The following is a 56316-nucleotide window of genomic DNA, read 5'->3' on the forward strand; positions in this document are numbered from 1 at the left end:
TCTTGCCGGCGCCGGGCGGGCCTTTGAAGAAGATGTGGTGGCGTCCGGCGGCGGCCACTTCCAGGGCGCGGCGGGCGCTGTGCTGGCCTGCGACATCTGCGAGGTCGGGGGTGTGGTCCCCGCGTGGCAGGCCGGCGCTGAGGCCCGTCCCGGGTACGACCAGGCCTGCCAGCAGCGGGTCGGGGCGGCCTTCTTCCAGCGGATCATCCTCCTCGGGCACCGGTTCGTCGGCGAGGACGGAGATCAGTTGGCGCAGGCTGCGGACGCCGAGGACGGAGATCCCGGGGACGAGGGAGGCCTCGGCCACGGTCCGCTCGGGTACGACGACCTGGCGGTATCCGGCGTCGGCGGCGGCAAGGACGGCGGGCAGCACACCACGTACGGGCCGGACGCGGCCGTCGAGGCCCAGTTCGCCGATCATCATCAGGTCCGTGAGTTCGCGGGGATCGAGGCGCTCGGCGGCGCCAAGGACCGCGCAGGCCACGGCCAGGTCGAAGCCGCTGCCGCTCTTGGGGACGGAGGCCGGGCTGAGGCCGACGGTGAGCTTCTTCTGGGGCCATTCGGCACCTGAGTTCACCACGGCGGCGCGCACCCGGTCCCTGGACTCGATCAGGCTCTTGTCGGGGAGCCCGACGAGGGTGAAGGCCGCGACGCCGGGTTCCAGGTCGGCCTGGACCTCGACCACCACGCCTTCGACGCCGACCAGGGCGACGGAGCAGGTACGGGCGAATCCCATCAGGCCACCCCGCGTGCGTGCTGGACGACCGGGGCGCCGCGGGCCGGGAGCAGTACGCCGATGACGTCGATGCGTACGCCGCCGGCTGGCGGGCCGCCGTGCCGCTCCATCCAGCGTTCGGCCAGCAGTCTCAGGCGCGCGGCCTTCTCCGGGCGTACCGCCGCCATCGGGTGTTCGTACCGGGTGGCTTGGCGGGTTTTGACCTCGCAGACCACCAGGGCGTCACCGTCGGCGGCGACGATGTCGATCTCGCCCTCCCGGCAGCGCCAATTGCGGTCCAGGATGTGCATTCCGGCTTCGATGAGCCGCCGGGTGGCCAGGTCCTCGCCGTAGCGGCCCAGTGCGCGTCGTCGGATGTCGGTGGGTTTGGGTTTGGGTTCGGCAGTCGTCGGCCGGGTGGCTGCCGGCTGGGCGGTGGGCGGCCGGCCGTCGGCGGGCCTGCGAGTCCCGCGAGCCCGGTCCTGGCGTCTGCCCCGCGCCCGGTTCGTGGTCTGGGTGCCGTTCTGCGCGTCGGCCGCTGTATGGGCCGGGGCCGGTGCGCCGGTCTGTGCCTCGGGCCTTCCGCTGCCCTGTAAGCGGGACCGTGCCCGGGTCCGTTCGTCGGCCCGCTCGCCGATCCGCTCGCCGATCCGCTCGCCGGTCCGCTCGTCGGTCCGTGCGTGGGTTCGTGCGTCGTCCGTGGCCTTGCGGCCGGTCTGCATGGCGTTCATGCGGTACCACCTCCGGCACCGACTGTGACGTCCTCGCACAGACCTATTGGATCTTGGTGGACAGCGAGCCGGTTGTGGATAACCCGGTCACCCACACGAGTGGCGCCGGACCGGCCGGCGGAGGGCGCCCGGCAAACGGCCAGGCCGCGCACGTCGAGCACCCCCGCCCGGGGCCACCCGGGGCCTCCCGGCCGCCGCGCTGCGCCCTGCCGGTCAGCCGCCGGCCCGCTGCCTGATCAGCTCCCCGGGAGATCGAGATCGCTCTTGTTGAGCTCTTCGATGTTCACGTCCTTGAACGTGAGGACGCGCACCTGTTTGACGAAACGGGCCGGGCGGTACATGTCCCAGACCCAGGCGTCAGCCATCGAGACCTCGAAGAAGACCTCTCCCTGGACCGAGTGCACCTGCATCTCGTAGTCGTTTGTGAGGTAGAAGCGACGCTCCGTCTCGATCACATATTTGAACAGCCCGACGACGTCGCGGTACTCCCGGTAGAGCTTCAGCTCCATCTCGGTCTCGTACTTTTCGAGGTCCTCGGCGCTCATGGCAGATCCCCTTCAGCCGTGCGTCCCCCTATTGTGCGTCAGACCCTCTCGGTCTCCAGGTGCACCGGCGCACTGGGGGGCCCTTCGTCGAGCAGTGTGCGCAGCAGCCCGGCGAGTCTGGTCGGATACACCGTCTCATGGGACGCCGACAGTTCCTCCGAAGTCCACCACCTCAGCCCCGAGACGCTGCGGCGCTCCAGGTCCGTGTGCCCGCCCATGTCGGTGACGGTCCGGTGGGTTCTCCCCAGGTAGTACCACTCGTCCTGCTCCCAGCGCCGCCCGTCGAAGGCGAAGGCACAGCGGCGTTTCCACAGGACGGGACCCAGGACCACCTCGGTGATCCCGGTCTCCTCGGCGAGTTCGCGCCGGGCGGCCTCCTCACGGGTCTCGCCGCCCTCCAGGCCGCCCCCAGGGGTGAACCACCAGGTTTCGGTCGGACGGTCCGGTTCGTAGCCGTGCAGCAGCAGGATCCGGTCGTCGGGGTCGAGCAGGACGACCCGGGAAACCTGGCGGACACCTGCCGCACCCGGCTCCCCCGCAGCGCCCCGCGCCCTTTCCGGCTCCTCGACGCCCTTTTCCTGCTCCGGCTTGCAGGCGCCCGGCTCACACTCCGGCGCGCCGCCACCCTGCCCCGGCCCCTTCACGTCCCGCCCCCGCCGCTCAGTCACGCCCGCGCGCCTTGCGCCGGGCGACCGGCCCGTAGGCCGCACCGCCGAGGACGAGGACCGCACCGGCGCCCACGGTGAGGACGATCGGCTGCAACGGACCCGGCTGGGAGATGCCGCCGCTGAATGCGGCGAAGGCGGCCGGGCGCTGCATCATGCCGACGCTGTCCAGCGGCCAGGCACGGGCGTCGACCCGGGCCTGGACGGCGCTGCGCGGTACGGATCCGTGGTCGCCGTCCGTGAGGTGGACGCGGGAGTCCATGGAGTCGCTGCGGTGGTCGCCGAGCAGGAAGAGCTGGCCGGTGGGGACCTTGGCCTTGAAGCCGACGGGCGAGGCGGGCCCGCTGCCTTGCAGATACGGTTCCTCGACGGGGGTTCCGTTGACGGTCAGCAGGCCCTTCTTGGTGCAGCAGGAGACCTTGTCGCCGCCGACTCCGACGACGCGCTTGACCATCGGCAGGTCGCCCCACGCCGCGTCCTTGAAGACGACGATGTCGCCGCGGCGTATCTCGGCACCGTCCACCTGCTCCGCGATGACCCGGGCCCCCGCCGCGATCGTCGGCGACATCGAGTCGGTCGGCACCGTATACGGGCGGTAGAGCAGCGCCGCCCAGACGAAGCCCCCCAGGAACAGCGCACAGCCGACGGCCACGGCCAGACCGGACAGCACTCTGCCCGTCGTCCGGCCGCGGCCGTCGGTCCTGCGTTCCGTACTGCTGCTCATCCCAGCTCCCACCCCGCGGACCGGTCCCGCGTCGAAGATCCGGGACGGCACCTTACCCGGGGTTACGCTCTGCGGTCAGCCTCCGTCGACGCCACAGTACGAGCGGCACCGCGCCGGCCAGCCCCATGGCGGCCGGAGCCGCCGCCATTGCCTTGTTGATCCCAGCCTGGTCGAAGGTGTCCGGTACCGGCAGGGTCGCCCAGCGGTTGAGGGGCCATGCGATGGTGAACGCCCGGCCCACGACCTCGTTCTCCGAGACCGTGCCGTTGCCCTTGAGGTTCTGGTGGTAGCGGGAGTCGAGGGAGTCGTCGCGGTGGTCGCCCATGACCCAGATCCGCCCCTTGGGGACGTGGATCGGGCCGAAGGCGCGGTCACCGCAGGGGGTGGCGCCGGGGAAGACGTACGAGTCCTCCTTGAGCGCCTTGCCGTTGACCTTGACCGGGCCGCTGCCATGGCACTCGACGGTGTCGCCGCCGACCGCGATGACCCGCTTGATCAGGTCCTTCTCCTCGGACGAGGGCATCAGGCCGATGAAGCTGAGGACCTGCTGGACGGGGTTGGGCTCCGGGGTCGGGGTTTCGTTCAGCCAGCCGCCCGGGTCGTGGAAGACGACGACCTCGCCGCGCTGCGGCTTGGAGCCGAACCACGGTGTCAGCTTGTCGACCAGCACCCGGTCGCCGCGTTGCAGGGTGTCCTGCATCGAGTCGGACGGGATGGAGAACGCCTGCACCAGGAACGTCTTGATCAGCAGCGCGAGGAGCAGGGCGATGCCGATGAGGATCGGCAGCTCCTTCCAGAAGGCGCGCGGCTTCTTGGCCTTCTTCATGCTGCCGCCCGCCTCCTCGCCTCCTGCCAGGTCCGACGTAGCGGACGTGCCGGAAGTGCCGGGCTTGTCCAGCTGCACCGGGCGCTGCGGCTGTGCCTGCGACTGTGCTCGTGACTGATGCACGGAACTCGCCGCCGGCTGCGGGGTCTCACCGCGCCCTGCCGGCTCCTCGGGCTCTCCGGTTCCGGACCGCGCGCCGACCGCCAAGTCCCCCACATCTGCTCCTCACTCCACGCACTCGCCCGCCCGTCAACCGGCGCAGGCCCACCACTCCCATAACGAGCGGGAGTTCCGCAGGGGTCGGGAGTACGGTCAAACTCTCGGAGGACACCCTATGCGGCGTGCCCGCTGCGGACGCTTTGGCGCCCGGCGCGTCGTGGACGTTCGCAAACGTGTCCGACTCTTCGAGGCGCCGCCAGTGGCTGAACGGCCAGGCGATCACCACGGCCTGACCCACGACACTCTCCTCCGAGATCGTGCCACGGTACGGCTCGTCGAGGTGGAAGCGCGAATCGGCCGAGTCCGAACGGTGGTCGCCCATCACGAAGATCCGCCCGGTGGGGACGTTCACGGTGAACTTCAGCGTGGAGGGCGGGTTGCCCGGATGGACGTACGGTTCGGTGAGCGGGGTGCCGTTGACGGTGACCCGGCCCTGCTTGTCACAGCATTTGACGGTGTCGCCGCCGACCGCGATGACCCGCTTGATCAGGTCCTGCTCGTCGGCCGACGGCAGCAGCCCGATAGCGGTCATGGCGTCCTTGACCGGCTGGAAAGCACCGCCGTCGGCGGGCGGCTTGTTCTTCTCCCCCTTGAGCCAGCCTCCGGGGTCGGTGAAGACCACGACGTCGCCGCGCTCCGGCTTGGCGTTGAACCACGGGGAGAGCTTGTCGACGAGCACCCGGTCGCCGATCTTGATCGTCTGCTCCATGGAACCGGACGGGATGACGAACGCCTGGACCAGGAAGGTCTTCAGGACGAGGGCGATGGCCAGCGCCACGCCGACGAGGATGGGGATCTCTTTGAGGTAGGAGCGCTGCCTGCGGCGCTTGATGCGCTTGGCCTGGCGCCGTCGCTCGGCCCGTCCGCCGGTCGGGGGCCGGCGGGACTGCGTACGGCCGTGCCCCCTGCCGCCGCTCTCCCGGGCCTCAGCGGGCGCCGCGGAGCCGCCGTAGTCGCCCCCGGAGTCGCCGTACGTGCCGTCGCCGGCGCGCTCCGGACGAGCGGCCGGAGCACGCTCCGGCCGCTCGGCACGTTTCCGGCCGTGACGAGGCCGTCCGCGGCTACCCATGGGGGCCTGCCGCGGCGGGTATCCGGTCGAAGGAGCCTGGTGTGCCGAGGGTGCCCCAGCGGCTCACCGGCCAGGTGATCAGCTCAGCGCGGCCGATGACCTTGTCGACGGGCACCGTGCCGCCGCCCGGTTCGCCGAGGTGGTCACGGGAGTCGCTGGAGCCGGCGCGGTGATCCCCCATCACCCACAGCTTCCGCTCCGGCACCACGATGTCGAACTCCACCGAGGACGGTGCGTCCCCGGGGTGGAGGTAGCCCTCGCTCACGGGCTCACCGTTCACTTCGATCCGCCCCCGTCTGTCGCAGCAGGTCACATGGTCCCCGCCGATGCCGATCACGCGCTTGACGTAGTCGGTCTCGGCGGGCCGGGCCAGCCCCAGTGCCGCGCCGGCTCCCCGCAGCAGTCCCGTGACGGGATTCTCCCCCTGCTCCCTGTGAACGAACGAGCCGGTGCCGTCGAACACCACCACCTCGCCCCGCGCCGGTTCGCTGCCGAAACGGTACGCCAGCTTGTTGACCAGCACCCGGTCGCCGATCTGGAGGGTGTTCTCCATGGAGGAGCTGGGGATCAGGAAGGGCTGTGCGAGGAAGTTGCTGAGCAGCAGGACGAACGTCAGACACAGGGCGAACAGCGTGACCGGCCGGTGGCGCAGACCGGCCGCACGGGCGCGGAAACGCGCGGAGCGCGACCCCTGCTCCGGCCCCTGGTCGGGGGTGGGAGAGGGGTCGCGCTCCGTGAGTTGTGCGTCGGTGTCCATCGGGTCCTGAGCCTATCCGGCCAAGTCCGGACACCGGACGCGAGAGGGGCTTTGCGTTGCCCGGGCGCAAAAAATCGCGCTCCGTGGCGGCGCGGCTCAGCTCTCGCGCTTCTCCTTGATCTTGGCGGCCTTGCCGCGCAGCTCGCGCAGGTAGTACAGCTTGGCGCGACGGACGTCACCGCGGGTCACGACCTCGATCTTCTCGACGATCGGGGTGTGCACCGGGAAGGTGCGCTCGACGCCGACGGAGAAGCTGACCTTGCGGACCGTGAAGGTCTCGCGCACGCCGGAGCCCTGACGGCGGATGACGACGCCCTTGAACTGCTGCACACGGGAGCGGTTGCCCTCGATGACGCGGACGTGGACGTTGATGGTGTCACCCGGGCGGAAGGCCGGGACGTCGCTGCGCAGCGACGAGGCGTCGACGGAGTCGAGAAGGTGCATGACCTACTGCTTTCTTCGCTGATGCCACAGGTCATCAACGGGATATCGGAAAAGGATGTTTCGGATGCCGTTCCGTCGGGCGGCGTCGTTCCCCCTGTGGCAGGGGCGCGCGCCGGACGCACACAGCAGCGGCCTATTCTTCCACGGCCTCGCTCGTACGCCCAAATCGGCCGTCCTCACCGGCCGACCAGCCCAGTGCGGCGAGGATCGCACGGTCGTGTTTGTCGAATGCGGCGGGGTCGGCGCGCTCGATCAGGTCGGGGCGGTGACGGACGGTGCGGCGGAAGGCCTCGTCGCGGCGCCAGCGGGCGATCTTGCCGTGGTGGCCGCTGAGCAGCACCTCGGGGATCGTCCGGCCGCGCCACTCGGGGGGCTTGGTGTAGACGGGCCCCTCCAGGAGGTCGGCCATCGCGCCGGGGGCGAAGGAGTCGTCCTGGTGGGAGGCGGCGTTGCCGAGGACGCCGGGCAGCAGCCGGGCGATGGCCTCGACCATCACCAGTACCGGGGCCTCGCCGCCGGCCAGGACGTAGTCGCCGATGGAGACTTCGCGTACGTCGAGCCGGTCGCCGTACTCCTCGATGACGCGGCGGTCGATGCCTTCGTAGCGGGCCGGGGTGAACACCAGCCAGGGTTTGGCGGAGAGTTCGACGGCGAGTTCCTGGGTGAAGGGCACACCGCTGGGGGTGGGGACGACGATCACCGGCTCGCCCTCGCCGGAGGCCAGGACCGTATCGAGCGCCTCGCCCCACGGGTCGGGCTTCATGACCATGCCGGGGCCGCCGCCGTAGGGGGTGTCGTCGACGGTGTGGTGCTTGTCGTGGGTCCACTGCCGCAGGTCGTGGACGCGTACGTCGAGCTGTCCGCGGGCCCGGGCCTTGCCGACGAGGGAGACGTTCAGCGGTTCCAGGTACTCGGGGAAGATCGTGACGACATCGAGCCGCATCAGCTGTCCTCGTCGGTGGTGGCGCGGCCGGTGGCGATCTCGGCCTGGCTCTCGTCGAGGAGGCCGGGCGGCGGCTCGATGACCGCGCGCTGCTCCTCCAGGTCGATCTCCGGGACGATCTCGGCGACGAACGGGATCAAGACCTCGCTGCCGTCGGGCCGTTCGACGACCAGCAGGTCCTGGTAGGGCAGGTGGGAGATCTCGGAGATCCGGCCGACGGCGGTGCCGTCGCGGGTGACGACATCGAGGTCGATCAGCTGGTGGTCGTAGAACTCCTCGGGGTCCTCGGGGACCTCCTCGGGGTCGACCTCCGCGATCAGCAGGGTGTTGCGCAGCGCCTCGGCGGCCGTGCGGTCGGCGACGCCCTCGAAGCGCAGCAGCAGCCGGCCGCTGTGTACCCGGCCGGTCGCGATGGTCAGCGGCCCGACGGAGGACGGGTCGGTGGCGAGGACGGCGCCCGGGGCGAGCCGCAGTTCGGGCTCGTCGGTGCGGACCTCTACGGTCACCTCGCCCTTGATGCCGTGGGCGCGGCCGATCCGTGCGACTACCAGTTGCACTGCGCGATTCCTTCTGTGCGGTCCACGGCAACGGGCCGGGGACGGCTCGAAAGCCCTCCCCGGCCCGAGCCGGTGTTCAACTTGTCAGCGGACGTTGTCCACGTCGACGAGGTCGACGCGGATGCCACGGCCGCCGATGGCGCCGACGACGGTCCGCAGTGCGCGGGCGGTACGGCCGTTGCGGCCGATCACCTTGCCGAGGTCGTCGGGGTGCACCCGGACCTCCAGCACGCGCCCGCGGCGCAGGGTGCGCGAAGCCACCTGCACGTCATCGGGGTTGTCGACGATGCCCTTGACGAGGTGCTCGAGGGCTTCCTCGAGCATGCTCAGGCCTCGGTCGACTCGGAGGTGGACTCGGCCGCAGCCTCGTCCGCCTTCTTGTCAGCCTTCTTCGCCTTCGGGGTGATGGCCTCACCCTTCGGCTCGTCGCCGGAAGCCTTGGCGGCGGCCTCGAAGAGGGCGCGCTTGTCGGCCTTCGGCTCGGCGACCTTCATCGGCGCCGGGGCGGGCAGGCCCTTGAACTTCTGCCAGTCGCCGGTGACCTTGAGGATGGCCAGAACGGGCTCGGTCGGCTGGGCGCCGACACTCAGCCAGTACTGCGCACGCTCAGAGTCGACCTCGATGCGCGAGGGGTTCTGCACCGGGTGGTACAGGCCGATCTCCTCGATGGCCCGGCCGTCACGGCGGGTACGGGAGTCGGCGACGACGATGCGGTAGTGAGGCGAACGGATCTTGCCCAGACGCTTCAGCTTGATCTTGACTGCCACGGGAGTGGTGTCTCCTGGTCTTGACGTGGTTGGGCACAACGAGATGCCACGTGGGGTTGCGGTACTCGGGTGCCCGATGGACGCGTCAGCCGGAGGAGAGAGGGGTCCTGTGCGGCTGTCGAGTACAGCTAGCCATTGTGCCACACGCCCTCCGGTCAGCCGACCGCGGCCACCTCGGGGATCCGGAAGGGCTTGCCGCAGCCGCCGCAGACGATCGGCGCCTGGGCGAGGACGGAGGGCACCACACGGACATTGCGCCCGCAGTCGCAGACGGCCTTCACGCGCACGCCGCCTCCTGAGGAGCCGTGCCGGGCGGCCGGTCCCCGGAAGCTACGGGCGGTGTCCGTGGCGGTCGCGACGGTGTGCGCCTTGAGGGCTCTGCCGAGGCGTTCGATGGTGGGGCGGTAACGCCTCCTGGCTTCCGGGTTGAGCGTGACCAGCGAGAAGCCGCTGCTGGGGTGCGGCTCGTCGGCATGGTCCAGGCCCAGCTCCTCGGCGATCGCCAGGAATCGGCGGTTGTGGTAGCGGCCGGCCCTGGAGGTGTCGCGGATGCCGCGGGCGGCGGCGATGCCGTGGACTGCCTCGTGGAGCAGCCGTTCGAAGGAGAGCTCGGCGCCACAGGCGGACGAGGACTCTCCGATCAGGGACTCGGGGGCGGCCAGGTCCGGCAGCTCGGGGTGGTGCCGTTGAATATCGGCCCAGGCGAGCGCCAGCTCGGCGGCGAGAACAGGCGGTGTCGTGCTCACGTCGTGACAACGAGCCGGGGTCGCCCAGTGTTCCGATTCCGGGCCATCCCAAATAATTTGCACGTACCAGTCAGTTTCCGGTCATGGGCCGTGGGGAGGGCGGGGTGCGTCGATCTGTGCAGAAGACGCCCACCTGGCCACAAGCCGGTACGTATCCCCATGTACGCCGCATGGCGTAGCCGGTCGTATGCCACCGCGACGATCACCGCGGCGATGGTACGGGGAAAACCTGCGCCCGCAGGCACCGGCCCGTCCCCCACCGTAGGGCCTGGCGGCGCCACCGGTGGCGCGGAGGGAGGGGCGCGCGGAGCGCCGGGACGGCGTGCGCTGGCGTGGCGGAACACCGCCGGCCGGGGCACCCTGGAACGGCGCTCCAGGGAGCGGGCCCGGCGCATACGGGGGCGCGCGGGAGACAACCCCGGCGCATCCTCTGGACGCCCGGTCGGATGCGCAGTTGTCTGGATCCGGGGGCGCACAAGGCGCGAACACGGGGGCGATCGGTACGGAACAGCTTCGGGTTCTCGGCGAATAGGGGCGCTATCGATGTCACCCACGCTCGTGCGGCACCAGCTTCCGAACTCCGGATCCCTGCGCTGCGACCATCCGCCCGCGCCCGCCGGTTCCCGGGCGCGCACCCGTGACTGGGCCGAGATCCAGGAGCGGATGCTGGTGCCGCTGTACGAGGCCGCGTACGACCGTTTGGGTGTCGGTCCGGGCACCCGGCTGCTGGGGCTCGGCTGCGGCTCCGGCCTGGCGCTGTTGCTCGCGGCGGCGCGCGGGGCCCAGGTCAGCGGGGTGGATGCGGACGAGTCCCGGCTGGAGCTGGCGCGCGAACGGCTCACGCCGGACGGGATGCCGGAGCACACGCGTGTGGTCAGCGGAGGCCTGGAGGCCGCGGCGGCCGGGGGCACCGTTTTCAATGTGATCACGGCCTTCCACCCGGTGGGCTGTGTCAGCAGCGTCGAGGGGCTGACGGCGTCGCTGACCGCGGCGGCGGGGCTGGCGGAGCGCGGCAGTGCGGTGGTGCTGGGCGGCTGGGGCCCGGTGGAGCGGTGCGCCACGGCCGGTGTGCTGCGGGTGGCGCAGCGGCTGGCCGGTCCCCCGGTCGGCTTCGGCGGGTGGCGGCTCAGCGACCGGGACGATCTGGAGGAGCTGGCGGACCGGGCGGGGCTGCGGCCGGACGGTTCGGGGCGGGTGACCTGCCCGTTCGGGTACGCGGACATGACGAGCGCGGTGCGCGGGCTGCTGTCGACGGGGCTGTTCGACGCGGCGCTGGAGGCCGCCGAGCCGCAGCAGGTGGAGAAGGAGCTGGCCGAGGCGCTGCATCCGTATCAGCGGGCGGACGGGACGGTGTGGATGCCCAATGTGTTCCGCTATCTGATCACGCGGACGCGGTAGCGGGGGCGGAGGAACGGAGCGGGTGGTCGGCCGGGGTGCGTACCCTCTGGCCGGCGTACCGGCCTGCCGGAGCACGTCGAGGCGCGAACCGGCCCTCTCCGCACGGGCGTTGCCCGCCGCCCGCGGCGGCACGAGAGGTGAGAGCCCGTCACAGCGCGGTGCTGTTGAAGCGTAAATGACAGCTGGTGGGAGTGCCGGGCCGAGCTGCTTGACACGGGCCGGTGTGCGGCGAAGCGTGGAAGGCAGCCGCCTGCGCCCACGGCCCCCGCGCCCGGCCGGGCCGGGGCGGCGGACGGCGCGAGCCGACCGAGGAGCCGTCATGACACAGCCGGCCATCGGGAACCTGACCCCGCACGAACTGCTGGAAACGAAGCTGTCTGCGCAGGAGCTGACACATCTGGGCTCGGACGGTTTGAAGAACCTGTCCGGCAACCTCAACGAGGGGGCCCGGGTCGCCTGGAGACGGGTCAATGAGCTCAACAGATTGCGCGGTGAGCTGGAGGAGAGCCTGAACGCGGCCACGAGCGTGCGGGAGCGCCTCCGGATCATCTCCGAGCAGAAGGACGCGACCAGGCTCATCCAGGACTACCGGCAGGGGCTCAGCACCATACGGGAGAGCCAGCGGGCGCTCCAGCAGGTGAGCCAGGCACGCGCGGCCGGGGCCGAGGCCGCGAACGTCGTGACCCAGCGGATCGCGCAGGGGCAGTCGATCGGGCAGCGTCTGTGGAACATGGCTCCCCAGTGGGTCCAGCGTCTCGCGGGGCCGGTACGCACCGTGGCCAACGGGGCGATGCAGGTGACCGAGAAGATCGTGCGCGCCGGTGTGCAGGGCTTCCAGGCCGCGGGCAACGCCGTCTGGAACGCCGGCGCACGGGTCGTGGGCGGAGTGGTCCAGGTCGTACGCAGCATCGCCAACGGCATCTCCTCCGTGTTGAACGTCATCAAGGACAACGCGAGAACGGTGCTGTCCGCCCTGGCGACCGCCGTCCGCGCGGCGAGATCGGGCGTCGGCACCCTGGTGACCACGGTTGCCCGCGGGGCCCTCGGGGGCGTGCCCGGCATCGTCCTGGCCGTCGGGCTGGTCGCGCTGGTGGGTGTCGGGGCCTGGGCGTGGAGCGCGTACCAGACGCCTGAGCCGGCCAAGCCACCGACCGTGCCGGGGCCGCAGGAACCGGGGCATGAGCAGCCCCCGCCCGAGCAGCCCCCGCCTGAGCAGCCGCCACCGGAGGAACCGCCTCCCGAACAGCCCCCACCCGAGCAACCGCCTCCTGAGCAGCCTCCGCCCGAGCAGCCTCCTCCGGAGGAACCGCCTCCCGAGCAGCCCCCGCCTGAGCAGCCTCCTCCGGAAGAACCGCCTCCCGAGCAGCCGCCACCCGAGCAGCCTCCGCCTGAACAACCTCCTCCGGAACAACCGCCTCACGAGCAGCCGCCGCCCGAACCCCCGCCACCGGTGCATCCGCCCCAGCCGGTGCCCTAAGGGGCGCCGAACGCGGCGGGAGGCTCCGGTCCCGGAAAGGGGCGAGCCCCTGGCCGCACCACCGTGTGCCAGGGGCTCGCGACGCGATGTCGCTGCGGGCCGGTCAGCCCATGAACTTCTTGAATTCCTCGGGGAGTTCGAAGTTCTGCGGGGTCTGGTCGCCCTGCGGCAGGCCCAGCGGGTTGCCGGACTGGGCGGCCTCGCGGCGGGCGGCCGCGGCCTGCTCCTCGGCCTTGCGCTTCATCGGGTTGCCGCTCTTGCGCTTGCCCTTGGCCTGCTTGACCTGCTTCTTCTTACGGGTGCCGCCCCCCATGCCCGGCATCCCCGGCATGCCGGGCATCCCAGGCATGCCGCCGCCCTGAGCCATCTTCGACATCATCTTGCGGGCGTCGAAGAACCGCTCGACGAGGTTCTTGACGGTGCTGACGTCGACGCCGGAGCCCTTGGCGATACGGGCCCGCCGCGAGCCGTTGATGATCGTCGGCTCCTGGCGCTCGGCCGGGGTCATCGACTTGATGATGGCGGCGGTGCGGTCGACCTCGCGCTCGTCGAGGTTGTTGATCTGCTCCTTCATCTGCCCCATACCGGGCAGCATGCCGAGCAGCTTGGAGATGGAGCCCATCTTGCGGACCTGCTCCATCTGGGCCAGGAAGTCGTCGAGGGTGAACTCCTTGGGCCCCTTCGCCAGCTTGGCCGCCATCTTCTCGGCCTCTTGCTGGCTGAAGGTCTGCTCGGCCTTCTCGATGAGGCTGAGCATGTCGCCCATGCCCAGGATGCGGGACGCCATGCGGTCCGGGTGGAACGCGTCGAAGTCGTCCAGCTTCTCGCCGTTGGAGGCGAACATGATCTGCTTGCCGGTGACATGCGCGATGGAGAGCGCGGCACCACCGCGGGCGTCACCGTCCAGCTTGGACAGCACCACACCGTCGAAGCCGACGCCGTCGCGGAAGGCCTCCGCAGTGTTGACCGCGTCCTGACCGATCATCGCGTCGACGACGAACAGGACCTCGTCGGGGCTGACCGCGTCACGGATGTCCGCGGCCTGCTGCATCATCTCGGCGTCGATACCGAGGCGGCCCGCAGTGTCGACGATCACGACGTCGTGCTGCTTGGTCCGGGCGTGCTCGATCGAGTCCTTGGCGACCTGGACCGGGTCACCGACGCCGTTGCCCGGCTGCGGGCCGTAGAAGGCCACACCGGCGCGCTCGGAGACGACCTGGAGCTGGTTGACGGCGTTGGGGCGCTGGAGGTCACAGGCGACCAGCAGCGGGGCGTGACCCTGCCCCTTGAGCCACTGGCCGAGCTTTCCGGCCAGGGTGGTCTTACCGGCACCCTGGAGACCCGCGAGCATGATCACGGTGGGCGGCTGCTTGGCGAAGCGCAGCCGGCGGGTCTCGCCGCCGAGGATGCCGATGAGCTCCTCGTTGACGATCTTGATGACCTGCTGGGCGGGGTTCAGCGCCTGGGAGACCTCGGAGCCACTGGCGCGCTCCTTGACCTGCTTGATGAAGGCCCGGACGACGGGCAGGGCGACATCCGCCTCGAGCAGCGCGATACGGATCTCGCGCGCCGTGGCGTCGATGTCCGCCTCGCTCAGGCGGCCCTTGCCCCGGAGGTTTTTGAAAGTACTCGCCAAGCGGTCGGAAAGCGTATCGAACACGGCGGTCGTCGATCCTCGGGGTCGGGGGCGGGGTGCAGTCGGGTTCTAGGGTATCCGGACAGGCAAGTGAAGTGGTCCGGACCTGTTTGCGCGGGCCGGGCCCGCCCGGTCCCGGTGCGCCCGGCCGTTCTGCGCCCGTACGGCTACTGGAGCGCGGCCTCCACCGCCGAGGCAACCTCATGGGCCGCCGTGTCCGTCAGCGGCGCCCCGTCCGCCCCCGTGACATAGAACGCATCCACCGCGTTGGCGCCCAGCGTGCTGATGTGCGCGCTGCGGACCGCGACGCCGGTGCTCTCCAGGGCCCGGCCGATGCGGTGCAGCAGGCCGTGGGCGTCCTGGGCGCGGACCTCGATGACGGTCGCGGTGCGGGAGCTGCCGGTGGCGACGGTGACCCGTGGCGGCGGGGCGGGCACGGCGCGCGAGCGGCGAGTGTAGGCGCGTTCCCGCTCGGCGAGCCGGGCCGGGACGTCGAGCGAGCCCTCCAGGGCGCGGACCAGATCCGCGCGGAGCCGGTCGGCCTCCGGCAGCGACCCGTATTCGGCGGCCACCCGCCAGCTCAGCAGCAGGACCGGGCCCTCGTCGATGGGGTCGAGGAAGAGCAGGTCGGCGGCGCGTACGGTCAGCCGGTGCAGCGCCAGCACACCGGCCGCCGCGGGCAGTACGCCCGGCTGGTCGGGGGCGGCGATCAGCAGCTCGACGCCGACCAGCTCCTGGGCGGGCGCCCCGTCCGCGGCGTCGGCGGACGGTTCGGTACGGGTGTGCAGGGCCACGACAGGACCCCCGGTGCGCCCGGCCTCGATCGCCAGCCGCTCCTGCTCCGCGGTCGGCCCGTCCGCACCGCGCACCTCCGGCTCGGGCTCCCCCGCGAGCCGTGCGGCGACCCGTTTGACCAGGTCGGCCACGAGTCCGCCGCGCCAGGTGCTCCAGGCCGCGGGCCCGGTGGCCAGCGCGTCGGCCTCGGTGAGGGCGTGCAGCAGTTCCAGGGTGCCGGTGCTGCCGACCGCGTCGGCGACCGCGCCGACGGTCTGCGGGTCGTCCAGATCGCGCCGGGTGGCCGTCTCGACGAGCAGCAGATGGTGGCGTACGAGGGTGGCGATCACCGCGGTGTCGCGGGCGTCGAAGCCGAGCCGGGTGGCGACATCGCGGGCGATGGTCTCGCCGGCGACCGAGTGGTCACCGGGCCAGCCCTTGCCGATGTCGTGCAGCAGGGCGGCGACCAGCAGCAGGTCGGGGCGGTGCACCCGGCGGGTCAGCGCGGAGGCCCGTACCGCCGTCTCGATCAGGTGCCGGTCGACGGTCCAGGTGTGCACGGGGTTGCGCTGCGGACGGCAGCGGACCCGCTCCCAGTCGGGCAGCAGCCGGGTGACGATGCCCTCGGCCTCCAGGGCCTCCCATACGGGGACGGTGTATGTGCCCGCGCCCAGGAGGGTGACCAGCTGCTCGCGGGCCTCGGCGGGCCACGGTACGGGCAGCGGGCGGGCGCCGGCCGCGCAGCGGCGGATGGCGTGGGTGGCCAGCGGCAGCCCTGCCTGGGCGGCGGCGGCCGCGGCGCGCAGCACCAGCACCGGGTCCCGCTCGGGGCGCGCGGTGCGGGCCAGCACCGCCTCGCCGTCGAGTTCGACGACGCCCTCGGCGAGCGGTGAGCGCTCCCCCTTGCCCGCGCCGCGGCCGGGCAGCAGTCCGCGCAGCATGGGCTTGACGGAGCGGGCGCGCAGCACCCGGCCGACCTCGCGCCAGGTGACATCGGCCGCGTAGGAAATGGTGCGGGCCGCTTCGTAGGTCTGCCGCAGCAGGGCGTCCGAGTCCAGCACGCCCAGTGCCTCGGCGACCTGGTCCTGCTCCTGGAGGGACAGCCGGTCGGTGGCCCGCCCGGTGGTCAGGTGGAGGGTGTCGCGGGTGTCGAGGAGGCGGGTGCGGGCGGCTTCCAGGCCGCCGCGGGGGGCGTCGGCGAGCCAGGAGGCGGCGACCGCACGCAGCGCGGTGGCATCCCGCAGCCCGCCCCTGGCCTCCTTGAGGTCCGGTTCGAGGAGGTATTGGAGTTCGCCCTGGCGGTCGGCGCGCTCCTGGCACAGGGCGTGCAGCTCCGGCAGCCGCTTGGGGGCGCTCTCGCGCCAGTCGGCGTAGGCGGCGGTGCGCAGCGCGGCGGTCAGCTCCGGGTCGCCGGCCAGATGACGGGCGTCGAGCAGGCCCAGCTGCACCTTCAGGTCCTCGCGGGCGGCCTTGCCGGCCTCGGCGAGGGTGCGCACGGAGTGGTCGAGGGCGAGGCCGAGGTCCCAGACGGGGTACCAGAGGTGGTCGGCGAGCGCCGCGAGGGCGCCGGGCCGGGCCCGGCCGTCGTGCAGCAGGAGCAGATCGAGGTCGCTGCGCGGGGAGAGTTCGCCGCGGCCGTAGCCGCCGACGGCGACCAGGGCGGTGCCGGACAGGCCGGCGGCGGAGGCGTGCCGGTCGAACAGTCCGGCCAGCCAGTCGTCGGTCAGCCGGGCGAGGGCGGCGCGGCGGTCGGGTCCGGTGACCGTCTCGTCCTGGAGGAGCCGCAGCCGGGCCGCGGGGTAGCCGCCTTCCAGGGCGGGTTCGCTCCCCGGGCGGGGCGCTTCGGCCGGTCCTGCCGTGTGCTCGACGCTCTCCGTCAACTCCCGCGCTCCTTGGTCGTGGTGTCCCCCGCGGTCACTGTCGTCCCCCCTGTGGCGGTGCCCGTACGGCCCGCCGCCCGGCTGCTGCCCGGCCCCCGTACGTTCAGTCTCGTCCCGCCGCGAGTCCTGCGGCTGTCCGCCGCGCCCGGGCGGGCCCGCCGCCGGCTCCGGCCCCGGGCGGCGGGTGCCACCACGGGGCCGGAGCCGGACGGCCGGCTGACTACAGCGCGTCCGGTCCCCGCTCACCGGTCCGTACCCGGACCGCGTCGTCGACCGGGACGCTCCAGACCTTCCCGTCGCCGATCTTGCCGGTGCGGGCCGCCTTGACGACGATGTCCACCAGCTCCTCGGCGTCCGCGTCGTCGACCAGCACCTCGATACGGATCTTGGGCACCAGGTCGACGGTGTACTCGGCGCCGCGGTACACCTCCGTGTGCCCGCGCTGCCTGCCGTAGCCGCTGGCCTCGGTGACGGTCAGACCGTGCACACCGAAGGCGTGCAGGGCGTCCTTCACCTCGTCCAGCCGGTGCGGCTTGATTACTGCCGTGATGAGCTTCACGCGTCCACCTTCTTCGTCAGGGCCTCGCCGAGTGCCGGTCCCTTGCGGGCGGCGGAGCCGCCGCCCGCGCCGGTGAAGTCGTACGCGGTCTCCGCGTGCGCGGCCTGGTCGATGCCGGAGATCTCTTCGTCCTCATCGACCCGGAAGCCCATCACCAGGTCGATGACCTTGGCAAGGACGTACGAGACGACCAGGGAGTACAGCAGCACAGAGACCACACCGATGGCCTGCTTGCCCAGCTGCTCGAAGCCGCCCCCGTAGAACAGGCCCTTCGCCTTGCTCTGCACACCGCCGGTGGCGAACAGGCCGATCAGCAGCGATCCGGCGACACCGCCGACGAGGTGGACACCGATCACGTCGAGCGAGTCGTCGTAGCCGAGCTTGTACTTCAGGTTCACGGCCATGGCGCACAGGACACCGGCGATCACACCGATCGCGATGGCGCCCAGCGGGCTGACGCAGCCACAGGCCGGGGTGATCGCGACGAGGCCGGCGACCGCGCCGGAGGCCGCGCCGAGCGTGGTGAACGAGCCGTGCCGGAGCTTTTCGTAGGCCAGCCAGCCGAGCATCGCGGCGGCGGTGGCGACCTGGGTGTTGACGAAGGCGACCGCGCCGATGCCGTCGTCGTTGCCGAGCCAGGAGCCGGCGTTGAAGCCGAACCAGCCGAACCACAGCAGTCCGGCGCCGAGCATCACCAGGGGAAGGCTGTGCGGCCGCATCGGGTCCTTCTTGAAGCCGATGCGCTTGCCGACGACCAGGATCACGCCGAGCGCCGCGGCACCGGCGTTGATGTGCACGGCCGTACCGCCGGCGAAGTCGATGACCTCCAGGTTGAAGAGCCAGCCGCCGTCGCCCCACACCCAGTGGGCGACGGGGAAGTAGACGAGGGTGACCCACAGGGCGATGAACAGCGCCCAGGCGGTGAACTTCACCCGGTCCGCGAGCGCACCGCTGATCAGCGCGGGCGTGATGATCGCGAACATCAGCTGGAAGACCGCGAAGACATAGACCGGGATGGAGGTGGCTCCCCACAGCTCGGTCAGCCCGATCCCGCTGAGCCCGGCGAAGTGTCCGTCCCAGCCGATGAAGCCGCCCTTGTCGGTGCCGAAGGCGAGTCCGAAGCCGTACAGGACCCAGAGGATGGTGACGATGCCCAGGCTGATGAAGCTCATCATCAGCATGTTGAGCACGCTCTTGACCCGGACCATGCCTCCGTAGAAGAAGGCGAGTCCGGGTGTCATGACCATCACCAGTGCGGAGCAGATCAGCATGAACCCGGTGTTCGCAGGGCTCAATGTCACCTTGTCTGCGGCAAGCGTCAGGATGCCTGGGGGCATCGGCGTCTCCTCGTCGTCGATGCGGCCCGTGCGGGCGTGTTTCTTGTGGGCCGACTTCGCGATGAGGTTGTCGCAGGGTGGTTTCGGCCAAACCTTGCCGGTGTTTCACCGCAGTGACGAAGACGGCGTCTGTGTTACGCCCCGATGAACTCCACGATCAGCCCGGATTCACCCGTTCAACCCAGCGAAACCCGCCGGCACACAACAACCCGACCGCGGCTGCCGCCCGCGTGACCTGGCATGGGGGAGCCGAGTCGGGCTGTACGGGGCGGTGGCCGCGGCCGGGGTTCTTGGGAGGCGCCGTTACACGGCGGCCTCGGCGTGCTCAGGCAGCTGGCGGGCGAGCTCATTGCTGAGCTGGATGACCTCGGCGACACCGCCGAATTCCCGGGCAGCGCTGTCCACGGTCTTGCGCAGCCGGGTGTTCACCCGCTCCGAGCGGACCTGCCGGGCGAACGGGATGGCCCGCTGCGCCATCTCCGCGCAGGCCTCCGGTTCCTTCTGGAGCAGCCGGACGGTGGCCATCCCGATCAGGTTGAGCGCATACGAACGCTGATGCTCGGGATCCTGGCTGAAGAGCTCCACGGCCCGCTCCATGACGGGCTCGGCGAGCGAGGCGTAGGTGGGACTGCGCCCGGCGACATAGGCCAGGTCCCGGTAGGAGTGGGCGTTCTCGGCGTTCAGCTCGGCCTCGGAGAAGAAGCGGATCCAGTCCGGCTCGGGCTCGCCGGGGTCGGCGTCGGAGAAGGTGTCCTCGGCCATCCGCACGGCCCGCTTGACCTTGCTGGGCTGGCCCATCCCGGCGTATGCGCGGGCCTCCATCGCATACAACATCGCCTGGGTGCGCGGGGTGGCGGTCTCCCGGCTGCCGTACTGGGCGAGGTGGATCAGCTCCAGCGCATCGTCCGGCCGGCCGAGGTGGATCATCTGCCGGCTCATGCTGGAGAGGATGTACGAGCCCAGGGGGCGGTCGCCGGCCTCCTTGGAGGCGTGCAGCGCCAGCACGAAGTACTTCTGCGCGGTGGGCTGGAGCCCGATGTCGTAACTCATCCAGCCGGCCAGCTCGGCGAGCTCGGCGGCGACCTTGAAGAGCCGCTTGGCGACCGGTGCCGGCTGGGGCTCCTGGAGGAGGTCGGTGACCTCGTGAAGCTGGCCGACGACCGCCTTGCGCCGCAGCCCGCCACCGCACTGCGCGTCCCACTGGCGGAACATCGCGGTGGTCGACTCCAGCAGGTCCAGCTCCGGCTTGGACAACCGGGCCGGCCGCTTGGCGCGGTCGGGCTCCTCCGCCCCGCCCTGGCTCGCGGGCACGGGCACCAGCCAGCGCTGCATCGGCTCGATGAGGCTGGGTCCGGCGGCGAGGGCGAGGGAGGTGCCGAGGAAGCCGCGGCGCGCCAGCATCAGGTCGCTGCGGGAGAACTCGCTGATCAGCCCGACCGTTTGGGCGCCGGCCCAGGGCAGGTCCACTCCGGAGACGGACGGGGACTGGTGCGCGGAGCGCAGCCCGAGCTCCTCGATGCCGACCACACAGCCGAAGCGCTCGGAGAACAGCTCCGAGAGGATGCGGGGAATGGGCTCGCGGGGCTGTTCACCGTCGAGCCAGCGGCGTACCCGGGAGGTGTCGGTGCTGATGTGGTGGGCGCCCATCTGGCGCGCCCGGCGGTTGACCTGCCGCGCCAGCTCGCCCTTGGACCAGCCGCTGCGCATGAACCACGAACCCAGCTGTGCGTTGGGTTGTTTGACGGCGTCGGTGCCGCCCGTGCCGTCGTTGCCGCCCACTGGAAGCCCCTCCCGATAGCTGCCTCGGTGCTCGCTGCTCGCCTGCTGCTCGCTGTGAACCACCCACAGACTCCCGCCTGTTGCGACGCCTGTCCGGGGTACATCTACCCGATCACGGATTCCGGCCACACCTTTTGGCCTGGGGTCTCCGGTGCGTTGCCACCGGCATACCCGTGCGGGTGATGCCCCTGGGGTTCGTGCACCGAAAGTAATCCTACGATCACGCTCCTCGCGAGGGCGATCGCGGAAACGCCACCATTCGCCACCCCTTCGAATGAACTCCGCGGCCGGCTCTCGCGATTGACTTGACACAGGTCATCTGCGGCCGGGCGGAACGGAGCACGCAAGGGCTCGCGGCGTGCATCGCACCACCCGGCACACCACGCCACGCCACCGGTCCCGCGAGCCGTCGACGGAGCGTGCAGGGCGCCCGTCGTCAACCCGCCGACTCGTAACCACTGACACACACCACCCGTTGGAGGGGGCATGGGCTTCACGATCGGCGGCATCCGGGAGATGCGTTCCGCCTCCCGGCGCCGCGCCCGCTCTACCGAAATCACGGCGGTGGCGGAGTACACCGGCCTGTGGGGCTGGGACGTCGCCCCCGGCGCCCGTGCGGTCCGGGCGGGCAGCGGCCGTACGGACTGCTCCTGCGGCGCCGCCGACTGCCCCTCCCCCGGCGCGCATCCGCTGGCTCTCGGCGAGGAGCTGCCGGCCGGCGCCACGCTGGAGAAGGCGGCCGCGGCCTGGGCGGAGACCCCGGGCGCCGCCGTACTGCTCCCGGTGGGCCGGTCGTTCGACATCCTCGACGTACCGGAGGCCGCGGGCCGCCATGCGCTGGCGCGCCTGGAACGGATGGGCCTGCCGCTCGGGCCGGTGGCCCTGACCCCGACCGGCCGGGCGCTGTTCTTCGTCGCGCCGGGCGCGGCCGCCGAACTCCCCGATCTGCTCTACCGGATGGGCTGGGACGACGCCGCCCTGGACCTGCGTCCCCTGGGCGCCGGCGACCACATCACCGCGCCCCCGTCCGACCACGCGGGGCGGGGCCCGATGCGCTGGCTGCGCCCGCCGGCCCTGGACACCGCGGACCGCCCGCCGCAGGCGCGGCTGGTCGTGGGCACCCTGGCGTATGTCTGCGCCCGGCTGTGCGGGTGAGCCTGCGGGCCGGTCACGGTGCGCCGGCCGCCGTCGGCCCCTGGGCGCGTGCGAGGAGCGTACGCAGGACGGTCTCGGCGTGGGTCCACAGCACCGCGCCCCCGATGCCCGGCACGAGGTGCCGGACGGCTCCAGGGATCCGCAGCGCCAGCCCGGCCCCCCGGTCCGGTGAGTGGCCGGTGTCCTCCGCGCCGTACCAGAGGTCCACCGGGATCCTGATCGAGGAGAGCGGGATGTCCCACCGGCCCATGGCCAGCGTGGTGTCGCGCGCATAGCCCGCCGGCCCGGGGGCGAAGGCCTCCGCCAGCGCCTCCCGGTAGGCCGCGGCGAAGGCGGGCTCCTCATAGACGGCGCGGTCGCAGTCGGGACTGCCCGCCCGCACCATGTTCCACATGGCCTCGGGGGTGAACCCGGCGAAGAGCCGTTCCGCGGCGTCGGGGTCGGTGACCGCGAGGTCGACGAGCCGGCGCAGCTCGTCCGGCAGCGCCTCGGCGAACCGGGGGTCGGCGACCTCGTCCGCCCCGGAGACCACCGCCAGCGCGCCGATCACCTCCGCCGCCGCGCAGGCGAGGGCGAACGGCGCCCCCTGCGAATTGCCGACCATGGCGGGCCGTTCCAGACCGCGCCGGGCGGCGAACTCCCGCACATCCGCGGCGAAGTCGGCGAAGGTGCGCCGGGGCGCCGGCGAGGAGGCGCCCAGGCCGGGCCGGTCCAGGCTGATCAGCCGGACGCCGAGCAGGCCGACGGCCTCCGCGCCGAACCCCAGCCGCCGGCTGGTGGCCGCCCCCGGGGAGAGCAGCACCGGTACGCCGTCCACCGGGCCCCACTCCGCCCAGCCCAGCAGCCTTCCGTCGGGGAGCCGTTCCGTGCCGGTCCTCTCCGGCGCAGTGATTCGTAATGTCATGGCCCCAGCATGCCGGTCCATGGCATCGCGGTCCGGCCCGAGGCAGACGTCGGCCCCCGTACCCGGCGTGCGCGGTACGGGGGCCGAGGAGCGGCCGGGGCATGCCCCTGCTGCGGCGTCAGTCGATCAGCGCGTCGACGAAGGCCTTCGGTTCGAAGGGGGCCAGGTCGTCCGCGCCCTCGCCCAGGCCGACGAGCTTGACCGGGACGCCCAGTTCGCGCTGGACGGCGACGATGATGCCGCCCTTGGCGGTGCCGTCGAGCTTGGTGAGCACCACGCCAGTGATGTCCACGACCTCGGCGAAGACCCTGGCCTGTACCAGGCCGTTCTGGCCGGTGGTGGCGTCCAGGACGAGGAGCACCTCGCCGACCGGGCCGTGCTTCTCGACGACCCGCTTGACCTTGCCGAGCTCGTCCATCAGACCGGTCTTGGTGTGCAGCCGGCCCGCGGTGTCGATCAGGACGACATCGGCGGCCTCGGCGATGCCCTCCTTCACCGCGTCGAAGGCGATGGAGGCCGGGTCGCCGCCCTCCGGTCCGCGGACCGTACGGGCACCGACCCGCTCGCCCCAGGTCTGGAGCTGGTCGGCGGCCGCGGCACGGAAGGTGTCGGCGGCGCCGAGGACCACGGACTTGCCGTCGGCGACCAGGACCCGCGCCAGCTTGCCGGTCGTGGTGGTCTTGCCGGTGCCGTTGACGCCGACGACCATGACGACCCCGGGGATCTCGTCGCCGCCGTTGCCGATGCCGTTGGCGGTGTGCACGGTGCGGTCGAGGTCAGGGCCGATGAGGGTGAGCAGCTCCTCACGCAGCAGCTCGCGCAGGTCTTCGGGGGTGCGGGTGCCCAGGACCTTGACCCGCTCGCGCAGCCGGTCGACCAGCTCCTGGGTGGGAGCGACGCCGACGTCCGCGGTGAGCAGGGTGTCCTCGATCTCCTCCCAGGTCTCCTCGTCGAGGTGTTCGCGGGAGAGCAGGGTCAGCAGGCCCTTGCCCAGGGTGTTCTGGGAGCGGGAGAGCCGGGCACGCAGCCGGACCAGCCGGCCCGCGGTGGGCTCGGGTACCTCGACCTCGGGCGCGACGGGCACCTCGGGCTCGGCGGCCGGTGCCTCGGCCTCGGGGGCCTCGGCGGTGGGCAGCACGACTTCTTCGATGGTGCGACGTTCTTCGTCGCGGGGGGTTTCGGCCTCCTCGCCGACGTGCGGTTCGGCGGGGGGCGCGGTGACGGAGGGCTTGGGGGCAGCCTGCGGGGGCGGCGGCAGCTGCTTCTTCTTGCGGCCGCTGACGACGAGCCCGCTGATCGCGCCGAGCACGACCACGGCGATGATGACGGCAAGGATGACGAATTCCATAACTCCTCCAGTATCAGCCACGCTCCCCGCGTGCGGACCGCACGCGCCGAATCCTGGATGCTCCATATCCGGATTGAGCGCGCTACGGCCGTGCGGCGGTCCGCACCCACCGCTCCATCCGGCGCCGCGGTGCCGGTCAAGCGCGTCATCGGCCTGATCGGGACGGCCCGACTGGACCCTCCGAAGAGCATGATCGACACTCTTCGTCGTCGAGGGATCCAACGGTGCAGAGTGGCGGAAGTTAGATCAAAGTACGATGGTCGGCGGCCGCGCAACGCGCGTAGAGTCCTGGCAGCCAATTTCCCGTCAGGCACCACAGCCGCTGCCTGCACCTCCTCCCCAGGGGGTGCCACCAGATCCCCGCACGGAGATACCTGCACCCATGGGCACCAGCACCACGTCCGCTTCCACTCCCACCCCCGAAGGCGCCGTGGAAACCCGCGGCATCGAGCCCGTACCCGACCACGAACGCCGGGGCCGGGTCCGCGAGCTCTTCCCCACCTGGGTCGCCGCCAACATCAGTGTGCTCTTGCTCACCATGGGCGCGTCGCTGGTGATCAACAACGGCCTGAACCTCTGGCAGGTGCTGGCGGTCGCCGCCATCGCCTCCGCCGTCTCCTTCGGCATGGTCGGCCTGCTGTCGGTCTCCGGTAAGTGGGGCGGCGCGCCGGGCGCGATGCTCTCCCGCGCCACCTTCGGCGTGCGCGGCAACTACTTCCCGGGCGCGATCCTGTGGGTCGCCCGCTTCGGCTGGGAGACGATCAACGCGGTCACCGGCGCATACGCCATCCTGACCGTGCTGCACCTGGTCTTCGGCATCAAGGCCAACAACGTGCTGGTCGTCGTCACCCTCCTCGGCTTCGTCGCCTGCACCTTCCTGGTGAGCGGGCTGGGCCGCAAGGCGCTGAACGTCTGCAACAAGTACTCCACGTACCTCTTCAGCGCGATCAGCGTCGTCGTACTCGTCTACCTGATCGCAAAGGCGCCGTGGGACGCCATCCTCCACAAGTCGCCGGGCGACGCCGCCCTGATGATCGCGGGCATCGGCACCATCGCCGCCGGCGGTATCAGCTGGGTCCCCACCGGACCGGACTTCGCGCGCTACCTTCCGCACTCCGCCTCCGGCAAGAAGATCGTCGGGGCCACCGTCTCCGGTGCGGCCCTGGTGCTGATCCCGATGGTGGCCATGGGTGGCGTGATGGCCGTCTCGAACCCGTCGCTGGCCAACCAGAACACCGACCCGATGTCGTTCCTCGGCCAGGTGCTGCCGCGGGAGATCGCGATCCCGTACCTGATCACCGCGCTGATCGGCATGATGCTGATCAACAGCCTGTCGATGTACTCCGCGGGCTTCACCGCGCAGACCATGGGCGTCAAGCTGCCGCGCGCCCTGGCGGTCAGCATCAACGCCGTCATCAGCCTGGTCGGCGGCCTGTTCATGATGCTGGTGGCCAAGGACTTCATCGGCCAGTTCATCGCCTTCCTGACGCTGCTCGCGGTCTCCTTCTCCGCCTGGATCGGCGTCTACGGCATCGACATGGCCCGCCGTCGCAAGCTGGCCGTGCGCTACGACGCCGACGGCCTGATGGACACCGGCCGCACCAGCCGCTACTGGTACACCGGCGGCTTCTGCTGGCAGGCCATGACCGCCTGGGCGGTCGCGCTGGCCGCGGGCCTGTGCTTCACCAAGGTCCAGTGGTTCACCGGCCCGCTGGCCACCACCTGGATCGGCGAGAACGGCCTCGGCTGGGCCGCCACGATCGCGCTCTCCGCAGCGGTCTTCGCCATACTGCCGGCCCCCAAGGAGACGGCCCCGGCCGAGCAAGCCTCCGAGACCCGGCAGCCGGTCGAGGTGAGCTGACCCGCTCCCGGGCCTAGCGAACTGACGTAACGTCGCCCAACGTCCCCCTTCGCCAACTTCCTTGGCGGAGGGGGACGTTTCGTACGCGGCGCCTTGGCTTGCCATCCCACGTTGTCGGCTGTCCCGCCGTGGTGGTTGTTCGCCGTTGCTCCCCCACTGCCTGAAGGGCGTGGGAGGTACCCCCACGCGGCGGGCGTGGGTTTGTCGGGTGCGGTGCCGCTCCTCCGGACTTCGTCCTGCGGCGCGGCCCCTCCCGTGGTGGGTGGGAAACCTGAGTGGGGGCGGGCGTTGCGTGTCCCGTTGCTGTGACTGGATCCATGAGCGTGCACCCGCCCACTTACGGGCACCCCCACGGCCTTCTTTCCCCCACCCACGGGAGGGGACGGGCCGGAGGGGCAGGGTGTCCGGACGTAAAGCGAAGCAGTCCGGACACCCTGCCCCGGAGGTCCGTCACCGCACCCGACAGCCCCGCGCAGCGGCCCCGCCCGCCGCAGGCGCAACGGTGAGACGACACCACGACGGGACAGACAAAAACGTGGGAGGCACAAAAAGGGGTACTGCCCCACAGGTCCCTGTGACCCACGAGGCAGTACCCAGAACTGAGGAGAAGGACTGGCGGGGGGGTTAGCCCATCTCCTCCAACGCCTTGCCCTTGGTCTCCTTCACGAACTTGAGCACGAAGGGGATCGAGAGCACGGCGAAGAATGTGTAGATCACGTACGTACCCGAGAGGTTCCAGTCGGAGAGGCTCGGGAAGCTGGCCGTAATGGCCCAGTTGGCGATCCACTGCGCGGAGGCGGCGACGCCCAGTGCGGCGGCGCGGATCTTGTTCGGGAACATCTCGCCGAGGAAGACCCAGACCACGACGCCCCAGGAGAGGGCGAAGAAGAGCACGAAGACGTGGGCGGCGATCAGGGCCACGGTGCCTTCGGTGGCCGGCAGGGTGCCGGCCGCGGTCTTGGCGGAGAAGGCCCAGGCCTCCAGGGCGAGCGAGACGGCCATACCGGCCGAGCCGATCAGGGCCAGCGGGCGACGGCCGATCTTGTCGACGAAGACCATCGCGATCACGGTGCCGACGATGTTGATGATCGACGTCGTGAAGCTGTAGAAGAACGAGCTCTGCGGGTTGATGCCGACGGACTGCCACAGCGCCGAGGAGTAGTAGAACGCGACGTTGATGCCGACCAGCTGCTGGAAGACCGAGAGTCCGATACCGACCCAGACGATCGGCAGGAAGCCCATCTTGCTGCCGAGCAGGTCCCGGAACGTCGACTTGTGCTCGCGGTGCATCGCGTCCTCGATCTCGGCGACGCGGGTGTCCAGGTTGACGGTGTGGCCCTCGACCTCGGCCAGCACCTCCTTGGCGCGGGCGACCTTGCCGACGGAGATCAGGAAGCGCGGCGACTCGGGGATCGCGAAGGAGAGCAGACCGTAGAGGACGGCGGGGATGACCATCACGCCGAGCATCCACTGCCAGGCCTCCAGCCCGGCGATCTTGCCGCGCTGCTCACCGTCGGCGAGGTTGAGGATGCCCCAGTTGACGAGCTGGGAGACGGCGATGCCGACGACGATCGCGGCCTGCTGGAAGGAGCCGAGCCGGCCACGGTAGGCGGACGGCGAGACCTCGGCGATGTAGGCCGGGCCGATGACCGAGGCCATACCGATGGCGAAGCCGCCGACGACCCGCCAGAAGGCGAGGTCCACCAGGCCGAACGGCACGGCGGACCCGACGGCGCTGAGGGTGAACAGCACCGCGGCGATCTGCATGACGCGGATGCGCCCTATCCGGTCGGCGAGCCGGCCGGCGGTGGCGGCGCCGACGGCGCAGCCGATCAGCGCGATGGCGATCACCTGGGCGAGTACGGCGGACCCGACTTCGTACCGGCTGCGGATCGCCTCGACGGCGCCGTTGATGACGGAACTGTCGTATCCGAAGAGAAAGCCGCCCATCGCGGCAGCCGCGGTGATGAAGATGACATGGCCGAGGTGCTCGGGGTGGGCCTTACGGCCTTCCGGGACCGTGGGCTGCGCGGTGCTGGTCAACGTGAACTCCAGTGGCCCGGCTGCGCTGCCGGGCGTAGGGGGCTGGCACTTCTAGTGGTGCATAGGTTGGGGGTACCCACCACTTGAAGGTAAAAGCAACGTTGCAGAGACTATGCCTTCAAGTTTCGAAGTCAATAGGACGTGATGGATTTGTTTCCCGGTAACCCGAACCACCGTTCGTTCAAGTTGTGAACTGATCTAGAACTGATGCCGTGTTGGGCACGCCGCGCAGTCAGCCGCTGCGGGCCTCGGGCGGTACACCGGTGGGGCCCGGGGGTCAGTGCAGCCGCTGGCTGATCACCTTCGAGACGCCGTCCCCCTGCATGGACACCCCGTAGAGCGCGTCCGCGACCTCCATCGTCCGCTTCTGGTGCGTGATCACGATCAGCTGGGAGCTCTCCTGAAGCTCCTCCATGATCCGGATCAGCCGTTGCAGATTGGTGTCGTCCAGCGCCGCCTCGACCTCGTCCATCACATAGAACGGGCTGGGCCGCGCCTTGAAGATCGACACCAGCAGCGCCACCGCGGTCAGCGACCGCTCGCCGCCCGACAGCAGCGAGAGCCGCTTGACCTTCTTGCCCGGCGGACGCGCCTCCACATCCACCCCGGTCGCCAGCATGTCGTCCGGATCGGTCAGCACCAGCCGCCCCTCACCGCCCGGGAAGAGCCGGGCGAAGACGCCCTCGAACTCCCGCGCGGTGTCGTGGTACGCCTCGGTGAAGACCTGCTCGACCCGTTCGTCGACCTCCTTGACCACCTGGAGCAGATCGGCCCGGGTCTTCTTCAAGTCTTCAAGCTGTTCGCTGAGGAACTGGTGCCGTTCCTCCAGCGCCGCGAACTCCTCCAACGCCAGCGGGTTCACCTTCCCGAGCTGCTGATACGCCCGCTCGGCGGCCTTGAGCCGCTTCTCCTGCTCGGCCCGCACGAAGGGCACCGGCTGGTTGCGCGGATCGTCCGGATCGTCCGGCAGCACCTCACCCTCGGCGGGCGGCGACGGCGGTACGAGCTGCTCGGGCCCGTACTCCGACGTCAGCGCGGCCGGCTCCACCCCCAGCTCCTCCAGCGCCTTGGTCTCCAGCTGCTCGATCCGCAGCCGCTTCTCCGCGCCCAGCACCTCGCCCCGGTGCACCGAGTCGGTCAGCTTGTCCAGCTCGGACTTCAGCTCCCGGGCCGCGGTGCGCTCGGCCGCCAGCGCCTGTTCCCGCTCGGCCTTGGCCCGCTCCGCGGCACCGCGCTCCTCCTCGGCCCGTACGACGGACACCTCGACGTGTGCCAGCAGCTGCCGGGCACCGGAGGCCACGGCCCGGGCCACCTCCGCCTCGTGCCGCAGCCGGGCGCGCCGCCGCTCGGCCCGCGCCCGTGCCTCGCGCTCGGCGCGCGCCCCCCGGTCCAGCGCATCCGCCCGACCGGCGAGCGCCTTCACCCGCTCCTCGTGCGTACGCGCCTGGAGCCGGGCCTCCATCTCGGTCTGCCGGGCATTGGCCCCGTCGGCCGCCAACCGGTCCCGTACGGACGTATCGGGCTCCTCCTCGCCGACGCCCGGCTCCTCCTCGGCCACCGCCAGCCGCTCGGCCAGCTCCTCGGCCTCCTCGGTGGCGCGCACCAGCGCCTCCTCGGCCCTGGCGGCGGCCGCGGCGGAACGTTCTGCCTCGCCGGCGGCGGCCCGCGCCTGCCCGGCCAGCCGTCCCAGGTCCCCAGCGACCTTCGACTTCTCCCGGTCCGCCGCCCGCCGCCGCTCGGCCAGCTCCTCGACCCGCGCGGCACACTCCGTACGCCGCTCGGCCGCGGAGCGCTGTGCCTCGGCCAGCTCCGCGCAGCGCTCCGCCAGCTCCGCCAGCTCGGCCGCCGCCTCGTCGACGGACGCCTGCACCTCCAGCAGACTCGGCGCTCCGGCGGAACCGCCCTGGGCGAAGTGCGCCCCGAGCAGATCGCCCTCGCCGGTCACGGCCAGCAGCTCCGGGCGGGCGGCCACCAGGTCCTCGGCGTCCTCCAGCGTCCCGACCACCACGACGTCCCGCAGCAGCCGGGCCACCGCGGCGGTCAATTCCGAGGGCCCCTGGACCAGTTCACCGGCCGGTACGGGCGCGGAGCGGGGCCCCGGCACGGCATGGATGACGGGCTCCGCGGCCTCCGGCGCCCGCCCTCCATCACCGGCACCACCAGCCCCGGTGACACCACTGGCCCCATCAGCCCCAGCCCGCGCCACTACGCCAACGACCTCAGCGGACTCCTCAGCCTCGGCAGCCGCCGCGGGCACACCGTCGTCCACAGCCCGCGCAGGCCCCGGTACCCGCCCCGTACCACTGTCTCCGCCGCCGGTGGCACCGCTCCGGGTGTCCCCCAGCACCATCGCCGCCCGTCCCGCGTCCTGCTTGCGCAGCAGCCGGATGGCGTCGGCGGCGGTGGCCGGGCCGGTGACGGCCACCGCGTCGGCGGCCGCACCGAGGGCGGCCGCGACCGGGATCTCGAAGCCGGGGGTGACGGTCAGCAGCTCGGCGGCCGGGCCGAGGACCCCGCTGAGTTGGCCGGCAGCCGCCAGCAGGGCACCCGTACCGTCCTTGCGGCGCAGTCCGAGCGCCAGGGCGTCGTGCCGTGCGGCGGTCGCGGCGCGCCTGCGCTCGGCCGCGGTCAGCGCCTCGCGGGCCGCGGTCAGCGCGGACTCCGCCTCCGCCAGCTCCGCACGGGCCGCCTCGTGCGCCGCCGTGCTCTCCTCGTCCACCGCGTCCAGCCCGTCGACCTCGGCCTTGCGCTGCTCGTACTCCTCCTGAGCGGCGGCCGCCCGCTGCCGGGCCGCGTCCCTGGCCTCGGCGAGCCGGCCGATCTCCGCCTGCGCGGAGGCGGCCCGGCCGCGGGCGGCGGTGACCTGCCCGCTCAGCCGGGCCAGGCCCTCGCGCCGGTCGGCGATGGCCCGGGCCACGTCCCGCAGCCGGCGCTCCTCGTCCGCCAACTGGCGCTCCAGCGCGGCGCGGTGTTCGACGGTGTCCTCCAGCGCCCGGCTCGCCGCCTCCAGCGCGGCGGTCAACTCCGCCTCCTGCTCGCGGATCCGGGCCGCCTCCCGCTCCATGTCGTCCGGGTCGCGCCCCTGCCGCTCATCGGGCGGGGCCGCCGTGGCGCTCTTAACCCGCGCCTCGGCCAGCGAGATGGTGCCGCGCACCCGCTCCGCGAGCTGCGACAGCTCGTACCAGGTCTGCTGCGCCCCCTGCACCCGCGGGGTGAGGGCACGGACCTCCTCCTCCAGCGCCGCCTCCCGCTGCTGGGCGGTGCGCAGCCGCTGCTCGGCGGCCTGCTTGCGTTCCTTGAGCGCCGCCTCGTCCGCGATCTCGGCGGCGAGCGCCCGGCGCAGGGTGACGAGATCGTCGGCGAGCAGCCGCAGCCGGGCATCGCGCAGATCGGCCTGGATGACGGCGGCGCGCCGGGCCACCGCGGCCTGCCGGCCCAGCGGCTTGAGCTGGCGCCGCAGCTCGTCGGTCAGGTCCTGGACGCGGGCGAGGTTCGCCTTCATCGCCTCCAGCTTGCGCAGCGCCTTCTCCTTGCGCTTGCGGTGCTTGAGGACGCCGGCCGCCTCCTCGATGAAGGCCCGGCGGCCCATCGGGTCGGCGTGCAGTACGGAGTCGAGCTGGCCCTGGCCGACGATGACGTGCATCTCCCGGCCGATACCGGAATCGGAGAGCAAGTCCTGGATATCGAGCAGCCGGCAGGTGTCCCCGTTGATCTGGTACTCGCTGCCGCCGTTGCGGAACATGATCCGGGTGATGGTGACTTCGGCGTACTCGATCGGCAGTGCACCGTCGGAGTTGTCGATGGTGAGCGAGACCTCGGCGCGGCCGAGCGGCGGCCGCCCGGTCGTCCCGGCGAAGATGACGTCCTCCATCTTCCCGCCGCGCAGTGACTTGGCGCCCTGCTCGCCCATGACCCAGGAGAGCGCGTCCACGACGTTGGACTTGCCGGATCCGTTGGGGCCCACGACGCAGGTGATGCCCGGTTCGAACCGGAGCGTCGTGGCGGAGGCGAAGGACTTGAAGCCTCGCAGGGTCAGACTCTTGAGGTGCACGCCGTTGGACTCTACCGGCCGCCCCTCGGCGGGCTGCCCCAACATTCCGGGCCGGCCACGGCCCCGTACGGCCCCGGGGTATACCGCGGCGTTCATTTTCGGTTTCACCGAGGAAAGCGCAGGGCACATCATGCGGTAAGAGAGGGGCGGCACCGCGCAAGTGGCCGTATGACGCGCAATAAATGCCGGAAAGACGAAGAAGCGGGAAACGACGAAGGGACGCCGAAGCGTCCCTTGCAGATCTTGAAGAGGGCGGTGCCTCAAGCGGCTGGCGAGCAGCCCTACCGGCCCTGGGGTGAGGGTCAGGTGAGCGCGGGCTCCGCCTGGGGTACGTCGATGTCGAGCACCGACTCGTCGCGACGTGCGGCAGCGGACAGCATGTCGTTCTCGGCCTGCATCCGGATAAGTTCGGATTCAAGGTCTTGAACGCGCTGCTGAAGCCGTCGCATCTCGGAGAGGACTCGGGGATCGGAGCCGCCGACGTAACCGAGAAGCGCCTTTGCCATGATGGATGGTCCTCCACAATGAGTGACCGACCGAAGCGGTGTGGGTCGTGAGGGATTCGCACCCGCGGTGCTTGTCATTCCTGGTGTACTCAATGCCAAACAGCTAAGGTGCGCGGGGATTCCAGAGTCTCACCAAACGGTTTGACGGTCAACACGATCACGCCCCGTATCCTCGGGCACCTGAGAGTGCGCGGCCGCGAGGGCGCTGCGCCGACTCCCCAGAAAGGTCCCGCGGGGGCGTAGAGATCATCCGTACAGCCGCAGCCTTGCACGGGTCGGCCGAGTTGGCAACCACCAGGCCTTATCTCCCGTAAGCAGCTGACAAAGACGCACCGGAAAGATCGCCCTCATCGGCCGTACGGACGCTTCCCGCGGTCCGTGTCAGCGGATCTCGAAGCCGTCGTAACCGCCCCGCGGCGTGGCCCATATCTCAGTGACGCCATCGACCCGCCCGGGCGTGTCTCCGGTACGCAGCCACTCCAGCAACTGGTCGCAACGGTCCTTGGGGCCCTCGGCGACCACCTGGACCCGGCCGTCACCGAGATTGACCGCGAACCCGGCGAGTTCGCCGATGCGAAGGGCGTTTGCGCGGGTGAACCAGCGGAACCCGACGCCTTGGACCTGGCCCCGCACCCATGCGGTTACACGGACTTCTTCGTTCATGTGTGCACGTTAACCGGCCAATTGCTCAGCGAGCACGCTGCCCCCCTTCGCCATGGCGTACAGTCCCCCGACAACGAGGCTCACCCTTTCGGGTGAGCCACCTTGACGCCGAAGAAGGCCATGCGGCGGTAGCCGCTCCAGTGGAGCCGGTGCTTGCACCGGGGGAAGGAAGACAGCGGATGGGCCGCCATCGACGCTCTGCTCTCCCCGCGCCCGTACCCCCCGGTGCGGGGCCTGTTGACGCCCCGACGGCAGTCCGGCCCGGCGCACCGCCCTCCGCCACCCGGCCCCGCTCGCACCGTGCGGCGCGCGGGCGCGGCATGGCCCCCGTACGCACCGGACTGCTCGGCGCCTCCGCCGCGGTGGCGATGGGAGCGGTGGCGGCCGCCTCCGGACTGATCCCCGGCCACGGCCAGTTCGACGGCGGTACGGGCGGCGACCACGACCGCGTGCGCGCCGATGCCCTGCCGGAGGCCACCGCGCCGATGGGCAGCCTCCCGGCGTCCCCGGCGGACCGCACGGACCCGGTGAGCCGCGGCAGCGCCCGCCCCACCGCGCCGGAGACCGCCCGCCCCTCCTCCCCCACCACACCCACGACGTCCCCCGTTCCCCACCGGCCCGCCAAATCCCCCGCCCGGCAGCCCGGTTCGCACCCCTCTCCCGAGCCCACGGACGACGCCTCCTCCGCCGCATCCCGCCCGACCGCGGCCGCGTCCAGGACGCCCGACGCCCCGTCATCCGCGGCGGACCAGGTGCTGTCCCTGGTCAATCAGGAGCGCGCCCAGGCCGGCTGTTCCCCGGTCACCGCGGACAAGGAATTGACCTCGCTCGCTCAGCAGTTCAGCGACGACATGGCGGCCCGGGACTTCTTCGGCCATACCGACCCGGACGGCGACACCCCCTGGGACCGCGCCCGCGACGCGGGCATCACCGACCTCGGCGGCGAGAACATCGCCCGCGGCCAGGCGAACGCCCAGTCCGTCATGGACTCCTGGATGAACAGCCCCGGCCACCGCGCCAACATCCTCAACTGCGAGTACAAGACCCTCGGCGTCGGCGCCCACTTCGGCCAGGGCGGCCCCTGGTGGACCCAGGACTTCGGCTTCTGAGCGGCCGTCCCGCCGTGTGACACCGGCGCTGCCGCACGCCCGCGCCGCCCCGTGACGGATCACGGGGCGGCGCGGGCAGGTGGCCTTCCGGCGGTTGGTGGGGCGCAGATCAGGCGGCGAGGGCGGCGCGGCCGGCTGTGAAGATGCGGGCCTGCTCGGCGATCCGGCGTCCCAGGTGCTCGGCGGTGGCGATATCGGCCTTGTGGACGCCCTCGGGGCCCTGGTCGTTGGGGGACTGGGCGGCGGCCCCCAGGAAGAAGCCCAGCCGGTTCAGGTCGTTCTCGGAGGCGGTGGAGGAGTTCCAGCCCGGGAGCAGGTTGAGGCCGACCCAGTTCATGCCGTGCTGGGCGGCGAGCACCGTGAAGAACTGAAGCGTGTGGAGCTTGTCGCCGCTCTTCGAGGCGGAGTTGGTGAAGCCCGCCGCGAGCTTGTCCTGCCAGGCGCGGGTGGCCCAGCGCGCGGAGGTCGCCTCGGCGAAGACATGGAAGGCTCCGGAGGCGGTTCCCATGTAGGTCGGCGAGCCGAAGACGATCGCGTCGGAGGCGTCGAGCTGGTCCCACTCGGCGTCGGTGATCTCGTCGACCTTGATCAGGTGGACGGTGGCGCCCGCGTCGGCGGCACCGGACCGCACCGCTTCGGCCAGAACGGCGGTGTGGCCGAAGCCGGAGTGGTAGGCGACGGAGACGACGGGGGCGGGCAGGGCAGGGCTGGTCATGAGGGGTATTCCTCCAGGTCACGGAGCCGCGGGGCGGACTGGCCCCGGGAACGCCGGGTACGGCGACGAGAGAAAGAGAAGCACTAACTTTTAGAAAGCGCAACCCATTGGTTAGCGCTGTGCGGAGGTATGGTGTCCGTATGGCGACCAAGACCACTCCGCATTCGGCCCAGGAGCCCGCCCCCGGCTGTACGGACGACCTGGCCTATGACGTGTTCGCGCGCGCATGCCCCTCCCGTGACGCGCTGAAGCACATCACCGACCGATGGGGCAGCCTCACCCTGGGCGCGCTGCTCGACGGCACCTTCCGCTTCAACGAACTGCGGCGCCGGGTCGAAGGGGTGAGCGAGAAGATGCTGGCCCAGACCCTGCACGCGCTGGAGCGGGACGGCCTGGTGCACCGCGAGGCACAGCAGACCAACCCGCCCCGGGTGGATTACGCGCTGACGCAGCTGGGGCTCCAGGTCGCCCGCCAGCTACGGCTGCTGATCGACCTGGTGGAGGACCGGATGCCGCAGGTGATGGCCGCCCGGGAGCGGTACGACACCCGGCACGCCGCAGAGTGAGCCGCCGCCCGCGCCGGGGCCGGAAAACCGCGCTCAGGCCCGCGGCGGCCGCTGGCAGCGGGGGCAGAAGTAGCTGGAACGGTTCATCCAGGGCCGCCGGCGGATGGGCGTGCCGCAGCGGCGGCAGGGTTCGTCCTCGCGGCCGTAGGCGTCCAGTGCGCGGTCGAAGTAGCCGGACTCGCCGTTGACGTTGACGTAGAGGCTGTCGAAGCTGGTGCCGCCGACGGCGAGCGCCGCGTTCATCACCTCACGTACGTGGCCCAGCAGTTCGGCGGTGCGCGGGCGGGTGAAGGTGGCGGTGGGCCGGTCGTAGTGCAGCCTGCTGCGCCACAGCGCCTCGTCGGCGTAGATGTTGCCGACCCCGCTGATCAGCGTCTGGTCGAGCAGCGCCCGCTTGATGGTGGTGCGGCGGCGGCGCAGCGCGTCGTGGAAGGCGGCGTCGTCGAAGGCCGGATCGAGTGGGTCGCGGGCGATGTGCGCGATGACGTCGGGCAGCAGATCGGCGTCGCCCGGGACCGTGTCGTGCAGCGAGAGGCCGCCGAAGGTGCGCTGGTCGACGAAGCGCAGCTCGGTGTCCTGGGCATCGGCGAAGCGGATACGGATGCGCAGATGCTTCTCGTCCGGGGCGTCCTGAGGCTGGACCAGCAGCTGGCCGCTCATGCCGAGGTGGGCGAGGATCGCCAGTCCGTGGGTGACCGAGGGCGTGACGATCGGGGCGATGCCCTCGGCGGCGGTCTGGGCCGCCGGGGTGCCGCCGGTCACCGGGAGCCAGAGGTACTTGCCGCGCCGGCGGGCCACCCCGAGGCGCAGACCCTTGAGCCGGGCCGCGAAGTCGGCCGCACCGGCCGTGTGCCGGCGGATCGAGCGCGGATGGTGCACCTCGACGGCGTCGATCGTTCGCCCGCTGACCCAGCGCTCCAGCCCACGGCGTACGACCTCGACCTCGGGCAGCTCGGGCACGGAAGGCTCCTTGGGAACGACGGGCCGGCGCACGGAGGCCGGGCGGAAGAACCGTCTGACCCCGTACGGGACGGCGCACGGCCGCCCTGTACGGGGTCAGAGAGAGTGATTCAGTGCGCCGACGACGGGCTGTCGCCGACTGCCGAAGCCGAGTCCTCGGCCACCGGCGACGCACCGTCGCCGGAAGCCGCCGCCTTGGCCGCCTCGTCCGCCGCGGCGCGGATCGCGCGCCATGCGGACTCGGCCGCCTGCTGCTCGGCTTCCTTCTTGCTGCGGCCGGTGCCGGTGCCGTACGAGACACCACCGACGCGGGCAGCAGCAGTAAAGGTCTTCTCGTGATCGGGGCCGGTCTCGGTGACCAGGTACTCCGGGACGCCGAGGCCTTCGGTCGCGGTGAGTTCCTGGAGGCTGGTCTTCCAGTCCAGGCCCGCGCCCAGGCTGGAGGACTTCTCGATGAGCGGGTCGAAGAGCCGGTGCACCAGCTCGGCGGCCGCGTCGAGGCCCTGGTCGAGGTAGACCGCGCCGATCACCGCTTCAAGGGTGTCGGCGAGGATGGATGCCTTGTCCCTGCCGCCCGTGCCCTCTTCGCCCCGGCCGAGGCGGATGAAGGCACCGAGGTCGAGCCCGCGGCCCACCTCGGCGAGTGCACGCGAGTTGACCACCGCGGCCCGCAACTTGGCCAGCTGGCCTTCCGGCAGGTCGGGGTGGATGCGGTACAGCGTGTCGGTGACCACCAGGCCGAGCACCGAATCCCCGAGGAATTCCAGTCGCTCGTTGGTGGGCAGACCGCCGTTCTCGTATGCGTACGAGCGGTGCGTCAGCGCACGCACCAGAAGGGCGGACTCGAGCTTGTACCCGAGCCGCCCTTCCAGAAGCGTGTGGGACGAGGCCGTGTCCGCCGGAGTCGGTTCCTCCCCGCGCTTGCGGGGAGTCGCATGGGCGTCTTCCGCCTTTTTGGGGCTAGACACAGTGCCTGTCACCAGCCGCTCAGACCTCGAGGACCTGGCGCTTGTTGTAGGTGCCGCAGCTCGGGCACGCGATGTGCTGCTGCTTCGGCTCGTGGCAGCGCTCGCACGCCACCAGGGTGGGGACCGCAGCCTTCCACTGCGACCGGCGGTGGCGCGTGTTGCTGCGCGACATCTTCCGCTTCGGAACAGCCACGGCTACTTCTCCTGAGGTTCATCCCCGCCGACGCGGGGTGCGTTGTCCTTCTCGCCGTCCTTGACGGTCTCGGCGAGTCCCTGCAGTGCCGCCCAACGGATGTCGACGGCGTCGTGGTGGTGGTCCGGGTCGTCCGCCAGCCGCACTCCGCAGTCGGAGCACAGGCCCGGGCAGTCGTCCTGGCACACCGGCTGCATCGGCAGTGCAAGCACCACCGCGTCACGCAGCACGGGTTCGAGGTCGAACAGGTCGTCCTCGAGCAAGAGGGTGTCCTCCTCGTCCTCGGCGTCGTCGCCCGCGTCCTTGTCATGGACCCTGGCGTCGGCGTCGGGGTAGGCGAACATCTCCTGGAAGTCGCCGTCGAGCTCTCGCTCCAGCGGCTCCAGACACCTTACGCACTCCCCCTTGACCGTTGCACGGGCGGTACCGGTGACAAGCACCCCGTCCATGACCGATTCCAGGCGGAGGTCGAGCTCGATCGGTGCGCCCTCGGGCACGCCGATCACCTCGTTGCCGAGGTCCCGGGGGGCCTCGACGGAGCGGGAGACCCTTTTGAGCGCACCGGGACGCCGGCCCAGCTCACGTGTGTCGAACACGAGAGGGGAGCGGTGGTCGAGGCGGGCGTTGATGGCTTCCTGCTTTCTACGGGGTTCGCGCCGCCCTTGTTCCATCCATGGAATTCCGGGCAGCAGAGATCGCGGATATACGCGCGACCGAAGAGCCAGGATACTGGACGGGCCCCGATAGGCCCAATCCGCTCCCGGGCAGCGAGCGGTTCCGGCCGCCGGACCGCCTACTGGCGCCCCTCCTCGTACTGACGCAGCTGATCCAGGTTGATCATGCTGGTGTCGAAGAGGCTGGTCTCGTCCAGCGCACCGGGCTGCGCGGTGTGCTCGTGCGGGGCGTGCTGGGGCTGCTGGGGCACCTGCTGCTGGAGGTAGGCGTTGGGGTCATACCCCTGCTGCTGCGCCTGCTGCTGAGCCTGGGCCTGCTGCTGCCAGTCGTAGCCGTACGGATCCTGGTGCTGGGTGTACTGGTCCTGCGGCACCTGCTGCGGCTGCTGATAGCCGTAGACGTCCTGCTGCTGGTAGGCCGCCGGGTCGGCGTAGTAGGCCGGCTGCTGGGGCTGGAGCGGCTGGTGTTCCTGGGGCTGTACCTGGGGCATCGGGGGTGCCTGGGGGGCCTGCGGGACCTGGTCGGCTCCGATGCCCGCCAGCTCGGCGAGGTAGTCGGCGTCGGCCTGCGGCATGCCGGTCTGCGGGTCGCCGGCGGTGGCCAGGTGCGCGCCCAGCTCATCGATCGCCCGGGCGCCCTGGAGCTTGTCGCGACCCCGGCCGACCGCCTCCAGCGTCTTGGTGAGCACGGCCTGGAACGCCCCGAACTTTGCGTCCACATACGCGTCCGCGCGCTGCCTGAGGGTCTCCGGGTCGGCGCTGCGCTCCGGCACCTCGGTGCCGTCCTCGTCGGGGTAACCCTGCTCGTCGAGGCCCGGACCGCGGCCGAGCAGCTTCTCGCGCCCGCGGTCGACGGAGCCGATGGTCTTGGTGAGCACGACCTCGAAGTTGGCGAGCTTGCTGTCGACGTAGTCGTCGGCCTCGGCGCGGATCTCCTCCGCCTCCCGGCGGGCGTCCGCGAGGATCCGGTCCGCCTCTTCCTGGGACTGCCGGGCGATCTCGGTGTCGGAGATCAGCGAACCGCGCTGGGCGTGTGCGGACTCGATGATCCGCTCCGCCTCGGCCCGCGCCTCCTCGACCATCTGCTCCCGCCCGCCCAGCAGCTCCTGCGCCTGCGCGAGGGAGCCGGGCAGCGCCGCGCGCACCTCCTCCAGCATGGCGAGCAGCTCGGCGCGGTTGACCACGCACGAGGCCGACATGGGCATGGACCGGGCGCCGGCGACGGTCGCGACGATGTCGTCGAGCTTCTTCTGCACGTCCACCTTGGACTCGCCACTCTCTGAGGGTTGGAACGACGGAACGGATCGACTGTACGTCCACGAGCCCTTCGCCCGACACCGACTGACGATCCGTCAGTTCGGCATCACACGCGGTGCGCCGTGGCGCGTCAGTCCTTCTTGCGCAGCCGCTCGGTGAGCGCTTCGAGGACGAACGGCGGGACCAGGTGGGAGACATCGCCGCCCCAGGCGGCGACCTCCTTGACCAGGCTGGAGGAGAGGAAGCTGTAGGTCGGGTTGGTGGGGACGAACAGCGTCTCCACACCGGAGAGGCCGTTGTTCATCTGGGCCATCTGGAGCTCGTAGTCGAAGTCGCTGACCGCCCGCAGCCCCTTGACGATCGCGGGGATGTCGCGCTGCTTGCAGAAGTCGACGAGCAGACCGTGGAAGGACTCGACCTCGACGTTGCCGTACTCGGCGGTGGCCCGGCGGATCAGGTCGATCCGCTCGTCGACCGTGAACAGCCCCTTCTTGGACTGGTTGATCATCACGGCGACATGGACGACGTCGTACAGCTTGGAGGCCCGGGCGATGATGTCCAGGTGCCCGTTGGTGATGGGGTCGAAGGACCCCGGACAGACGGCGCGGCGCAACTTCGGTTCCTCGCTCTCCGATCCGGTCATGACACGCTTGTTGACGTCGGTGCGGCGGACGTCGAAGCGGCGCGACCGTACCAAAGCGTCCCCTCGCCGTAGCGACGGGCCTTGATCGCTTCAAAACCGTCCGGCCATGGGAACGTGCCGCCTCTGGTGCTCCGCTCCACGGTGACGAGTGCCTGCTCCGCTAGCCACCCCTGACCACGGAGTGTGAGCAGGATCTCGCACAGATCCTGGTCGGTGACCGCGTACGGCGGGTCCAGGAACACGATGTCGTACGGCTCGCCGGGGGCCGGTGCGGCGGCGGTCTGCTCGGCCTTGCCGGGCCGGACCTCGACGCCCGGGAGGCCGACCGTGCGGACGTTGTCCCGGATGGTGCGCACCGCGCGGGCGTCGGCCTCGACCAGCAGTACATGCGCGGCGCCGCGGGACAGGGCCTCCAGCCCGACCGCGCCGGAGCCGCCGTAGAGATCGAGCACCCGGGCGCCGGCCAGCGGTCCGTCCAGTGACTCCCAGGTGGAGAACATGCCCTCGCGGGCCCGGTCGGAGGTCGGGCGGGTGCCGTTTCCCGGGGGTACGGCCAGGCGGCGGCCGCCGGCCGTACCGGCGATCACGCGGGTCATGGGCCCGTCCTTACGTTGCGCGTGGTCGGTGTGGAGTGGTGGCGGGAGCCGGTCCGGCTCCGCTCCTCCACGATATTCCGTCGGCCGGGGCCCGGCGTCCGCCCGAGGCGCCCCGGCAAGGACCCGGCCCGTGATCGATCTCACCCCGGCGGACCCGGCGCCACCGGCGAACTCCCCGCCGTCCCGCCGCCCTCAGCCCTTGTCCAGATACTGCTCCCGTTCCTCGTCCAGCAGGGCCGACAGCGCCGTCCGCAGCTCCGGACAGCCGGTCAGCTCCGGGTCCTCGGCGACCAGTGCGGTGGCCTCCTCGCGGGCGGCCGCGATGACCTCCTCGTCGTCGATGACCGCGAGCATCCGCAGCGAGGAGCGGACACCGGACTGCGCCTGTCCCAGGACATCGCCCTCGCGCCGCTGTTCCAGGTCGATACGGGAGAGCTCGAAGCCGTCGAGGGTGCCGGCCACCGCGGCGAGCCTGGCGCGCGCCGGAGAGGCCTCGGGCATCTCGCTGACCAGCAGACACAGACCCGGTGCCGAGCCCCGGCCGACGCGGCCGCGGAGCTGGTGCAGCTGGGAGACGCCGAAGCGGTCGGCATCCATGATCACCATGGCGGTGGCGTTCGGCACGTTCACCCCGACCTCGATCACCGTCGTCGCGACCAGCACATCCAGCTCACCGGCCGCGAAGGAGCGCATCACCTCGTCCTTGTCGTCCGGCGCCATCCTGCCGTGCAGCACCGCCACCCGCAGACCGTCGAGCGGCCCCCTGGCGAGCTGTTCGGCGATGTCGAGCACCGCGAGCGGCGGCCGCTTCTCCGCCACGTCCTCCGGTGAACTCACCTTGGCCGCCGCCCCCTTGGAGCCGCCCGCCCCCTTCTTGGCCCCCTTGGGCGCCTCCTCCTCGTCGTCACCGATCCGCGGGCACACCACATAGGCCTGGTGCCCGGACGCCACCTCTTCCCGGACCCGCTCCCAGGTGCGCGCGAGGAAGTGCGGTTTGTCCTTGGCGGGCACCACATGGGTGGCGATCGGTGAGCGGCCGGCGGGGAGTTGGTCCAGGACGGAGGTCTCCAGATCGCCGAAGACCGTCATGGCGACCGTGCGCGGAATCGGCGTCGCGGTCATCACCAGGAGGTGCGGTGGTTGTGTGCCCTTGCCGCGCAGCGCATCGCGCTGCTCGACGCCGAAGCGGTGCTGTTCATCGACGACCACCAGCCCCAGGTCGTGGAACTGCACCTTGTCCTCGATGAGCGCATGGGTGCCGACGACGATCCCGGCCTCGCCGGTGATCAGGTCGAGCAGCGCCTGGCGGCGGGCCGCGGCCCCCATGGAGCCGGTCAGCAGCACCACCTTGGTGCCCTGTTCGGCCCCGCCCAGCATCCCTCCCTCGGCCAGCTCGCCCATCATCTCGGTGATAGAGCGGTGGTGCTGCTGGGCGAGCACCTCGGTGGGCGCCAGCATCGCGGCCTGGCCGCCGCTGTCGACCACCCCGAGCATGGCGCGCAGCGCGACCATCGTGTTGTGGGTGACGGTGAAGTGGTCGGTCACATAGGCGTGGTCCGGATGCGCCACGCTGATGCACTGGACGGGCTTGCGGCCCACCCGCTCGATGGCCCGAATGGTGCGGCGGAAGCCTTCGCCGTCGCCGGGCACCTCGTCCGGCAGTGCCACAAGGACGTCGTACGCGCCGTCCCGCACGGCGCTCAGCTGCGCCCGGCCGCCCAGGGAGCGCACCAGCCACGCGAGGTCGTCGGCCAGCGGGGCGGGCGCCGCGCGGAACACCGCGCCGTCCCCTGAGGGCTCACCCCCGGCCGCCATCAGACCCCGCACCACGGCCAGCCGGTCCTTGAGCGGTGCGTTGCGGTACGCGTCCGATACCCGGTCCGTCGGGCCGCCGCCCTCCCCCAGGCGCCGCCCCAGCAGATACGGATCGAGGGGCCGGTCCCCGCCGTCGTCCAGGTCCACCGGCACGGCCGGCGCAATGGACCACTTGGGCCGGCCGTCGGCACCCAGCAGGTCGGTCCGCAGGGCGCGGGTGGTCAGTACGCGCTCCCCCGCACCGCCGTCCCCGACGATCCACAGATGCTCGTCATCGCACTCGACGGCGCTGCCGTCGGAGAGCACCAGCCGCCACACCTCCCGCTCCCCCTGCGGGAAGACGCCGTCCACCACGGCGAGCTCACCGCTCGGCACCACCACTTCGGTGCCGACGGTCATCTCCCCCATGGGCCGGAAACCGCGCGGCGTCAGCACCAGGGAGTCCAGTGGCTGCGCCTTGCCGGAGCCCACCTCGCCCTGGAGGAGGCGGTGCATGGGGTGTTCGGTCGCCAGGTCGTCGAAGATCTCCCGGCTGACCTTCTGCTGGCCTTCGGTGAGCGTGAAGGGCAGCTTGACGTCGAACGCGTCGAGGATGCCGTCCTTGACCAACCTCCGTGCCACCGCCGGGAGTTGGGTGTCGGCCAGCCGGCGTCGGGCGAGCGCGACCTGCATCACGAACGCCTCGTCCCACTTCAGCCGGGCCCGCGCATCGGCGATATCGGCCTTGGTGCCCGGCCGGTGGATCTTGAGCAGCGCCTCGGTCAGCGGGACCAGCGCCCGGCCCTCGCGCAGCGCCTCCGGCAGCGGATCGACGGCGTCCTGCGCGCTGGGCAGCACCGCATCGACCGCCTTGGCGATCTTCCAGGACGCCATCTGCTGGCAGGCCGGATAGATCGGCATCAGCTGGTTGGCGAAGGCGTCCACGGCTCCGCTGTCGGCGTCGCGGTCGAGGAGCTCGTACTCGGGGTGCGCGAGCTGAAGTTTGCGGTTGAAGAGGGAGACCTTGCCGGCGAACATCGCCCGGCGCCCCGGGAGCAGTTCTTTGTGCGGCTTGTGGATGCCCTTGCCGAAGAAGACCAGCTGGAGACGGCCGCTGCCGTCGGTGAGGTTGACTTCGAGGCGCTGTCCCCGGCCGGCGTTGAATTTCAGCACCCGGGCATCCGCGACCTGGGCGACGACCGTGACATGTTCGTCCAGCGGGAGGTCCGCGAGGCGGGTCAGCTCACCGCGCTCGGCGTAGCGCCGCGGATAGTGGTGCAACAGATCGCCGACCGTTTGCAGGTCGAGATGCTCGGCCAGCACCTTCGCGGTGGTGCCGCCGAGAATTTTCTTCAGAGGTTCGTCGAGCGCTGCCACGGGTCCATTGCACACCACACCTCTGACAATTGCGCCGCTCCCGGCCGCCGGGTGCGGTCACTCCACGCCGATGAGGAGCGGTGCGCCGTGCTGGCCGCCGTCGTAGACCACGGTGTCCACGGCGAGGTGCCGCTCGCGGACGTGCCGCTCCAGCCGCTCGGCCAGGGACCCGGGCGCCGCCGCCCCCAGGACCAGGGTCACCATCTCCCCGCCCGCGGAGAGCATCCGGTCGAGCACCGTCATCGCCGTGACGGTGAGGTCCGAGCCGATCACCGCGACATCGCCGTCGATCAGCCCGAGGACGTCCCCGGCCTGGCAGACCCCGGCCATCGTCCACGACTGCCGCTCGGCGACCGCCAGCTCGGCGTAGCGGGTGGCGCCCGCGGCCGAGGTCATCGCGACCACGTCCTCGTCGAAGCTGCGGCCCGGCTCGTGCACCGCCAGTGCCGCGATGCCCTGGACGGCGGAGCGGGTGGGGATCAGGGCGACCCGTACGCCTTCGGTGCGGGCCTGTTCGGCGGCGGCCGCCGCGGTGTGCCGCAGTTCGGGGTCGTTGGGCAGCAGCATCACCTCGCGGGCGTGCGCCTGCCGGATCGCCTGCACCAGTTCGCCGCTGGCGGGCGGCTCCCCGGGGCGTACGGAGACGGGGGTGGCGCCGGCTTCGGTGCACAGCGCGGCGAGCCCGGCGCCCGGCACCACGGCGACCACGGCCCGCGCCGCCATCGCCGGCTCCTTGGCGCGGGGGACCCCGCCGAAGTGGGTGATACGGATCCGGTACGGGCGGCCCGCCTCGATGCCGGCCTCCACGGCGGCGCCCGCGTCGTCGACATGGACATGGACGTTCCACAGGCCGTCCCCGCCGACCACCACCAGCGAGTCACCGAGCCCGTCGAGCGTGGTCCGCAGCCGCGCCACCGCCGCGTCGTCGGCCTCCAGCAGATAGATCACCTCGAAGGCCGGCCCGTCGGGGTCCGGGGATCCGTCCGCGGACATCCGGACGGCGGCCGCACAGCCGGCCGCCTCGGGGAGCGGGGCATCGGCCCGTACGGCGACGGGCGTCACCGAGACCTCTCCGGAGAGCGCATCGGCGAGCGCGCCCAGCAGCGCGACCAGTCCGCAGCCGCCGGCGTCGACCACGCCCGCCCGCCCGAGGACCGCGAGCTGCCCCGGTGTCGCCTTCAGGGCGCGGCGGGCGCCCTCGTGGGCCGCGCGGGCGACCGCGGCGGCGCCGGCGCTCCCGCCGGCGGCCCGCTCGGCGGCCTCGGCGGCCGCGCCGGCCACCGTCAGTACGGTGCCCTCCACGGGGTGCGCGACGGCCTCGTACGTCGATGCGGCGGCCCGGCGCAGCGCCCGCCGCAGCGCCTCGGCCGAGCCGTCGGCGCTGCCGGTGGCCGCGTCGGGCGCCGCCAGCACCTCGGTCATCCCGCGCAGCAGCTGCGCCACGATCGTGCCGGAATTGCCGCGCGCCCCTATGAGGGCACCGTGCGCCATGGCGCCGATGGCGTCGGCGAGGCCCGGTGCGGTGCCGGCCGAGGCGTGCCCGTCGAAGGCGGCCTCGACCGCGCGGGCGGCCGATTCGAGCGTCAGATAGAGGTTGGTGCCGGTGTCGCCGTCGGCCACCGGGTAGACGTTGATCGCGTCGATCCGCTCGCGTTCCCGGCCGAGCGCCTCCAGGGCCAGTCCGCACCAGGAGCGGACGGCGGCGGCGTCGAGCGGGTACGGCACGTCGTCCTCCTGGGTCGCGGGATGCACCGCACAGTAGCCGCGCTCCGACGGGGAGGCCGGGGCGGGGGCCGGACGGTGCGTGATAGTTTCGTTCTACGGGAGCGGTCGTTGTATGCTGCTCCGGTTGCCCGATGAGAGTCGGGCCATTTCCTCTCCTGACGACGCCGGCCGGGCAATGCACTCGGCTCGTCGGGATTTCACCGTAAGTGCATCTGAAGTCTTTGGAGTGACCCGTGGCTGCCAACTGCGACGTCTGCGGCAAGGGGCCGGGCTTCGGCAAGAGTGTCTCGCACTCGCATCGCCGTACCAACCGTCGTTGGAACCCCAACATCCAGACGGTGCGTGCAGTGATCGGGCGCACGCCGAAGAAGCTGAACGCCTGCACCTCGTGCATCAAGGCCGGCAAGGTCTCGCGCTGACGCCTTAGCCGTAGCGCAGCCCGACCGGTTGCTTGCTTGTGAAGCCGGTCCACCCTCGTGGTGGACCGGCTTTTGCCTTTCCCGGTGCCTTTCCCGGCATGCCCATTCCGGCGTGCCTTCCTGGCGTGCCTACTGCGGCGGCCGGTGCGCGCCGGCGTCGCGCAGCCGCCAGCCGTGGTCCACGGGGCCGATGCCCGCGCCCAGCCGGAAGCCGGCCGCGAGGGCGCCGGTGACGTACTCCTTCGCCGCCGCGGCGGCCTGCGGGACGGTGTCGCCCTTGGCGAGCTGTGCGGCCAGGGCGCTGGCGAGGGTGCAGCCGGTGCCGTGCGTGTGCCGATTGTCGTAGCGCGGCGCGCGCAGCCAGTGCTCCTCGGTGCCGTCGGTGAGCAGATCGACGGCGCTGTCCCCGGCCCCGTCCGCGGTGCCGTCCCCGGCGGGCAGATGGCCGCCCTTGATGAGCGCCCAGCGCGGACCGAACTCCAGGACCGCGGCGGCCGCCCGGCGCATGTCGGCCGCTTCCCTGACCCGTACACCGGTGAGCTGCGCGACCTCGTCCAGGTTGGGGGTGGCGACGGTGGCCGTCGGCAGCAGTGCGCCGCGCATCGCGTCCAGCGCGTCGGCGGCGAGCAGCGGATCACCGTGCTTGGAGACGCCCACGGGGTCGACGACGACCGGGGCCGGCGCTCCGGCCAGCAGCTCCGCGACGGTCTCGACGAGCTCCGCCGAGGAGAGCATCCCGGTCTTGACCGCCTGGACGCCGATGTCGTCGACGACGCTGCGGAACTGGGCCCGTACCGCCTCGGCCGGCAGCTCCCACGCACCCTGTACGCCCAGCGAGTTCTGGGCGGTGACGGCGGTCAGCACGCTCATACCGTGGGTACCGAGCGCCAGCATCGTCTTCAGGTCGGCCTGGATGCCCGCGCCGCCGCCGGAGTCGGATCCGGCGACGGTCAGGACGCGTGGAGGTATGCGCATGGCGCCGAATCTACTCGCCCTCTACTCGGCGTCCATGTTGTCCCCGAAGTGGTCCCAGCCCGCCTTCGCCCACGGGGCGCCGTCCACCGTCACCTGCGGCAGCGCGGACGGGTTCAGCACCTCGCCGATCACCTTCCACCGGGCGGGCAGCTTCACGTCCGGCGGGAACGTCGCCACGATCGCGTGGTCCTCACCGCCGTTGAGCACCCACTGCATGGGGTCCACGCCGACCGCGGTGCCGATGTCGGACATCTGCGAGGGGATGTCGATCGCGGCGGAGCGGAGATCGATCCGGACCTTGCTGGCCTCGGCGATGTGCCCGAGGTCGGCGACCAGGCCGTCGCTGACGTCCGTCATGGCGGTGGCGCCGAGTCCGGCGGCCGCCGGGCCCGCGTGGTACGGCGGCTCGGGGCGGCGGTGCGCCTCCACGAAGGCGCGCGGCGAGCGGAAGCCCCGGGAGAGCACCGCGTGGCCGGCGGCGGACCAGCCCAGCCAGCCGGTCACCGCGACCACGTCGCCGGGCTGTGCCCCGCCACGGGTGACCGGCTCCTGGTTGCGCAGATCGCCGAGCGCGGTGATCGCGACGGTGATGATGTCGCCGCGCACCACGTCCCCGCCGACGACCGCGGCGCCGGCCACCTGGCACTCGTCGCGCAGCCCGTCCATCAGCTCGGTCGGCCAGGTCGCGGGGAGCTCCGCCGGCACGACCAGGCCGAGCAGGATCGCGGTGGGCACCGCGCCCATCGCCGCGATGTCGGCGAGGTTCTGTGCGGCGGCCTTGCGGCCGACGTCGTAGGCGGTGGACCAGTCGCGCCGGAAGTGCCGGCCCTCCAGGAGGACGTCGGTGCTGGCGACCACCCTCCGGTCCGGTGCGGTGACCACGGCGGCGTCGTCACCCGGCCCGATCCGTACCGCCGGAGTGGAGGTGAGCCGGGAGGTGAGCTCCCTGATCAGCCCGAACTCCCCCAGCTCCCCCACGGTGCCCTTCATGCTGTTGCCCTTCCCATGTGTACGGACGGTCCGTACGTGGCTGACGACTGCGCTGTACTTGCCGTGTTCACCGCGCGGGTCTCCCCGCTCCGCATGGTGACGCGGTACCGTGGCGTCCCTTCTTCCCACATGATCCTCGTAGCCGCCCTGGAGGTTCCGTGGTACAGGCCTACATCCTGATCCAGACCGAGGTCGGCAAGGCCTCGGCGGTGGCGGACGTGATCTCGCAGATCCATGGCGTTCTTCAGGCCGAGGATGTGACCGGCCCCTATGACGTCATCGTGCGCGCTCAGGCCGACACCGTCGATGAGCTGGGACGGATGGTGGTCGCCAAGGTCCAGCAAGTGGAGGGGATCACGCGCACCCTTACCTGCCCGGTCGTTCATCTGTAGCTCCCCCGTATGCTCGGCCGGGTGATCTCTGCGCGTCGCCGGTACCTGGCCCTGTCCCTGCTCACCGTGCCGTTCGCAGCGGTGGGCTGTTCCTCTGCCGAGGACGTGGCCGTCCCCTCCCCCAAGGGCGACGCGGCGCGGCACTGCCGGGCGCTCCACAGGGAACTGCCGCAGACCGTGGACGGGCTGAAGCGGGGTACTCCCGAGCCGGTCTCCGACTTCACTGCCATATGGGGCGATCCTGCCGTGAAACTGCGCTGCGGGGTGCCGAAGCCCGACGTCCTGACGTACGGGAGTGAACATTACAACCCGAACCCCGACGCGGCGGAAGTCAACGGCGTCCGGTGGCTCTTCGAGAAGCAGGACGACGGCTACCGCTTCACGACCGTACTGCGCAAGGTCTATGTCGAGGTGACCGTCCCCGGGAAGTACGCCCCCGAGGTCGATGCGCTCACCGACCTCGCGGACGCCGTACGGAAGACCGTGCCCAAGGGCGTCTAGCGCAGCCCCGTCGACCGGTTCAGTGCCGCCTGGAGGAGCCGGTCGATCAGCTCCGGGTAGCTCACTCCGCTCTCCTGCCACATCCGCGGGTACATCGAGATGGGCGTGAAGCCGGGGAGCGTATTGATCTCGTTGATCACGAACTCGCCGTTGTCCTGAAGGAAGAAGTCCGCGCGCACCAGGCCTTCGCAGGACGCCGCCTCGAAGGCCGCGACGGCCAGTTCCTGGACCTTGGCGGTCTGCTCGTCGGTCAGCGGCGCCGGCACGATGCCGGTGGCCGAGTCGATGTACTTGGCCTCGAAGTCGTAGAAGTCGTGCGCGGTGACCGGCGGGATCTCGGCCGGCACGCTGGCCCGCGGGCCGTCCTCGAACTCCAGCACCCCGCACTCGATCTCGCGGCCGCGCAGCAGCGACTCCACAAGGATCTTGGGGTCGTGCGCCCGGGCCTCCGCGATCGCCTCGTCCAGGCCGCCGAGGTCGTCGACCTTGCTGATGCCCATGGACGAGCCGGCCCGGGCGGGCTTCACGAAGAGCGGCCAGCCGTGCTCGGCCGCGAAGTCCACGATCTTCTTACGGGCGGCCGCGGGGTCGTTCTCCCACTCCCGCGGGCGGATGACCTCGTACGGGCCGACCGGCAGCCCGAAGGAGGCGAACACCCGCTTCATGTAGTCCTTGTCCTGGCCGACGGCGGAGGCGAGCACGCCCGAGCCGACGTAGGGCACCCCGGAGAGCTCCAGCAGGCCCTGAAGGGTGCCGTCCTCGCCGTAGGGGCCGTGCAGGACGGGGAAGACCACGTCGACCTCGCCGAGCGCCTTGGGCACCGAGCCCGGTTCGCTGTAGACGACCTCGCGGTTGGTGGGGTCGACGGGGAGGACCACGCCGCCTTCTGTGGACTCGGCGAGCTCGGCCACGCTGGGCAGCTGCCGGTCCGCGATGGCCATCCGCTCGGGGTCGTCGGCGGTCAGCGCCCAGCGGCCGTCGGTGGTGATGCCGATGGGCAGCACGTCGTACTTCTCGCGGTCGATGGCGCGCAGCACGGCTCCGGCGGTGAGTACGGAGATGGCGTGCTCGGAGCTGCGCCCGCCGAACACGACGGCGACGCGGGGCTTGTGGGTGGAGGTCTGGCTGCTCATATCGCGTTGAGGGTACCTGCTGGTAGTGGCTGCGTCAGTGCTGCGGCAGCCGTTGGTGTCGTGGCGCCCGCCGGGCGGGGGTCCCGGTGCCGCTCAGTGGCGTTCCGATTTCGCGCTGCGCGCCATCAGCTCCTTGAGGGCCACCATCGGCGGCTTGCCCTCGTGGACGATGTCCACGACGGTCTCGGTGAGCGGCATGTCGACACCGTGCCGGCGGGCCAGATCCAGTACGGATTCGCAGGACTTGACGCCCTCCGCGGTCTGCTTGGTGACCGCGATGGTCTCCTCCAGTGTCATCCCGCGGCCGAGGTTGGTGCCGAAGGTGTTGTTGCGGGACAGCGGTGAGGAGCAGGTGGCGACCAGGTCGCCCATCCCGGCCAGGCCCGCGAAGGTGTGCGCTTCGGCGCCCATGGCCAGTCCGAGCCGGGTGGTCTCGGCGAGCCCGCGGGTGATCAGGGAGGCCTTGGCGTTGTCGCCCAGGCCCATGCCGGTGGCGATACCGACGGCGAGCGCGATGACGTTCTTGACCGCACCGCCCAGTTCACAGCCGACCACGTCGGTGTTGGTGTACGGGCGGAAGTACGCGGTGTGGCAGGCGGTCTGGAACCGCCGGGCGACCGCCTCGTCGGTGCACGCGATGACCGCGGCGGCCGGCTGGCGGGCGGCGATCTCCTTGGCCAGGTTGGGGCCGGTCAGCACCGCCACGCGCTCCGCGGGCACCTTGGCGACCTCCTCGATCACCTCGCTCATGCGCTTGGCCGTGCCCAGTTCGACGCCCTTCATCAGGGAGACCAGGACGGTGTCGGCGGGCAGCAGCGGCGCCCATTCGGTGAGGTTCCCGCGCAGCGTCTGGGAGGGGACCGCCAGCACCGTGAACTCCGCACCGCGCGCCGCCTCCGCGGGGTCGGTGGTGGCCCGTACGGACCCGGGGAGCTCGACCCCCGGCAGGTAGTCGGGGTTGGTACGGCCGTTGTTGATGGCGTCGACGAGGGCGGCGCGGCGGCCCCACAGGGTCACCTCGCATCCCGCGTCGGCGAGCACCATCGCGAATGCGGTGCCCCAGGACCCCGTGCCGTAGACGGCGCAGCGCGTCACTTGCCTTCATCCTCCTGTGCCTGCTGGGTGCTTCGGGCCTGCTGCGGGGCGACGGCGCCTTCGGTGGCGGCCGGTTCGGCGGAGGCGGCGGCAGGGGCCGCGGCGGGGGCGCGCTCGGCCCTGGCGGCTTCCCTGGCGGCGCGGCGCTCCTGGGCGATCGCCTTGCGCCAGTCGTACGGTTCGGCCGGCGCCGCCTCACCGCGGAGCTGGGCGAGCTGTTCGGTGATCGCGGCCATGATGGTGTCGGTGACCGCGCGCAGCACCTCGGCGGTCGGCTCCTGGTCGTAGTAGGCGCTCAGGTCGACCGGCGGACCCGCCTTCACCCGCAGCGTCTTGCGCGGCAGGAGCCGGAGCTTGTTCTCCTTCGCGTACGGCGGCATCGCCTCGTTGGCGCCCCACTGGGCGACGGGGATGACCGGCGCCTTGGTCAGCAGGGCCACCCGGGCCGCACCGGTCTTGCCCTGCATGGGCCACAGCTCGGGGTCGCGGGTGAGGGTGCCTTCGGGGTAGAACGCGACGCATTCGCCCTTGTGGATGGCGTCGACGGCGGCGCGGAACGCGTTCGCGGCATCGGTCGTTTCCCGGTAGACGGGGATCTGGCCGGTGCCGCGCATCATCAGGCCGACAAAGCCGCTCTTGAAGAGGCCCGCCTTGGCGAGGAATCGGGGCACCCGCCCGGTGTTGTACTGATAGTGCGCGTAGGAGAGCGGGTCGAGATACGAGTTGTGGTTGACCGCGGTGATAAATCCGCCGTCGGCCGGAATGTGCTCCATTCCCAGCCAGTCCCGCTTGAACAGAACCAAGAGCGGCGGTTTGCAGATGACCGCGGCCAAGCGGTACCAGAAGCCGATTCTGCGGCGGGACACTGGGACACCCTCCTTGTGGGACCTGCGAAGCTGCTGCGGGCCGGCAGCCGCACAAGTGTCGCCCCAGGTACCCGCTATGTCGAGGACACCGTAACCCCGGCGCTCCCGGAGAGCCGCGACGGCGGGTGAGAATGGCGCCGGTGCGAAGAGACGGAGGGGATGTGGGCTGGAGCCTGGTGGTGCCGCTGAAACCGCTGGTGCAGGCCAAGAGCAGGCTCTCGCGGGCCGCCGGTGAGGAGTTCCGGCCCCGGCTGGCCCTCGCATTCGCCCTGGACACCGTGGCAGCCGCGCTGGCCTGCGCCAACGTGCGCGATGTGGCGGTTGTCACGGACGACCGGCTGGCCGGGGAGCGGCTGGCGGCCCTGGGGGCGCGCATCGTGCCCGACACACCGGCCCGGGGGCTCAACGCGGCGCTGGCCCACGGAGCGGGCGTGGTCCGGGCGCGTCGTCCGGGCGCCGCGGTCGCCGCGCTGAACGCCGATCTGCCGGCGCTCCGGCCTGCCGAGCTGGAACTGGTGCTCCATTCCGCTTCGCTATTTCCGCGTGCATTTCTCGCGGATGCGGCGGATATCGGGACAACACTTCTGACCGCGACTTCCGGCGCGGAATTGGAACCGGCATTCGGTGGGGCGTCGCGGGCCCGCCACCTGGCGTCCGGGGCGCGGGAGATCCTGGCGCCGGACGCGCCCTCGGTACGCCGGGACGTGGACACCGGCGAGGATCTGCTGGCGGCGCTGGCGCTGGGCGTGGGCCCGCACACCGCGCGCCAGGCGCCGCGGCTGCCGCCGCAGGTCAGAGTGTCTGGAGCGTGATCAGGTCGATGTGCCGGGCGTCGCCGTCGCCGGTGACCTCGATACGGACCCGCTGACCGGGCCGCAGCAGCAGCAGACCGCCGGCGTCGAAGGCCGCGGCGTCGAAGGGCAGCGGGGTGCCGTCGTCCAGCAGCACGCTGCCGGAGCGGGTCTCGGGGTCGTACGTATACGCGGTGGCCTGCATGGGAGAGAGCCTAGACGGCCACTGCTCCCCGAACGCACCGCGGGCCGGGCTCCCCGGAGGGAGACCGGCCCGACGCATGGCGTCGCCGCTGCTGGATTACCGCTTACGTGCGGTGGTCTTCTTCGCCGTGGTCTTACGTGCGGTGGCCTTCTTGGCCGGGGCCTTCTTCGCGGTGGCCTTCTTCGCGGGCGCGGTCTTCTTCGCCGTCGCCTTCTTCGCGGTGGTCTTCTTGGCCGGGGCCGCCTTCTTCGCGGCGGCCTTCTTGGCGGTGGTCTTCTTCGCCGTCGTCTTCTTCGCGGTGGTCTTCTTCGCCGCGGCCTTCTTGGCGGGTGCGGCCTTCTTCGCCGTCACCTTCTTCGCGGCGGCCTTCTTGGCGGTGGCCTTCTTCGCGGCGGCCTTCTTGATGGCAGCGCCACCGGTGAGGCTGCCCTTGGGGGCCTTCTTGACGGCGACCTCGCCGCCCTTGGGGAGCTTCTTCGACCCGCTCACCAGGTCCTTGAAGCCCTGACCGGCGCGGAAGCGCGGCACCGAGGTCTTCTTGACCCGCACCCGCTCCCCCGTCTGCGGGTTGCGGGCATAACGGGCCGGGCGGTCGACCTTCTCGAACGACCCGAATCCGGTGACCGAAACGCGGTCACCGGAGACCACGGCACGGACGACTGCATCCAGTACGGCGTCGACCGCGTCGGCGGCGTTCTGGCGGCCGCCGAGCTTGTCGGCAATGGCTTCTACGAGCTGCGCCTTGTTCACGTCTTCCCCTTCGGAGACATTGCTGGAACGAAAGTTTCCAAGCTTTTTCGCACGTTAGGCAGATATATACCGCAAATCAAACACGAAACGGGCTAATCACCCTTGTGCCGCAACGAACTCGACCTTCACGGACTTCCGTCGGCGTGCACATCTTCGGGATAACGACCTTCGTCGAGGTCTTCCATGAACCACTCCAGACGCCTTGCCGCGTCCGCAAGATCGTGTTTAGCCGCGGCCGTGATGACGAGCAGCTTCCGGGTCAGCGCCATCCGTACGCCCTCCGGGACTTGCAGTGTCCGCACTCTTGCGTGTGCGTCCTTGAGCCGGTCGGCGACGAGACCGTAGAGCTCGAGTTGGTCGTCGCGTTCCATGCGCTAATTGTGCCATCTGCGGCGAGTTGTCGCTTCACGGGGCCTCAACAGGCGCCTCCACAAGCCGATGCGCCCCCTGCCAACTGCACAGGGGGCGCATCGTACGCAATATCGCTTTGAGCCAAAAGCCCGAGGTCAGACCTCGATCGTGCGGGGCTTGAATGACGGGCGATTCGCCTCGTAAGTCACGATCGAGGACTCCTCCCGAAGGGTGAGGCTGATGTCGTCCAGACCCTCCAGCAGACGCCAACGGGCGTTCTCGTCCAGCTCGAAGTCGGCGGTGACGCCCTCCGCGCGGACCTGCCGGCCGACCAGGTCGACGGTCACCTCGGCGGCCGGGTCGGCCTCCACCAGCTGCTGCAACCGGTCCACCGTCTCCTGTGGCAGGACCACCGTCAGCAGGCCGTTCTTGAGGGAGTTGCCACGGAAGATGTCGGCGAAGCGCGAGGAGATGACGGCCTTGAAGCCGTAGTTCTGGAGCGCCCAGACGGCGTGCTCACGGGAGGAGCCGGTGCCGAAGTCCGGGCCGGCGACCAGCACCGTGGCGCCCTTGTACTGCGGCTGGTTGAGGACGAACTCCGGGTCCTTGCGCCAGGCCTCGAAGAGGCCGTCCTCGAAACCGTCGCGGGTGACCTTCTTCAGCCAGTGGGCCGGGATGATCTGGTCGGTGTCGACATTGCTGCGGCGCAGCGGGACGGCCCGGCCGGTGTGGGTGGTGAAAGCTTCCATGGTTCAGACTCCCGCGGGCGTGGCGACGTCGGACAGGTCGGCCGGTGAGGCCAGATGGCCGAGAACCGCCGTTGCGGCGGCGACCTGCGGCGAGACCAGGTGCGTACGGCCGCCCTTGCCCTGGCGCCCCTCGAAGTTGCGGTTGGAGGTGGACGCGGAGCGCTCACCGGGCGCCAGCTGGTCGGGGTTCATACCCAGGCACATCGAGCAACCCGCGTGCCGCCATTCGGCGCCCGCCGCGGTGAAAACCTTGTCCAGGCCCTCGGCGACGGCCTCCAGGGAGACCCGGACCGAGCCGGGCACGATCAGCATCCGTACGCCGTCGGCGACCTTGCGGCCCTCCAGGATCGCGGCCGCGGAGCGCAGGTCCTCGATGCGGCCGTTGGTGCACGAACCTACGAAGACGGTGTCCACGTTGATCTCGCGCAGCGGCTGACCCGCCGTCAACCCCATGTACTCCAGGGCCTTTTCGGCGGCCAGTCGCTCCGAGGCATCCTCGTACGAAGCCGGGTCGGGGACGCTCGCCGAAAGCGGCGCGCCCTGGCCGGGGTTGGTGCCCCAGGTGACGAACGGTGACAGCGCGGAGGCGTCGATGTGGACCTCGGCGTCGAAGACCGCGTCGTCGTCGGTGCGCAGCGTCTTCCAGTACGCGACCGCGGCGTCCCAGTCCTCGCCCTTGGGGGCGTGGTCGCGGCCCTGGAGATAGTCGAAGGTGGTCCGGTCGGGGGCGATCATGCCGGCCCGGGCACCCGCCTCGATCGACATGTTGCAGATGGTCATCCGCGCTTCCATCGACAGCTTCTCGATGGCCGGTCCGCGGTACTCCAGGACGTAGCCCTGGCCGCCGCCGGTGCCGATCTTGGCGATGATCGCCAGGATCAGGTCCTTGGCGGTGACACCCTCGGGCAGCTCGCCGTCGACGGTGATCGCCATGGTCTTGAAGGGGGCCAGCGGCAGCGTCTGGGTGGCCAGGACGTGCTCGACCTGGCTGGTGCCGATACCGAACGCCAGCGCACCGAAGGCACCGTGGGTGGAGGTGTGGCTGTCACCGCAGACCACGGTGGTGCCGGGCTGGGTCAGTCCCAACTGCGGTCCCACGACGTGGACAACGCCCTGCTCGACATCGCCGAGCGGGTGCAGCCGGACGCCGAATTCGGCGCAGTTCTTGCGCAGCGTCTCCAGCTGGGTGCGCGAGACCGGGTCGGCGATGGGCTTGTCGATGTCGAGGGTCGGGGTGTTGTGATCCTCGGTGGCGATGGTCAGATCCGTACGGCGCACCTGGCGGCCGGCCTTGCGAAGGCCGTCGAACGCCTGCGGGCTGGTGACCTCGTGCAGCAGGTGCAGATCAATGAAGAGAAGGTCGGGCTCGCCTTCCGCGCGCCGGACGACATGGTCGTCCCAGACCTTCTCCGCGAGTGTCCGTCCCATCGCTTTCCCTCCGGC

The 56316-nt window shown here is 71.2% G+C and carries 55 protein-coding genes (1 of these 55 only partly in view); 10 read left to right on the top strand and 45 right to left on the bottom strand.

What is annotated here, in order from left to right; all coding sequences use genetic code 11:
- The 14 genes from ACZ55A_RS29170 to ACZ55A_RS29235 form a co-directional block, all read right to left on the bottom strand.
- Nucleotides 1–736: the start of a YifB family Mg chelatase-like AAA ATPase gene (locus ACZ55A_RS29170; protein ID WP_468846134.1), read on the bottom strand. Its footprint begins 941 nt before the window's first position; the window shows 736 of its 1677 coding nt (coding positions 1–736); it begins with the start codon at nucleotides 734–736; its stop codon lies off the left edge, out of view.
- Nucleotides 736–1092, bottom strand: coding sequence for a YraN family protein (locus tag ACZ55A_RS29175; RefSeq protein WP_468846271.1), 357 nt, complete (start codon nucleotides 1090–1092; stop codon nucleotides 736–738). The genes ACZ55A_RS29170 and ACZ55A_RS29175 overlap by 1 nt, the downstream gene beginning before the upstream one ends.
- 590 nt (nucleotides 1093–1682) lie before the next feature.
- Complete coding sequence (locus ACZ55A_RS29180; protein WP_003980220.1) at nucleotides 1683–1991, bottom strand: DUF2469 domain-containing protein; 309 nt, start codon at nucleotides 1989–1991, stop codon at nucleotides 1683–1685.
- 38 nt (nucleotides 1992–2029) lie between these two features.
- Nucleotides 2030–2482 carry an NUDIX hydrolase gene (locus tag ACZ55A_RS29185; RefSeq protein WP_468846274.1) on the bottom strand — a complete coding sequence of 151 codons (453 nt, stop codon included), beginning with the start codon at nucleotides 2480–2482 and terminating at the stop codon, nucleotides 2030–2032.
- Between the two features lie 169 nt (nucleotides 2483–2651).
- Nucleotides 2652–3380, bottom strand: a complete 729-nt coding sequence (lepB, locus tag ACZ55A_RS29190; protein WP_468846137.1) for a signal peptidase I — start codon at nucleotides 3378–3380, stop codon at nucleotides 2652–2654.
- A 52-nt stretch (nucleotides 3381–3432) separates the two neighbouring features.
- On the bottom strand, nucleotides 3433–4278 hold the full coding sequence (lepB, locus tag ACZ55A_RS29195) for a signal peptidase I (protein ID WP_468846276.1): 846 nt from the start codon (nucleotides 4276–4278) through the stop codon (nucleotides 3433–3435).
- Between the two features lie 76 nt (nucleotides 4279–4354).
- A complete protein-coding gene (gene lepB / locus ACZ55A_RS29200; protein WP_468846140.1) occupies nucleotides 4355–5494 on the bottom strand; it encodes a signal peptidase I in 1140 nt (379 codons plus the stop codon).
- Entirely contained in the window at nucleotides 5487–6251 is a 765-nt protein-coding gene (gene lepB / locus ACZ55A_RS29205; protein WP_468846143.1) for a signal peptidase I, read from the bottom strand. Before lepB (ACZ55A_RS29205) ends, lepB (ACZ55A_RS29200) begins: the two co-directional genes overlap by 8 nt.
- A gap of 96 nt (nucleotides 6252–6347) precedes the next feature.
- Nucleotides 6348–6695, bottom strand: coding sequence for a 50S ribosomal protein L19 (rplS, locus tag ACZ55A_RS29210; RefSeq protein WP_468846145.1), 348 nt, complete (start codon nucleotides 6693–6695; stop codon nucleotides 6348–6350).
- A gap of 133 nt (nucleotides 6696–6828) precedes the next feature.
- A complete protein-coding gene (gene trmD / locus ACZ55A_RS29215; RefSeq protein ID WP_468846147.1) occupies nucleotides 6829–7638 on the bottom strand; it encodes a tRNA (guanosine(37)-N1)-methyltransferase TrmD in 810 nt (269 codons plus the stop codon).
- Complete coding sequence (gene rimM, locus ACZ55A_RS29220) at nucleotides 7638–8195, bottom strand: ribosome maturation factor RimM (RefSeq protein ID WP_468846150.1); 558 nt, start codon at nucleotides 8193–8195, stop codon at nucleotides 7638–7640. The genes trmD and rimM overlap by 1 nt, the downstream gene beginning before the upstream one ends.
- An 84-nt stretch (nucleotides 8196–8279) precedes the next feature.
- A complete protein-coding gene (locus ACZ55A_RS29225) occupies nucleotides 8280–8519 on the bottom strand; it encodes an RNA-binding protein (RefSeq protein ID WP_468846152.1) in 240 nt (79 codons plus the stop codon).
- 2 nt (nucleotides 8520–8521) lie between these two features.
- Nucleotides 8522–8962, bottom strand: coding sequence for a 30S ribosomal protein S16 (gene rpsP / locus ACZ55A_RS29230; RefSeq protein ID WP_384433631.1), 441 nt, complete (start codon nucleotides 8960–8962; stop codon nucleotides 8522–8524).
- Nucleotides 8963–9117: 155 nt separating this feature from the next.
- On the bottom strand, nucleotides 9118–9708 hold the full coding sequence (locus tag ACZ55A_RS29235) for a hypothetical protein (protein WP_468846155.1): 591 nt from the start codon (nucleotides 9706–9708) through the stop codon (nucleotides 9118–9120).
- 543 nt (nucleotides 9709–10251) lie between these two features.
- On the opposite strand from ACZ55A_RS29235, the gene ACZ55A_RS29240 reads away from it, so the two are divergent.
- Nucleotides 10252–11106 carry a methyltransferase domain-containing protein gene (locus ACZ55A_RS29240; protein ID WP_468846157.1) on the top strand — a complete coding sequence of 285 codons (855 nt, stop codon included), beginning with the start codon at nucleotides 10252–10254 and terminating at the stop codon, nucleotides 11104–11106.
- Between the two features lie 319 nt (nucleotides 11107–11425).
- The gene (locus ACZ55A_RS29245) at nucleotides 11426–12583 is read left to right on the top strand and encodes a hypothetical protein (RefSeq protein WP_468846159.1); all 1158 of its coding nucleotides are present in this window, start codon (nucleotides 11426–11428) and stop codon (nucleotides 12581–12583) included.
- A gap of 103 nt (nucleotides 12584–12686) precedes the next feature.
- Here the strand turns inward: ACZ55A_RS29245 and ffh are convergent, their stop codons facing one another.
- The 5 genes from ffh to nsdA all read right to left on the bottom strand — a co-directional run bounded on the left by ffh (nucleotide 12687) and on the right by nsdA (nucleotide 20548).
- Nucleotides 12687–14243, bottom strand: coding sequence for a signal recognition particle protein (gene ffh, locus ACZ55A_RS29250; RefSeq protein WP_468846162.1), 1557 nt, complete (start codon nucleotides 14241–14243; stop codon nucleotides 12687–12689).
- Nucleotides 14244–14386: 143 nt separating this feature from the next.
- On the bottom strand, nucleotides 14387–16873 hold the full coding sequence (locus ACZ55A_RS29255; RefSeq protein WP_468846165.1) for a [protein-PII] uridylyltransferase: 2487 nt from the start codon (nucleotides 16871–16873) through the stop codon (nucleotides 14387–14389).
- Nucleotides 16874–17093: 220 nt separating this feature from the next.
- Nucleotides 17094–17432 (bottom strand): P-II family nitrogen regulator, encoded by a 339-nt coding sequence (locus ACZ55A_RS29260; protein ID WP_468846168.1) that lies wholly within the window; start codon nucleotides 17430–17432, stop codon nucleotides 17094–17096.
- The gene (locus ACZ55A_RS29265) at nucleotides 17429–18769 is read right to left on the bottom strand and encodes an ammonium transporter (protein ID WP_468846171.1); all 1341 of its coding nucleotides are present in this window, start codon (nucleotides 18767–18769) and stop codon (nucleotides 17429–17431) included. Before ACZ55A_RS29265 ends, ACZ55A_RS29260 begins: the two co-directional genes overlap by 4 nt.
- A 303-nt stretch (nucleotides 18770–19072) precedes the next feature.
- Nucleotides 19073–20548 carry a transcriptional repressor NsdA gene (gene nsdA, locus ACZ55A_RS29270; protein ID WP_468846279.1) on the bottom strand — a complete coding sequence of 492 codons (1476 nt, stop codon included), beginning with the start codon at nucleotides 20546–20548 and terminating at the stop codon, nucleotides 19073–19075.
- Nucleotides 20549–21034: 486 nt separating this feature from the next.
- On the opposite strand from nsdA, the gene ACZ55A_RS29275 reads away from it, so the two are divergent.
- Nucleotides 21035–21703, top strand: coding sequence for a bifunctional DNA primase/polymerase (locus ACZ55A_RS29275; RefSeq protein ID WP_468846173.1), 669 nt, complete (start codon nucleotides 21035–21037; stop codon nucleotides 21701–21703).
- 13 nt (nucleotides 21704–21716) lie between these two features.
- On the opposite strand, the gene ACZ55A_RS29280 is transcribed toward ACZ55A_RS29275, so the two are convergent.
- Both ACZ55A_RS29280 and ftsY read right to left on the bottom strand, forming a co-directional pair.
- On the bottom strand, nucleotides 21717–22607 hold the full coding sequence (locus ACZ55A_RS29280) for an alpha/beta fold hydrolase (protein WP_468846176.1): 891 nt from the start codon (nucleotides 22605–22607) through the stop codon (nucleotides 21717–21719).
- A 118-nt stretch (nucleotides 22608–22725) separates the two neighbouring features.
- Entirely contained in the window at nucleotides 22726–23955 is a 1230-nt protein-coding gene (gene ftsY, locus ACZ55A_RS29285) for a signal recognition particle-docking protein FtsY (protein ID WP_468846179.1), read from the bottom strand.
- Between the two features lie 382 nt (nucleotides 23956–24337).
- Between ftsY and ACZ55A_RS29290 the strand changes: the two genes are divergently transcribed.
- On the top strand, nucleotides 24338–25816 hold the full coding sequence (locus ACZ55A_RS29290; protein WP_468846181.1) for a purine-cytosine permease family protein: 1479 nt from the start codon (nucleotides 24338–24340) through the stop codon (nucleotides 25814–25816).
- A gap of 624 nt (nucleotides 25817–26440) precedes the next feature.
- Here ACZ55A_RS29290 and ACZ55A_RS29295 read toward each other — a convergent pair.
- The 4 genes from ACZ55A_RS29295 to ACZ55A_RS29310 all read right to left on the bottom strand — a co-directional run bounded on the left by ACZ55A_RS29295 (nucleotide 26441) and on the right by ACZ55A_RS29310 (nucleotide 33079).
- Nucleotides 26441–27859: a sugar porter family MFS transporter gene (locus tag ACZ55A_RS29295; RefSeq protein ID WP_468846184.1), complete on the bottom strand. Its 1419-nt coding sequence runs from the start codon at nucleotides 27857–27859 to the stop codon at nucleotides 26441–26443.
- A gap of 277 nt (nucleotides 27860–28136) precedes the next feature.
- Nucleotides 28137–31910, bottom strand: coding sequence for an AAA family ATPase (locus ACZ55A_RS29300; protein WP_468846187.1), 3774 nt, complete (start codon nucleotides 31908–31910; stop codon nucleotides 28137–28139).
- A 302-nt stretch (nucleotides 31911–32212) separates the two neighbouring features.
- Nucleotides 32213–32416: a hypothetical protein gene (locus ACZ55A_RS29305; RefSeq protein ID WP_033266895.1), complete on the bottom strand. Its 204-nt coding sequence runs from the start codon at nucleotides 32414–32416 to the stop codon at nucleotides 32213–32215.
- 381 nt (nucleotides 32417–32797) lie between these two features.
- Nucleotides 32798–33079, bottom strand: a complete 282-nt coding sequence (locus ACZ55A_RS29310) for an acylphosphatase (RefSeq protein ID WP_468846190.1) — start codon at nucleotides 33077–33079, stop codon at nucleotides 32798–32800.
- Between the two features lie 179 nt (nucleotides 33080–33258).
- On the opposite strand from ACZ55A_RS29310, the gene ACZ55A_RS29315 reads away from it, so the two are divergent.
- Nucleotides 33259–34188, top strand: a complete 930-nt coding sequence (locus tag ACZ55A_RS29315; RefSeq protein ID WP_468846193.1) for a CAP domain-containing protein — start codon at nucleotides 33259–33261, stop codon at nucleotides 34186–34188.
- Nucleotides 34189–34297: 109 nt separating this feature from the next.
- Here the strand turns inward: ACZ55A_RS29315 and ACZ55A_RS29320 are convergent, their stop codons facing one another.
- Nucleotides 34298–34888: a flavodoxin family protein gene (locus ACZ55A_RS29320; RefSeq protein ID WP_468846281.1), complete on the bottom strand. Its 591-nt coding sequence runs from the start codon at nucleotides 34886–34888 to the stop codon at nucleotides 34298–34300.
- A gap of 155 nt (nucleotides 34889–35043) precedes the next feature.
- Between ACZ55A_RS29320 and ACZ55A_RS29325 the strand changes: the two genes are divergently transcribed.
- Entirely contained in the window at nucleotides 35044–35469 is a 426-nt protein-coding gene (locus ACZ55A_RS29325) for a winged helix-turn-helix transcriptional regulator (RefSeq protein ID WP_468846195.1), read from the top strand.
- Nucleotides 35470–35502: 33 nt separating this feature from the next.
- Here the strand turns inward: ACZ55A_RS29325 and mutM are convergent, their stop codons facing one another.
- From mutM to ACZ55A_RS29370, 9 genes are all read right to left on the bottom strand, one after another.
- Entirely contained in the window at nucleotides 35503–36429 is a 927-nt protein-coding gene (gene mutM, locus ACZ55A_RS29330) for a bifunctional DNA-formamidopyrimidine glycosylase/DNA-(apurinic or apyrimidinic site) lyase (protein WP_468846198.1), read from the bottom strand.
- Nucleotides 36430–36539: 110 nt separating this feature from the next.
- The gene (gene rnc / locus ACZ55A_RS29335; protein ID WP_468846201.1) at nucleotides 36540–37409 is read right to left on the bottom strand and encodes a ribonuclease III; all 870 of its coding nucleotides are present in this window, start codon (nucleotides 37407–37409) and stop codon (nucleotides 36540–36542) included.
- Nucleotides 37410–37416: 7 nt separating this feature from the next.
- Entirely contained in the window at nucleotides 37417–37590 is a 174-nt protein-coding gene (gene rpmF / locus ACZ55A_RS29340; RefSeq protein WP_003951102.1) for a 50S ribosomal protein L32, read from the bottom strand.
- Between the two features lie 2 nt (nucleotides 37591–37592).
- On the bottom strand, nucleotides 37593–38261 hold the full coding sequence (locus ACZ55A_RS29345) for a YceD family protein (protein ID WP_468846203.1): 669 nt from the start codon (nucleotides 38259–38261) through the stop codon (nucleotides 37593–37595).
- 122 nt (nucleotides 38262–38383) lie between these two features.
- The gene (locus ACZ55A_RS29350; protein ID WP_468846206.1) at nucleotides 38384–39526 is read right to left on the bottom strand and encodes an ATP synthase F0 subunit B; all 1143 of its coding nucleotides are present in this window, start codon (nucleotides 39524–39526) and stop codon (nucleotides 38384–38386) included.
- Nucleotides 39527–39651: 125 nt separating this feature from the next.
- Complete coding sequence (coaD, locus tag ACZ55A_RS29355; RefSeq protein ID WP_468846282.1) at nucleotides 39652–40134, bottom strand: pantetheine-phosphate adenylyltransferase; 483 nt, start codon at nucleotides 40132–40134, stop codon at nucleotides 39652–39654.
- 26 nt (nucleotides 40135–40160) lie between these two features.
- Nucleotides 40161–40760, bottom strand: coding sequence for a 16S rRNA (guanine(966)-N(2))-methyltransferase RsmD (rsmD, locus tag ACZ55A_RS29360; RefSeq protein ID WP_468846208.1), 600 nt, complete (start codon nucleotides 40758–40760; stop codon nucleotides 40161–40163).
- A 192-nt stretch (nucleotides 40761–40952) separates the two neighbouring features.
- Nucleotides 40953–43931 carry a helicase-related protein gene (locus ACZ55A_RS29365; RefSeq protein WP_468846211.1) on the bottom strand — a complete coding sequence of 993 codons (2979 nt, stop codon included), beginning with the start codon at nucleotides 43929–43931 and terminating at the stop codon, nucleotides 40953–40955.
- A gap of 57 nt (nucleotides 43932–43988) precedes the next feature.
- Nucleotides 43989–45656 carry a DAK2 domain-containing protein gene (locus ACZ55A_RS29370; RefSeq protein WP_468846214.1) on the bottom strand — a complete coding sequence of 556 codons (1668 nt, stop codon included), beginning with the start codon at nucleotides 45654–45656 and terminating at the stop codon, nucleotides 43989–43991.
- A 233-nt stretch (nucleotides 45657–45889) separates the two neighbouring features.
- On the opposite strand from ACZ55A_RS29370, the gene rpmB reads away from it, so the two are divergent.
- Entirely contained in the window at nucleotides 45890–46075 is a 186-nt protein-coding gene (gene rpmB / locus ACZ55A_RS29375; RefSeq protein WP_006602870.1) for a 50S ribosomal protein L28, read from the top strand.
- A 129-nt stretch (nucleotides 46076–46204) separates the two neighbouring features.
- Here the strand turns inward: rpmB and thiD are convergent, their stop codons facing one another.
- The gene (gene thiD, locus ACZ55A_RS29380; RefSeq protein ID WP_468846218.1) at nucleotides 46205–47050 is read right to left on the bottom strand and encodes a bifunctional hydroxymethylpyrimidine kinase/phosphomethylpyrimidine kinase; all 846 of its coding nucleotides are present in this window, start codon (nucleotides 47048–47050) and stop codon (nucleotides 46205–46207) included.
- 21 nt (nucleotides 47051–47071) lie between these two features.
- Complete coding sequence (locus ACZ55A_RS29385) at nucleotides 47072–48040, bottom strand: thiamine-phosphate kinase (RefSeq protein ID WP_468846221.1); 969 nt, start codon at nucleotides 48038–48040, stop codon at nucleotides 47072–47074.
- 158 nt (nucleotides 48041–48198) lie between these two features.
- Here ACZ55A_RS29385 and ACZ55A_RS29390 point away from each other — a divergent pair, with 158 nt between their 5' ends.
- Together ACZ55A_RS29390 and ACZ55A_RS29395 are read left to right on the top strand one after the other, a co-directional pair.
- Nucleotides 48199–48432: an Lrp/AsnC ligand binding domain-containing protein gene (locus ACZ55A_RS29390; RefSeq protein ID WP_468846224.1), complete on the top strand. Its 234-nt coding sequence runs from the start codon at nucleotides 48199–48201 to the stop codon at nucleotides 48430–48432.
- 9 nt (nucleotides 48433–48441) lie between these two features.
- Complete coding sequence (locus ACZ55A_RS29395; RefSeq protein ID WP_468846227.1) at nucleotides 48442–48933, top strand: DUF3515 domain-containing protein; 492 nt, start codon at nucleotides 48442–48444, stop codon at nucleotides 48931–48933.
- On the opposite strand, the gene ACZ55A_RS29400 is transcribed toward ACZ55A_RS29395, so the two are convergent.
- The 3 genes from ACZ55A_RS29400 to ACZ55A_RS29410 form a co-directional block, all read right to left on the bottom strand.
- The gene (locus ACZ55A_RS29400; protein ID WP_468846230.1) at nucleotides 48930–50066 is read right to left on the bottom strand and encodes a D-alanine--D-alanine ligase family protein; all 1137 of its coding nucleotides are present in this window, start codon (nucleotides 50064–50066) and stop codon (nucleotides 48930–48932) included. The genes ACZ55A_RS29395 and ACZ55A_RS29400 overlap by 4 nt on opposite strands.
- A gap of 93 nt (nucleotides 50067–50159) precedes the next feature.
- The gene (locus tag ACZ55A_RS29405) at nucleotides 50160–51161 is read right to left on the bottom strand and encodes an NAD(P)H-dependent glycerol-3-phosphate dehydrogenase (protein ID WP_468846232.1); all 1002 of its coding nucleotides are present in this window, start codon (nucleotides 51159–51161) and stop codon (nucleotides 50160–50162) included.
- On the bottom strand, nucleotides 51158–52027 hold the full coding sequence (locus tag ACZ55A_RS29410) for a lysophospholipid acyltransferase family protein (RefSeq protein ID WP_468846235.1): 870 nt from the start codon (nucleotides 52025–52027) through the stop codon (nucleotides 51158–51160). Before ACZ55A_RS29410 ends, ACZ55A_RS29405 begins: the two co-directional genes overlap by 4 nt.
- Nucleotides 52028–52158: 131 nt before the next feature.
- Between ACZ55A_RS29410 and cofC the strand changes: the two genes are divergently transcribed.
- Nucleotides 52159–52839 carry a 2-phospho-L-lactate guanylyltransferase gene (gene cofC, locus ACZ55A_RS29415; RefSeq protein WP_468846237.1) on the top strand — a complete coding sequence of 227 codons (681 nt, stop codon included), beginning with the start codon at nucleotides 52159–52161 and terminating at the stop codon, nucleotides 52837–52839.
- Here the strand turns inward: cofC and ACZ55A_RS29420 are convergent.
- From ACZ55A_RS29420 to leuC, 5 genes are all read right to left on the bottom strand, one after another.
- Entirely contained in the window at nucleotides 52820–53023 is a 204-nt protein-coding gene (locus tag ACZ55A_RS29420) for a hypothetical protein (RefSeq protein ID WP_468846239.1), read from the bottom strand. The genes cofC and ACZ55A_RS29420 overlap by 20 nt on opposite strands.
- A 96-nt stretch (nucleotides 53024–53119) precedes the next feature.
- A complete protein-coding gene (locus ACZ55A_RS29425; RefSeq protein ID WP_468846241.1) occupies nucleotides 53120–53773 on the bottom strand; it encodes an HU family DNA-binding protein in 654 nt (217 codons plus the stop codon).
- 125 nt (nucleotides 53774–53898) lie between these two features.
- Entirely contained in the window at nucleotides 53899–54144 is a 246-nt protein-coding gene (locus tag ACZ55A_RS29430; protein WP_077193546.1) for an SCO5555 family protein, read from the bottom strand.
- A 135-nt stretch (nucleotides 54145–54279) separates the two neighbouring features.
- The gene (gene leuD / locus ACZ55A_RS29435; RefSeq protein ID WP_468846243.1) at nucleotides 54280–54873 is read right to left on the bottom strand and encodes a 3-isopropylmalate dehydratase small subunit; all 594 of its coding nucleotides are present in this window, start codon (nucleotides 54871–54873) and stop codon (nucleotides 54280–54282) included.
- A gap of 3 nt (nucleotides 54874–54876) precedes the next feature.
- On the bottom strand, nucleotides 54877–56301 hold the full coding sequence (leuC, locus tag ACZ55A_RS29440) for a 3-isopropylmalate dehydratase large subunit (RefSeq protein ID WP_468846246.1): 1425 nt from the start codon (nucleotides 56299–56301) through the stop codon (nucleotides 54877–54879).
- Nucleotides 56302–56316 lie beyond the last annotated feature (15 nt).

The sequence above is a fragment of the Streptomyces sp. NPDC034111 genome (assembly GCF_055575375.1).

Bases quoted from the DNA above. Each gene is read 5' to 3' on its own strand.
- ACZ55A_RS29180 (WP_003980220.1), bottom strand. From the start codon at position 1,991: ATGAGCGCCGAGGACCTCGAAAAGTACGAGACCGAGATGGAGCTGAAG.
- lepB (WP_468846137.1), bottom strand. From the start codon at position 3,380: ATGAGCAGCAGTACGGAACGCAGGACCGACGGCCGCGGCCGGACGACG.
- lepB (WP_468846140.1), bottom strand. From the start codon at position 5,494: ATGGGTAGCCGCGGACGGCCTCGTCACGGCCGGAAACGTGCCGAGCGG.
- lepB (WP_468846143.1), bottom strand. From the start codon at position 6,251: ATGGACACCGACGCACAACTCACGGAGCGCGACCCCTCTCCCACCCCC.
- rplS (WP_468846145.1), bottom strand. From the start codon at position 6,695: ATGCACCTTCTCGACTCCGTCGACGCCTCGTCGCTGCGCAGCGACGTC.
- trmD (WP_468846147.1), bottom strand. From the start codon at position 7,638: ATGCGGCTCGATGTCGTCACGATCTTCCCCGAGTACCTGGAACCGCTG.
- ACZ55A_RS29225 (WP_468846152.1), bottom strand. From the start codon at position 8,519: ATGCTCGAGGAAGCCCTCGAGCACCTCGTCAAGGGCATCGTCGACAAC.
- ACZ55A_RS29240 (WP_468846157.1), top strand. From the start codon at position 10,252: ATGTCACCCACGCTCGTGCGGCACCAGCTTCCGAACTCCGGATCCCTG.
- ACZ55A_RS29245 (WP_468846159.1), top strand. From the start codon at position 11,426: ATGACACAGCCGGCCATCGGGAACCTGACCCCGCACGAACTGCTGGAA.
- ACZ55A_RS29265 (WP_468846171.1), bottom strand. From the start codon at position 18,769: ATGCCCCCAGGCATCCTGACGCTTGCCGCAGACAAGGTGACATTGAGC.
- ACZ55A_RS29275 (WP_468846173.1), top strand. From the start codon at position 21,035: ATGGGCTTCACGATCGGCGGCATCCGGGAGATGCGTTCCGCCTCCCGG.
- ACZ55A_RS29280 (WP_468846176.1), bottom strand. From the start codon at position 22,607: ATGACATTACGAATCACTGCGCCGGAGAGGACCGGCACGGAACGGCTC.
- ftsY (WP_468846179.1), bottom strand. From the start codon at position 23,955: ATGGAATTCGTCATCCTTGCCGTCATCATCGCCGTGGTCGTGCTCGGC.
- ACZ55A_RS29290 (WP_468846181.1), top strand. From the start codon at position 24,338: ATGGGCACCAGCACCACGTCCGCTTCCACTCCCACCCCCGAAGGCGCC.
- ACZ55A_RS29305 (WP_033266895.1), bottom strand. From the start codon at position 32,416: ATGGCAAAGGCGCTTCTCGGTTACGTCGGCGGCTCCGATCCCCGAGTC.
- ACZ55A_RS29310 (WP_468846190.1), bottom strand. From the start codon at position 33,079: ATGAACGAAGAAGTCCGTGTAACCGCATGGGTGCGGGGCCAGGTCCAA.
- ACZ55A_RS29315 (WP_468846193.1), top strand. From the start codon at position 33,259: ATGGGCCGCCATCGACGCTCTGCTCTCCCCGCGCCCGTACCCCCCGGT.
- ACZ55A_RS29325 (WP_468846195.1), top strand. From the start codon at position 35,044: ATGGCGACCAAGACCACTCCGCATTCGGCCCAGGAGCCCGCCCCCGGC.
- ACZ55A_RS29345 (WP_468846203.1), bottom strand. From the start codon at position 38,261: ATGGAACAAGGGCGGCGCGAACCCCGTAGAAAGCAGGAAGCCATCAAC.
- rsmD (WP_468846208.1), bottom strand. From the start codon at position 40,760: ATGACCCGCGTGATCGCCGGTACGGCCGGCGGCCGCCGCCTGGCCGTA.
- thiD (WP_468846218.1), bottom strand. From the start codon at position 47,050: ATGCGCATACCTCCACGCGTCCTGACCGTCGCCGGATCCGACTCCGGC.
- ACZ55A_RS29385 (WP_468846221.1), bottom strand. From the start codon at position 48,040: ATGAAGGGCACCGTGGGGGAGCTGGGGGAGTTCGGGCTGATCAGGGAG.
- ACZ55A_RS29395 (WP_468846227.1), top strand. From the start codon at position 48,442: ATGCTCGGCCGGGTGATCTCTGCGCGTCGCCGGTACCTGGCCCTGTCC.
- ACZ55A_RS29400 (WP_468846230.1), bottom strand. From the start codon at position 50,066: ATGAGCAGCCAGACCTCCACCCACAAGCCCCGCGTCGCCGTCGTGTTC.
- cofC (WP_468846237.1), top strand. From the start codon at position 52,159: ATGGCGCCGGTGCGAAGAGACGGAGGGGATGTGGGCTGGAGCCTGGTG.
- ACZ55A_RS29420 (WP_468846239.1), bottom strand. From the start codon at position 53,023: ATGCAGGCCACCGCGTATACGTACGACCCCGAGACCCGCTCCGGCAGC.
- ACZ55A_RS29430 (WP_077193546.1), bottom strand. From the start codon at position 54,144: ATGGAACGCGACGACCAACTCGAGCTCTACGGTCTCGTCGCCGACCGG.
- leuD (WP_468846243.1), bottom strand. From the start codon at position 54,873: ATGGAAGCTTTCACCACCCACACCGGCCGGGCCGTCCCGCTGCGCCGC.
- leuC (WP_468846246.1), bottom strand. From the start codon at position 56,301: ATGGGACGGACACTCGCGGAGAAGGTCTGGGACGACCATGTCGTCCGG.